This is a genomic window from Marinobacterium aestuariivivens (assembly GCF_042661465.1).
GTDB lineage: Bacteria > Pseudomonadota > Gammaproteobacteria > Pseudomonadales > Balneatricaceae > Marinobacterium_A > Marinobacterium_A aestuariivivens.
Window position 1 is genome coordinate 2,102,511 of record NZ_JBHSWE010000001.1, and the last position, 56,462, is coordinate 2,158,972.

Here is a 56,462-nt window from a genome sequence, read left to right on the forward strand (position 1 = left end):
CAGAGGCCGATGCAGCTGATCCTGGTAAGCCACTGGCTGCTGGCGTTTCCGCTGGCACTTCTGCTCGGCTACGGCGCCGGACTCGGTGCCATCGGCATCTGGCTCGGCCTGGGTACCGGTATCCTGCTGGCCAGCACAGCCCTGCTGTTGCGACTGCGTCAGCAGTTGAAACGCCCCTGGGTGGGGACGACCCTCGCGGCGCGATAGCGGTATCGGTCCGTACCTTATCCGGATATCGATAATTTAGGCAATATTCCCAAGGCATAACGCAACTGCGGAACCTAAGCTTAGAGGGCATCTTGGATACTGAAAGGGCACGATCAGCGAGTTGTCGATCACGCAAAGCCACGGGTTCCGTCTCGGAATAGCCGGGTTGCCACACACAGGTGTGACAACGGGAAGGAGTTCTCCCCGCTTGCAGACATTTCGGCCGCCCGCTTTCAGCTCTGCCAGCCCGATGCTCCTCCCGCTGCAGCGATTCCGGCATCACCGGTTGCGACACAGACGGAGGAAACAACCATGCTGTCACGCAAAGCGGACCCGATCAGCGACGAGCGCTGCCCCGTACTGCTGGTATCGGGCCATGGCTGGCGTCCGGGGCCGGCACTGGCCCGGCAACTGAACCGGGAATACCGGGTGGAGATTGCCGACCAGTCGGCACTGCCGCGACTGCTGCAGCAGTTGGCACGGATCGACGGTCCCTGCCACCTGATCGGGCACGCCCACGGCAGCGTTCCGGCATTGCAGGCCGCACTGGCCCGCCCGCAACAACTGCTGTCGCTGACCCTGGTGAATCCCGCCGCCTTCAGCCTGCTGCGCCAGCTCCACGACTGGGAAAGCTGGGAGGCCGCAAGCCGGTTCGCAAGCCATGTCATCGCGTTGCACGCCGCCGGCGCCACGGCGCTCGCTGCCAGGTCTTCGTCCAGTTCTGGTTCGGGCGCGTCATCTGGTGGCTGCTGGGACCGAAGCAGAAAAGCCAGCTGCTGCGCCGGCTGCCAGGCATCGTCGATGAACTCGCCGACCTTTACCGCAATGCCTTGCACCCCCATGACCTGCTGTCACTGCCCATGCCTGTGCACCTTGTCTGCAATCGTCAGACACCGCAGCCTTCTCGCCGCCTGGCCGAACAGATGCAAACGCTGATTCCCGTCGCCACCCTGAGCCTGATCGATCGGGGCAACCAGGGTGTCGACTCGAACGGCGCCACGCGGATCCGCGACGGCATCGTCACCGGCTCGCGCGCCAGGATAGCGGCAGCAAACCCGCCCTTGCGGTGAATGCGGAGCATTCGGCCTGGAGCGACGTCACCTGACAGATTCAACCCTTTCGGTACTGAAAAGCCTGCGAAGTGCGGCCAAATGCCGACAAAGATTGCCTTGAACCCGAGGGCGTCTTATCCTTGTCGGTTTTCCCGACAGAACCGTCTCTGCAATCGGGCGGGTTCAGGTTCCGGGCTCCCGGCAACCCGCCCGATCGATCCTTAGAATCTCCTGACAGGACAAGGTAATGAGTGCAAAAGTCGCCATAGTGATGGGCTCCCGTTCCGACTGGCCCACCATGAAAGAGGCTGCCGACATTCTCGACACCCTCGGTGTGTCGTACCACGCCGAGGTGGTCTCGGCTCATCGCACCCCGGACAAGATGTTCAGTTTCGCCGAGGAAGCGGCCGAGCGCGGCTTCGAGGTGATCATCGCCGGCGCCGGCGGCGCCGCCCACCTGCCCGGCATGATCAGCAGCAAGACCCTGGTACCGGTGCTGGGCGTACCGGTTCAGAGCAAGGCACTGAGTGGCCTCGACAGCCTCTATTCCATCGTCCAAATGCCCCGCGGCGTGACCGTCGGCACCCTGGCGATCGGCGGCGCCGGCGCTTTCAATGCCGGTCTGATGGCGGCGCAGATCCTGGCTACCCGCGATGAGGCGCTGCGCGAGCGGCTGCAGCAGTGGCGCAGTGCCCAGTCCCAGGCCGTCCTGGACAACCCGGACCCGAGGAGCTGAAGCATGCTGCCACGTATTGCCGTCATCGGTAACGGCCAGCTCGGCCGGATGCTGAAACAGGCCGGCGCACCGATGGGACTCGAGGTCCTGCCCTGCGACCCGTCGCTGGAAGAGCCGGTGGCGCTGAACCCGGACGATGTGGTGACCGTCGAACAGGAACTCTGGCCCGACACGCCGCGCAGCCGGCTGCTGACGGCCCATCCCGGCTTTCTCAATGCCCGCGCCACCGAAGTGATCCGCGACCGCCTGAGCGAGAAGAGCCTGCTCGACCACCTCAAGGTCGGCACTGCCCCCTGGTGCAATATCACCCCAGACCACACCACCGAACACCTGGCGCTGGTCGGCGACAGGCTGGTCATCAAGCGTCGCCAGGGCGGTTACGACGGCCGCGGCCAGTGGCGCTGGAAGCAGGGCGAGCCGGCTCTGGACGAGTGGCTGGGCGAATGCATCGCCGAGAAAATGATTCCGTTCGACGAGGAAGTTTCGCTGGTCGGCGCCCGCGGCCACGACGGCCAGTGCGTCTTCTATCCGCTGACCCTGAACCTGCATCAGCAGGGCATCCTGCACGCCAGCGTCGGCGGACTGAAGCGCCTGCAACCGCTGCAGGCGATCGCCGAAGAGTGGCTCACGCGCATCATGGTCGAGCTGGATTACGTTGGCGTGATGGCGATGGAATGCTTCATCGTCGACGGCACCCTGCTGGTCAACGAACTGGCGCCGCGCGTGCACAACAGCGGCCACTGGACTCAGGCCGGCGCCAACCCGAGCCAGTTCCAGCTGCATCTGCGCGCGGTCGCCGACCTGCCGCTGTTCACCCCGAGGTCGACGGCCTCAGCGTGATGTGGAACCTGCTCGGCCGCGACTGGTCGACGCAGTGGCTGGCGGTACCGGGCTGCGATGTCCACTGGTATGAGAAGGAGGTCCGCCCGGGCCGCAAGGTCGGCCACGTCAACCTGCACCGCAATTCGGTTGCCGAGCTGCAGGAAAGCCTCAACCAGCTGGCCGCCATGCTGCCGGAAGAGGAGCGCAGCCCGTTGCTCTGGGCGCTGCAGGAAATCGGAGCCGACGCCTGACGTTGGCATTGCAGTATCGGGCACAGCAAGACCTGCCACTCGGAGCACTCGGGGTGGCAGGGGTCCGTCGGCGCACGGTGCCCGGGAAGCGCGGTCAATGGGCTATCCACGCGGATTCGACCGAACCAGCCAACGCAGCCCAAGCGTCACGCTGCTGTTCTTTTGAGGTGCCCTGCTGTCTCTGCACACCGACTTGAACCGCCATCTGTTAAACATTCCCCCATACCCCGGCCTGCCTCGTCACGATCTGAATTCTCGCACGGTACCGGTTTTACCTGTTGTTCCGCCCCCCTGGTCCACTGACAGCAGCCGCTGCCGACGCCCATGCGACCACTGTCGCCGATCGCCTCCAGCCTGCAACCCTCGAAAAAATACGCTGCCTGATTCTACTTCGCCTCCCCATCCCCAGCCACTCGATAAGCCCTTGAACATGGGGCGTTTATCCGGAAGATGACACTCAAACGTAATATTTCAAACACGATGTCGCCATTTTTATACTCTATACAGTCTGTGTGCAGTTGCGAAACAATAGGTCAATTCTGAGCCATGGGAGTCGCTTCGTCGCTGCCGGATAAACAGAGTTTTCAATGCTCTGGATGTTTCGGAATGAAAGTACAGGACTATTAAGCAGCCAGTCATGTCATTCCGACAATCATTATAAAGAGCTCTATTTAGCTGTTTTTTCTGATTTTTCTAAATTGAGCGCTCAGCGGCAGCTTCAGGTTACCTAATTCCCAGTGCAGCTACTGAAGCGCTCGTTTGAGCGCATTATGCATAGTCGAAAATCCCGTGTCTCTGATTTAACACACTATACAAAGCTAACGCTGTCGCGTAAAAGACACAGTATTAAAACGTACGTTTGAAACAAGACATTTTAACTGGGCGTGAGGGAAAGTCCGTATAACCCTGGGGCGGTAGCGTGTCTGAATCGGATCAGCTGCCGCTCAGGCCGGGTTTGGCCGGGCACCTTGCGCATATCTTCAATCGGCAACGCAGCACCGGAGTGACCCGGTGTCGAAGGGAATCAACGATGTTTGAGCAAAAGTCACCCTCTCATCATCCGCGCGGCCTGACCTTCTGGATCCAGTGGCTGGTCGCCATGACACTGACCTCGGCGCTGCTGGGGTTGCTGACCTGGCTCAAGACCGGCGACATTGAGGCCCAGTATCGCATTCTTGCGGTGCTGGCGATTCTCGGATCAGTGCCGGCCTATACCTTCTCGAAGGCCTACGACCGTACCCGTGAAGGCTCAATCAGCGGTCTGGTCAGGCTTCTGGCCGGCTGGCTGCTGCTGCTGGCCATGCTCTCGGTCGTGGCCTTCGTCAGCAAAACCAGCGAACTCTATTCACGCGAGGTGTTGCTGAAATGGGCCATGCTGAGCTATCTGGTGCAGGCCGCAACCTTCCTACCGCTGCATGAGCTGTCGCGAAGCTACCATCAGCGTCTGCGGGAAAAGCGCCGGGCGCTGATCATTGGTACCGACCGGCTGGCCTCGCAGCTGGCCGACGTTCTGATCGACGAGCGCCGCGAGCCGGTCCGCGGCCTGGTACGGCTCGATTGCGAGCTCTCCGGCAGTCCGGGCCGGCTACCTGAACTCGGCACCGTCTCTCAGATCCGCCGCATCATCGCCGAACAGCAGATCAAACGGCTCTATGTTGCGCTGCCGTTCAGCAAGATGAACCAGATCGAGCAGCTCTACATCGATCTGCTCGACGTCCAGGTCGATGTCGTCTGGGTACCGGATCTCGCGTCGCTGGTGCTGCTGAACCAGTCGGTCTCGGCAATCGGGGCCTGCCGGCCATCCACCTCAACGAAAGCCCGCTGACCTCTCAGCCGCGGGGCGCCTTCGCAAAGGCCGTACTGGACCGCAGCATTGCGCTGCTGGCCATTCTCGCGCTGAGCCCATTGCTGATCGCGACCGCCATCGCAGTCAAGCTCTCGTCGCCGGGGCCCGTACTGTTCAAGCAGCAACGCCATGGCTGGGACGGCGAGATCATCAAGGTGTGGAAATTCCGTTCGATGCGGGTCCATCAGGATAACCGCGTCAAGCAGGCAACCCGCGACGACCCCGGATCACCCCGGTCGGACGCTTTATCCGCCGCACCTCGATCGACGAGCTGCCACAGCTGTTCAATGTGCTGTTCGGCGATATGTCCCTGGTCGGACCGAGGCCCCATGCGCTGGCCCACAACGACTACTACGCCGACAAGATCACTGCCTACATGGCACGTCATCGCATCAAACCCGGCATCACCGGCCTGGCCCAGATCAGCGGCGCCCGCGGCGAAACGGAAACGATCGACAAGATGGCCAAAAGGGTGGAGTTCGACCTGAAGTACATCAGCAACTGGTCGCTTTGGCTGGATATCAAGATCCTGCTCAAGACGCCGTTGTCGCTGCTGTCGAAGGATATTTACTGAGGTCGCCGTACATTTTGCAGGAGTAATGTGCGAGGGTGTGCTGCTGCGATCCACAATCGGATGCCTCTCGCGCGATAGACCGGCAACACCGTGTTTGAATGAAATACTAAGGATTTATGGATGTTAACCAGATTAAAATCGGTATGGGATACATACAGCAATCCCGACAACATTATCATTTACCAGATGGGCAAGGTCGGTTCCAGCTCTTTAGAGAAATCGATACCCAATAGTATCCATACTCATATGATGTACGGCAATTCCCCATGCCATGTGCATCTCGATCAGCGTCGACGCGGCCTCAAAAAGGCCGTGGGTTTCATTGGAGACTCCATCAAGCGGGCGGCAGTCATGCAAAGGGATGAAATCAAGATCATCACCCCGATTCGGGAGCCGGCCGCCCGAAATGTATCCATGTTCTTCCAGGACCTTGCTCACTGGATATATCACTATTGCGACCTGGGAAACCACGACAATCGTTTCGACGACTCCCGGTTTCTCGAGAAGGTTTTTCAGGATGCGTTCGATCACAAGTACGCCCTGGACTGGTTCGACACTGAGTTCCGCAGGTTTACGGGCGTCGATATCTACGCGACCCCCTACAATAAAGAACAGGGATATATGGAAATCAGGCAGGGCAAGTTTCATATATTGATTATTGACTCCAAGAGAATCAAAGAAAACATCTCCATCATCGAAACGTTTTCCGGTCGCAAAATCGATATCCAGGATAGCAATATCGCCGATAACAAGTGGTACGGACTTCTCTACAAGGAATTCAAGAAAAACTTCGACATGGAGCGGTACAAGAATTCACTTCAGAGTCACCGGTTCTATGAAAAATTCTACACCTGATTCAGTATTCATATTCTCGTCAAGACTCAGCAGTGCCGGCGGCGCGGAGAAGGTCGCTATCGACTCCGCCATGCTGCTCGCTGACAAGGATATAAAAGTTTTCTTTTCCACCGCTTCCGTAGAAAACCCCGAGATATCGGAGGCGCTGGAGAGCCGAGGGATAGACGTCACGCCGATCAGCATGAGCCGTTCCGTCAGGAACCTCCTCCGCAAGGGCGACAATAAAAATGCTGCCGAGAAAGCCGTCTTGCAGCTGACCGACCTTCTGAATATCAAGGCGGCGTTCAGCCTGTACCGGCAGATCAAAGATAGGTCTCCAACGGTGATCCACTTTCATAAAATAAGGTCGGTATCCCCGCTGGTATTCATGGCCGCCAGACTGGCGGCACCCAAGGGCGCGAAGATCTTTTATACATGCCATGACTACGAGTTCTTCTCCTTCAACGCCAAGCGGATCGGAGGTGCCTGTCAGGGTATCTATTACTACCTTTTCAGAAAGCCATTCGAGTACTGCCTAGACAAAGTGGTTACGCCGTCCAACTTCGTCAATGACAAAATATCCAGCTACGCATCGAAGGACAAAGTCAAGACGGTCCATAATTTCTTCGACAAGGAAATAAAACAGGTAGAAAAGATTGAGAACAAGTTTTGTTTTATTGGCCGACTCGAAAAAATAAAGGGTATCGATAACCTGCTGCGGGGCATAAGCCAGGTCGAAGCGAGCGATTTCGAGCTCTACGTGATCGGTACCGGCTCCCTGCAGGATGAATTGAAAGAAAAATACGGGTCCGATACCAGGATAAAGTTTACCGGTAAACTCGAGCACACTGAGGTAATCGCACACCTCGAGAGCTCGTCCGTCTCTTTCATCCCCTCCTGCTGGGATGAGTTTTTCGGCCTGACGGCGCTCGAGTCGATCGCCTCCGGTTGCTTTGTCGTTTACAGCAACCAGGGCGCGCTTCCTGAAATATTCACGGAAACAGATAGAAGTTCAGGCTACATGCTGGAGGCGGACGACTTCTCCAGACCGGAAAAAATACGCCGTGCCGTTTTTGAATCGAAGAAATACAAGCCTGCGGTGGACAAGCTGACGAAAGATCTGAAAAAATTCGAGGCACAGCATGCTGTCGATACCATGCTAGAAGTGTACGCGCAATGAGAGCAAAGATCTTATATTCCATCCCGGTATTTTGGTTTGCGGGCGTTGCATCGCTGGCGTATCACGCGGTATCTGTTTTTCTATTTTCGTCCAAGAGCGAGAAAACTAAGATACCGAAGCTTCTGCTCCCTCTGCTCGTATTCGTGGCTGTATACGTTTTTTCACTGGCGGCCAACTTTTACCAAAGCCCCGTTGATCGATTCGTCGCGTCGATATACAACCTGAGCCTTTGGGTCTCCGGCATAATGGTTGCCTCCAGCTACTTTGTTTATTACAACCAGATAGAAAAGCAAGCCAAAGTACTGCTTTTCAGCATACTGGCTGCTGCTCTACTGTGCTTTTTCACGAACAGTGAAATCGTCTTAAAGTCTTTGGTATCGATGGCTATATCGACGGACAGCCTACCGCCGTTGATCAAAGACACTGTTATGCTAAAGGTATTCACCAGCGACTGGTTCGACGCGTCGGTCAACTATCGGAACTCGATATTCTCGCCGTACTCCACTGCGACCGGTGCCATGGCCATCATTCTGCTGGCCATCGCCACCAACAACATCAGTTCCAGGTCCAGGGAGTTCTTCTTCCTGTTCGTCGTCGCCTTTATTTGTGCGGCCTCCACGTTCTCCAGGATATCGGTTTTCGTCGTCGTACTCTATGCCGTATTGAGGCTGTACCTGGACCTTCCAAGGAACTACCGCAAGTTTTTGCTTTTTTCGCACCCGTTGCCATCGGCCTTTGTCTGCCGGAAATTTTGGCGACTATAGACAAGATAAACGAACTTCGAGGCGGCAGCTCATCCATCCGCTTCAACATGTACGCCGAAACGTTCAGGTTGACCATGGAGTCAAACCCCATATACGGGATCGCCGTAAAGCCGAGGGATTACTTTTTCATTCCCTTGGGCTCGCACTCCACCTACCTGGGTGCTTTTTTGAAAACGGGCGTAATTGGTATGCTCTGCCTGATTTATTTCAACCTGAAGTTTTGGAAATCTTATTTTTCCATCGTACTAAAGCCCAAAAGCCAGGCAATGAGCAACACCACGGCGGCTCTCTGTGCGCTTTCCATTTTCTTTTCTCTTGAAGATCTCGATGCGGCACAGGCGCTGTCATTTCTCTATTTCGTACTTGTTGGAACACATATAGGTAACATAAAGTCATGCAATGGGAACAGCTAGAAGGAAAGATCACGACCTTTTTAAACCCATTTTCTTACTTTATAACGAGGGATTATAAAGAGCTCAAGGAATTCCAGGTGCTGTACGATGGCGTATCGCTATGCGTCCTGGAATCGATCTTTGACGGCAGCTCCGTGAAGCGGAAAAGGTACAGCTTCGATGATACATCCCTCGCGCCGGTGGTCTTTTCGAATGCTGTCAGGCGTTCCCTGAGCGTCGGCATCATCGGCTCCACCGAGGAGACCATCTGCAAAGCCAGGACGTTGATCGAGAAAAAGTACCCGGGCATTCACATACCTTTTGCGTATTCGGGCTACCTGGATGCCGATCAGTACGCCAAAGCGGTCGAGGACCTGTTCGGGTGCGATATCGTGGTGTGCGGCATGGGTACGCCGAACCAGGAAGCGCTGCTGCTTCGCCTTAAATCCCGAGGCTGGCACGGCACGGGCTTCACCTGCGGCGGTTACTTCGATCAGTTCTGCTCGACCTCGGGGGCGGACTACTACCCCGCCTTGATCGACAAGCTGAACCTCAGGTGGGCGTATAGACTGTACAAGGAACCCCGAAGGCTTTGGAAAAGGTACCTGCTGATTTATCCGGCCGGCATGAGCATTTTCATTCAGGAAAAGCTCCGGGCCCTGTTCAGAAAGCCCGGTGCTCAGGAACCATGAGTTTTCCGCAGGCGACCCCGGAAGTCCGGCCATGCGGCCGCGGACCCCGATTTGCAGACTCTATTAGGACGTTGATAACCAAATGAATGCGTTGGTCGACAGAGCTGGCGGTGGCCGCGCACTGGCCCTGGATACGCTGCTGGCCTTGACGGTGCGGGTACTCGGCGCCGGCGCCGGATTCCTGATGAGCCTCGTCATTGCCCGCACCCTGGGCGCGGGCGAGGCGGGTTATTTCCTGCTGGCGTTTTCGATCGTCACCTTCCTGGCGGCCGTCAGCCGCCTGGGTCTGGACAATGTCGTGCTGCGCTACACCGGGGCCGCCGCACCGGACAGGGATATGCGTACCGTCCGCCTGGTCCTGGGCCGCTGCCTGCTGCTTGCCGGCGTTGTTTCGGCGAGCGTCGCGGCGTTGCTGGCGTGCCTTGCGGGCCCGCTGGCGGAATGGGTTTTCGACAAGCCGGCACTGGCGCCGGTACTGCGGGCCATCGCCCCCGGGCTGGCGGGGCTGGCGCTCTTCACCCTGGTGGCCATGAGCCTCCAGGGGCTGCGCCGGGTCATCGCTTCGGTCGCGACGCTCAACATCCTCTGCAGCCTGTTTCTAGTGGCCGGGCTGCTGCTGTTCGCGCTGGCCGACGCCAGCCAGGCGGCCTGGACCTACAGCGCGTCGGCCGCGCTCACGCTGGTGGCCGGGCTCCATCTCTGGGCCCGCGCCACCCGGCACCAGGGCCGGATCCACGATCCCGTGAGCTGGCGCCAGCTGCTGGAACCAGCGCTACCGCTCTGGATCGTACTGGTGCTGGGCCAGGCAATTCAGTGGGCGGGGCAGTTCATCGCCGGCGCCTACGTGAGCCCCGAGCAGCTTGCCCAGCTCGCCGTAGCGCAACGCACCGCCATGCTGACCAGCTTCGTGCTGACGGCGGTGAACCTGGTGGTCGCGCCACGCTTTGCAGCGATGCATAAGAAAGGCGACATAGACGCAATGCGCCGGGTCGCGCTGACCTCGGTACGTCTGATGCTGCTGGCGGCCACGCCGATGGTCGCGGTCATGCTGCTGCTTCCCGACCGGCTGATGTGGCTGTTCGGCAACGAATTCGTGGAGGGGGCCCATTTGTTGCAGATCCTGGCAATCGGGCAATTCATCAATGTCGCCACCGGCTCCGTCGGCTTTCTGCTGTCGATGACCGGACACGAAAAGGACCTGCGCAACAACCTGCTGCTGGTGGCCCCGTGCAGTGTGCTTCTAAGCTTCCTGGTGATACCCGTCTATGGCGCGACGGGCGCTGCGGTAGCGACGGCGGTTGCGGTTGCCGCGCAGAACCTGATGGCGGTGTACTGGGTACGCAAACGCCTCGGTTTCAATACACTGGCGATCTGGCGGCGATAGACAGCCGGCCGATCGCACCGTTATAGGACATAATGAGGACGTTATCCTTGAAAGGAACCATTCTGGTCACCGGCGGCGCCGGCTACATCGGCTCACACACGGTGGTGCAACTGTTGGCCTCGGGTCACTCGGTCGTGGTGCTCGACAATTACTGCAACAGCTCGCCGGTCGCCCTGGAACGGGTGGCCCGGATCGTCGCCGACGAGACGGGGACGCCGGCACGGTTGACGACGGTCGAGGGCGATATCCGGGATCGCGCGACGCTGGACCGGCTTTTTGCCGCCCATCGCATCGATGGCGTGGTGCACTTCGCCGGCCTCAAGGCGGTGGGCGAGAGCGTGGCTCAACCGCTGGCCTATTACGAGAACAACGTCGCCGGCACTGTCACGCTGTGCCAGGCCATGCAGGCCGCGGAGGTGTTCCGGCTGGTGTTCAGCTCCTCGGCCACCGTGTACGGGGAGGACGCTCCAGTGCCCTACCTGGAGACGCTACCGCGCGGCAGGACCTCCAACCCCTACGGCAGCAGCAAGTCGATGGTCGAACAGGTCCTGACCGACCTGTGCGTAGCCGACAGTCGCTGGTCGGTGGCGCTGCTGCGCTATTTCAACCCGATCGGCGCCCACCCCTCCGGCCTCATCGGCGAGGACCCGCAGGGGATCCCGAACAACCTGATGCCTTTCATCGCGCAGGTGGCCATAGGCCGCCGCACTGAGCTGTCGATCTTCGGCGACGACTACGACACGCCCGACGGCACCTGCCAGCGCGACTACCTGCACGTCGTCGACCTCGCGATAGGGCACCTTCGCGCACTGGACGCCCTGACCTTTCCCGGCGTCAGAGCATACAACCTGGGCACCGGCAACGCCTGCTCGGTGCTGGAGATGGTCGCCGCCTTCGAAAAGGCTTGCGGCCGTCCGGTGCCGTACCGCTTTGCGCCGCGACGCGCCGGCGACCTCGCCGCGTTCTGGGCGGACCCTTCGAAAGCGGCCGAGGAGCTGAACTGGCGGGCCGAGCGCAGCCTCGAGGAAATGATGGTCGACACCTGGCGCTGGCAGTCGACGAATCCCGACGGTTACTGCAGTTGAAGACACTATCCGCCACCGGCCAGCACTGCCTGGGGGCCTGTTCGCCACCTGCATCGGCGTGATGCTATACGGCCTGTTCCGAACCGCTCCACCGCCCGACCTGTTCCAGCAATCCGACAAGGCGCTGCACCTGATGGCGTTCGCCGCCCTCACCCTGACGGGGCGGGCGGCGCTCGCGCGCCTGCCCGCGGCAGCCTTCTGGAGTCTGTTCCTGGTCCTGGGGCCCATTGCGGAACTGGCGCAGCACTGGCTGCAGCCGGTTCGCACCTTCAGCCTCGCGGATGCGCTGGCCAACCTGACGGGCGTGCTGCTCGCCGCCGGATTCTGGTGGTTGTGGCGCCGGCGGCCGCCGGCGCTTCGCTGAACAGGGCACGCCATCCGACTGGGGAGCCGGGCCGGTCAATCGCTACGAACCGCCTCCCGCACCGCCCGGGAGGCATAGCAAGGAGTACGGAAAAGATGCGAAAGATGGTGTCAGCCCTGCTTATGGCGACCGCGGTCATTTCATTTGCCGGCTGCGCCGAAGCGGCGACCGGGAACACAGTCGCCGGCCAGGCCGAAGCCCCGGCACGGGCTTCTCAGATTGTCATCGAGGGCACGAACAGCCTGGAGGACGCGACCCGGATCAATGCCGCCATCGCGGCGAGTCCCGAAGGCTCGGAGGTCCTGTTTCGCGGGCGCTTCCTGATCAACGAGACAATCCGCCTGCTCGGCAACCGCTCTTACCGCGGTGAAAGCCGGGCCGGGACGGTCCTGCAGCAGGCGGACGGCGCAAACCTGGATGCGCTGGTCGTGACCTCGGGCTTTCGCGACAACAAGCCCTGGACGGGCCAGCCGGTATCGGTCAGCCACCTGCAGCTCGACGGCAACCGCCGGCACAACACCCAGAGCGAGACGACGGGGCTGGTCCTGCGTGCCTGGCTGAGTATCGTCGAGGACATGCACATCAAGGACATGGGCGGCGACGGCCTGCGCCTGACCAACCGCAGCGCCGACGGCACGGGACTCGACACGAGCCAGGTCAACGGCCGGATCAGCAACTCCTTCATCGAGCGCTCGGGCCGGCACGGTATTTTCGTGGAAGACTCCCAGAACCGGGTGACCGACTGGATCCTGAGCGACAACTGGATCGCGGGCACCGGCATGGACGGCATTCACCTGGGCAATGCGGCCGGCTGGTACGTGGTACGCAACCACATCTACGGCGTGTCGCAGAACGCGATCTACGCCAAGCGACTGTTCGGGACGTCGATCACCGACAACTACATCGAGGGCTTTGGCGAAAAGGACAGCAAGGGTGTCTGGTACGGGATCTACGGGACCCTCCAGGGCAGCGTGGCCTCGACCATCGCGCGTAACCGTATCTTCAACGTCCACGGCGCGCAGCGGGAGGGCTCCGGTAACCGCTACCTGGCGCTGACCGTAAACGCCGGCACCGCCATGGCCGTGGTGACCGGCAACGCGATCCGGGGCGCGGGGACGCCGAGCGGAACCGGACTGTACTTTGCGGCGCCCGGCAAGCGTAAGTTGATACTGACCTCGACTGGAAACGCCGTCGAAAACGTCGCTACCAAGCGCCTGCTGGACGGCGATGTAACGCTGAGCTCGGGATTGTAAGGCGGGCCTAGGGCGCCGGCGCCTCCGCCGACCGGCGCCGGCGGTCGGGGTTGCGATGATGGTTCGCCAGCACCGCAACCGCGCACAGCACCACGAAGGTCGCGGCGTTGGCCGGTATCTGCAGGTTGAAGTCGGTCACGGAGTGGATCAGCAGCGCCAGGATACCCATCGCCGCACCGAACCCGACGCCGCTGCGGTACCAGGACTCGCGGCGCCATAGCGCCCGGAATGCCTGGTACAGCGCAAGCAGCACGAACAGTGCCAGCGGCAGCAGGCCGATGGCACCGTACTCGATGGCAAACTGCAGGTAGTCGTTGTGGGCATGGTCGAAGTGCCAGCGGATATCCTCGCCCGGGTAGCGCTGGAAGGCCGCCTCGAAGCTGCCGGCGCCGCTGCCGGTCAGCGGCCGCTGCTTCAGTAGCGGCAGCGCGTAGTGGTAAACCTCGTCGCGCAGCTCGTTGGCCTGGCTGACTACCTCGCCATCGACGATCTGGTCTTCAAGTTGCGTCTCGACGAGCCGGTCCTTGAGCTTCTCGAGGCCGAAGTACTGGCTGATCACCAACACGTCAATCAGGACCAGGCTGGCCAGGATCAGGCCGTTGCGGAGGCGGTGCTCCCGGTTGAGCAGAGTGAAGAGGCCGCCAACCACCAGCAAACTGGCGAAAAAGGCGGCGTTGCCCATGCGGGAGTGCGTCATCACCAGCGCGATGACCATGATCACCAGCGCCAGCCGCAGCCGGGTTTTCGGCCCTTCAAGCAGCTCGAGGACGTAACGCCAGCGGAAGGGCCGGCTGTCGCGAAGCGCCAGCAGCAGGCCGATACCGCACGCCAGTGTCAGCTCGAGGTAGCCGGCCAGGTGGTTGCGGTTGACAAAGGTTCCGGTGGCGTTGCCGAGATAGGCGTCTTTTCGCTCGATCAACAGCCACTCGATGCCCGACAGCGTCATCAGGGTGCCGTAGAAGGCCTGCAGGGTACCGCTGACGACCAGCACGCTGAGCAGCAGCGTGAGACGACGGCGGCTGTTGAAGAGTCCCAGGACCAGGATGAACAGCATCGTATAGGCGCAACCGAGCACAAGGTACCGTACACTGGCACCGGCATCGCGACTGAGACCGAGCAACAGTTGCAGCGCGACCCACAGCTGAACCGCCAGCAACAGCAGCGCCAGCGGCCAAGCCGCTTTCATCGCACGCAGGTCGGTATTGCCGGCGCGCATCGACATCAGACACCAGGCGCCGGTCAGCAGCCCGGTCACGCAGACCAGCAGGCCCGCGGACCAGTCGCGGTCGCTGCCAAGCGGGAGCGGCAACCAGAACAGCAGCGCCAGGGTGGCGGCAACGAGCAGGGATTCGGGCAGGGTACGGGATTGGGTCATAACGGCGTCCGGCGAACTTGATCAGGCTTGAGGATATTGGATATCGACCAAACAGGAAGTGGATACTGCGCAGGTGCCAATGAATAGCACGTTAATCGAAAAACCGTTGCCAAGAAGATACACCTTAAATTAAATATAGTGTCACACTGGTGCGCCGCAGCAATATCGTAATACCGAGTTCGATTACGATCAAATTGCAAAATACCCTTGATCGACGACCACATTATAATAGGTAATTCATCCAATATCACACCGCGCACCTGTCGCGATCGGCATACAAATAGATCGACATTTTTTGAGTTATCCGCGCCTGATCAGGCGCCACCGCCGCATTTGGCAAGGATCATAGCGAAATCGGGCGGCATCTACCAAAAAACAACAAAAACAGCAAAAATCTTCAAAAATGCCGGCAACTGTTGCTTTTTGATGACTCCAAGTCCGAGCAGCCGCAGGATGAAGTCGCCTGTGCAAGCCCTGCGGCCATTCACGAATCAGGGCCTGCGCCTGCGGCGGGAGAAACTTGAACGGATCGTTAAGCCGACACTCATTTGCAGTGGTGTTAATTATAGAATAGCGGCCAAAACATATGACATCGCCTGGCAACCATTTCCGTTTTTATCGAATTGGTTGCGCAACGCACAATGAGACTTATAACCGTTTTAAACGATGGCGTCATTTGGCAAGATATACGTGCTTTTTGGGTGAAAACCGGTTTTCCAGGCTTACTGGCTGTAGTCTGGATTACCGGTTCCACAGACGAAAAGTGCTTATCGTGCCGGCAGGCATTCCGCCTGGCCGGTTATTTCACTCCCAGAAACTGGAGGAAGCACCTATGCGTAAAGCATTGACTGCTCTGGTCGTGGCGGGCGCCCTGGCGTCGACCCTGACCACCACAGTCGCCTCGGCGGCCCCGGCCGACAAAGCCGTAATGGCGGCCAACATTCCCGACACCACTCCTGGCGAAGGTACGGGTAAGGGTCAAGGCCGCGAAAACGGTACCGGTTGGGGCGTTGGCGGCACGCCGCCTTCCGCCAGCCCGCACTAAGCGATGCTGACCGCCGGGCCGGCATTCGCCGGCCCGGCTCTTGGCCTGACGTTCCGATCCGAAAGATGTCCGCAAACATGATTCCGACGCCCGTTATGCTCCGGCAGCCGACATTGCTGGCCGCCCTAGTCATCCTGCCCACAGTGGCCCTGGCCGGCGAGCCGGCCGATATCCGGCTGGGTGAAATGACGTTCACGCCGACGCTACGCCTGACCGAAACCTATGACGACAACGTCCGAGAAGCTGTCGCAGAGGACGCCGAGTCCAGCTGGGTCACCACCGTCGAGCCGACGCTGGAACTCGCGGCGCAGGACCGGCTGAACATCTACAGTCTGCGCTATGGGCTGGAGTCCGACATCTTCCACTCCAGCCACCGCGACGACAATACGGATCATCACCTGGACGCCGATGCGCACCGAATTCAGCAGCCGCCACCGTCTCGACCTGAACGCCGGCTACGACCGCGTCGAACAGGTCGCCGATAGCACCCTGTTGGGCGAAAACGACAGGTACCACAGCAGCAGCGTCGGCGCCGTCTATGGTTTCGGCATCGAATCCGCGACGATGCAACTCGAACTGGCGGTCGACCAGGAACGCAAGCGCTTCGACAACAGCGGCACCCTGAACCGGGACAAGGACCACAACAGCCGCGCGCTGAGCGCCACGGCCTATTACCGTCTCGCACCCAAGACCCGGGCACTGTTCGAAGTCGGTGCGACCGAGTTCGACTACCTCGGTTTCCCGTCATCCGGCGGTACCAACCCGGACCTCGACAGCGTCAATCACTCCTATTTCGCCGGTCTGGCCTTCGACGCCACCGCCAAGACCACCGGCAGCTTCAGGATCGGACACGAGGAAAAGGATTTCGACGATCCCGACAAAAACGACCCTGGCCTCACCGCCTGGCGCGCCGATCTGACCTGGCAGCCGCGTTCCTACTCCACCTTCCGGCTGACCGCACGCCAGGGCATCGACGAGGGCAGCATCGAAGAACAGTTCGTCGAGACCCGCACAACGGGCCTCGCCTGGAACCACCGATGGAACGCCTTCTTCTCGACGGGCCTGGCCTATGCCAGGACGAAAAAGGATTACGAAAACGCGGCCAACCGCCAGGACGACATGAACAGCTACCGCATCGGCCTGACCTGGGACCTGCGCCGCTGGGTGTCGCTGGAACTGGGCTACCGCTACCGGGAGCGCGACTCGAACGTCGACCGGGAAAACTTCGAGCGCAACCTCTACTCGGCCGGCCTGAACGTAAGCCTTTGATAAAAAGTGTTTTTTTGAATAAAACGGGGCTCAGGCCCCGTACCCTTTTCCGATAATCGCGAGTTTAGGAGAACCACATGATTGCGCGTTACCTGTCGGGCATCTGGCTATTGGCCGGCCTGTTTCTGCTGAGCGCCACCACCTGGGCGGCCGAGAACGACCAGTACAGGCTCGGCTCCGGCGATGTCATCAGCATCAATGTCTTCGGCGAAGGCGACCTGAACCTGGAAAAGGTGCGCCTCAACGACGCCGGCAAGTTCTCCTATCCGTTTCTCGGCGAAATAGCCGCCACGGGGAAAACGGCCGCCGAGCTGGAGCAGCTGCTCGTCGGCGGGCTCAAAGGCGACTACCTGGTCAATCCGCGGGTCTCGGTACGGATCCTCGAGTACCGCGAGTTCTTCGTCAACGGTGAGGTCAAGAGTCCCGGCGGTTACCCCTTCAAGCCCGGACTGACGCTGCGCAAGGCGGTCGCCGTGGCCGGTGGCTTCACGGAGCGCGCCTCCAAAAGCAAGTTCGGCCTTATCCGGGACGGTAACGACATACCTCAGGAGGCCGTGCTCGACACCCCGATCATGCCCGGCGACATCATCACTATTGAACAGAGCTTCTTCTGATTATGGATACCCAACTGATTACGCAACCGTCCTCGTTACCCGAACGGCTCCGGGAACCTGAACGTAGCCGGGATGACGAAATCGATCTGCTGCGTCTCTGGCAGCCGATCTGGCGTCGCAAATGGAGTATCGCCACCCTGACACTGGTGGTGATGATGCTCGCCGCTCTGGTGGCCCTGGCGATTACCCCGATCTACCGCGCCGCCTCGACGCTGATGATCGAAGAGCAGACCGCCCAGGTGCTGTCGATCCAGCAGGTCTACGGTCTCGACGGCAGCAGCAGCGAGTACCTGCAGACGCAATTCGAGCTGCTGAAGTCCCGCGAACTGGCCGAGCGGGTGGTCCACGAGCTGGAGCTGGACAGCCATCCGGAATTCGACCCGCGCCAGCAGTCGTCCTCCTCTTCGATCTCGGCGCCCTGCTCGACTTCAATAACTGGCTGCCGTTCACGACACCGGACGATGTCGCCGTCGAGGATCCGGAGCAGGTCGCGCTCGAGGCCTTCAACGCCGCCGTCGTCCGCTTCATGGCGCACACCCTGATCACGCCGGTACCCAAGACCCAGCTGGTCAAGGTTCAGATCGATATGGCCGATGCACCGACCGCCGCCCGGGCCGCCAACGCCCTGGCGCGCGCCTACATCGACAGCCAGCTCGAAGCCCAGGTGGAAATGACCAGCACCGCCACCAGTTGGATGAACCAGCGCTTGGCGGAGCTCAAGTCCAAGCTCGAGGAATCCGAACAGCGACTGCAGGACTTCCGCGACCAGGAGAACCTGGTCGACCTCAAGGGCGGCGCCACCGCCGTCACCGCCGGCGAACTGTCCCACACCAGCGACCGCCTGGTCGACAGCCGCCGCGACCGCGCCGTGGCGGAAAGCCAGTACCGCCAGGTTTCCGAGCTCAAGGACGGCGGCTGGAAACGGCTGGCAACGGCACCGGCGGTATTGAGCGACCCGCTGGTGCAGCAGTTCAAGGCGCAGGAAGCCCGGGCCCTGTCCAGGGTTCAGGAGCTGGCCAACCGCTACGGCCCGAAGCATCCGAGCATGATCGCCGCACGTTCCGAGCTGAATACCGCCACCGCCAACCTGCAGACGCAGGTGGAACAGGTGGTCGCCGGCATCGAGCGGTCCTACCAGCTCGCGGTCGCCAACGAAGAGGCGCTGCAATCGTCGTTCGAGCTCAACAAGGATCAGATCCAGGACATCACCCGCAAGGAGTTCAAGCTGCGTGAGCTGCAGCGCGAGGTCGACAGCAACCAGTCGCTGTACAACACCTTCCTGAACCGCCTGAAGGAGACCTCCGCCACCGCCGACCTGCAGTCCGCCAACGCCCGCATCGTCGACCGGGCCGTACGTCCCGACGAGCCGATTGCGCCGAACCGGAAACTGATCGTCGTGCTGGCCGGCCTGCTGGCCCTCGCGGTCGGCGCCTGCCTCGCGCTGGTACTGGACATGCTCAACAATACCTTCAAGAGTACCGAGGACGTCGAGGAGCAGCTTAACCTGCCGGTGCTCGGCACTCTGCCGCTGCTCAAGGACCGGCTGCAGAAGGACGTCGCCCAGTCGTTCAACCAGGGCCGCGAAACCGATCGCGCCTTCCTGGAGTCGATCCGCTCGCTGCGCACCGGGGTCGTGCTGTCGGGCCTCAACAAGGCGCAGAAGGTACTTCTGGTCACCTCGTCAATCCCCGGCGAGGGCAAGAGCTCGGTCGCCGCCAACCTGGCGGCCTCCCTCGGCCAGCTGGAGAAGATCCTGCTGATCGACGCCGATATGCGCCGCCCGACTTCGGCCAAGAACTTCGAACTGCCGGTCGGCACGCCCGGCCTCGCCAACCTGATCGCCGGCAACGCCCAGCTCGACGACTGCATCAGGCCACTGGACGGCTTCGACCTGATCAGTGCCGGCACCGTACCGCCGAACCCGCTGGAACTGCTGTCGTCGAACGCCTTCGCCAGCACGCTGGAGGAACTCGGCAAGCGCTATGACCGCATCCTCATCGACTCGCCGCCGACCCAGGCGGTCAGCGATGCCCTGATGCTGTCGACGCTCGCCAGCTCGGTGATCTACGTGATCAAGGCCGACGCCACGCCGATCCCGCAGGTCCGCAACGGCATCGGCCGACTGCTGCACAACCGGGCGCCGCTGTCCGGCGTGGTGCTGAACCAGGTTGACGTCGACAAGGCGAAGAAGAACGGCTACAGCGACGGCCTTTACTACGACTACTACGGCTACGGCAGCGATGAGGCCACCAAGGGAGGCACAGCATGATCGACCTGCACAACCACCTGCTGCCGGGCATCGATGACGGCGCCACCGACGTCGTGGCCTCGCTGGAACTCGCTCGCCTGGCGGTCGAGGAAGGTATTACGCACATGGTCTGCACCCCCATATTCATCCGGGGCGCTACGACAATACCCTTGGGACCATCGCCACGGCGCTAGGGCGTTTCAACGAGGCGCTGACCGCGGCCGGAATCCCGCTGCAGGCGGCGGCCGCGGCCGAGGTACGCTTCGGCCTCGAGCTGATGGCCGCCGTCGCCGACGGCCAGGTGCCCTTTCTCGGCGAGTGGGAGGGGAACAAGGTGATGCTACTGGAGTTTCCCCACAACGAGATCCCGTTCGGTGCCGAGCGCCTGACCCAGTGGCTGAAGGACCGCAAGATCCTGCCGATGATCGCCCACCCGGAGCGCAACAAGGCCGTGATGCGGCAACCATCCCGGCTCAGGCCCTTTCTCGAACAAGGCTGCCTGCTGCAGGTCACCGCCTCCTCGGTGACCGGTCACTTCGGCGACGGCGCCCGTGATGTCGCCACCGGGCTTCTGCGCCAGGGACGGGTGACCGTGCTGGCGACCGACGCCCACAATAGCGACCGACGCCCGCCCCGGCTACGCGACGCCGTCGACGCCGCCGAGGTGCTGGTTGGCGCCCAGCGTGCCGCGGAGTTGGTAACCCTCAATCCCTGGAAAATCGCACTGGGCCATTTCGACCGATGACTGCACCCTCGATATCTGCGCGCCGTCTCGGGCTCGGCATCGGCCTGCTGTGCGCCCTGGCGCTGGCGGTGCTGGGCGGCCGGTTGCTGATTGCCGGCATCGCCGCCCACCAGGCCCAGAGCTTTCTCGACGACTGGCGGGAACTGGGCGAGGTGCCGACGGAGACCGCCTGGGGTGTTGCCGAAGCCGCCGCCCGGCGCGCGATTGCCTTCTACCCCGGCGACAACGGCGACTACTACGACCGGTTGGGCAGGGTCTACGAGTGGCGCCAACAGGACCTGGACTTCGGCGCCCCTGAAGCCCAGGACTCGCGGGAGCAGGCGCTGGCGGCCTATCGCCAGGCGGTCGCGGTGCGTCCGGACTGGCCCGATACCTGGGTACAGATCGCCTTCGTCAAGCTGCGGCTGCTGGCGTTTGACGAAGAGTTCGACCGCGCCCTGCAGCTCGGCTTCGAGAACGGCCCCTGGCGACTGCGTATCAATCGCGGGCTTGCCACCGTCGGCCTGATCGCCTGGCCGCAATTGGACGAAGCTCAGCGTGCACAGGTGCTGACATCGGCGGCGCGCACCGTCGCCCATGACGATTATCAGGCGGTGCAACTGTTCGGCCTCAGCGATCAGATCGACCAGACGCGGCTGCTATGCGATTCACTGCCGGCAGATCTGCTCCGCCAGCGAGGGGTCTGCCTGTCGGAAGCGGACACCGAAGGTCCGCCCTGGCCGGGCAATACCTGGTAGGTGTACTGCCGGAGGCTTGAGTCAGAGCTCCTCGATGACGAAATCCGATTCCGTCTCGACGGCATAGGCGAACCTCAGTTGCCGCGCGAACTCGGCGGCGGGCATCGGTCGCGCCAGGTAATAGCCCTGGAAGCGCGGGCAGCCCAGCTGGCACAGGTATTCGTACTGCTCGATCCGCTCGACGCCCTCGGCGATCACATCGACACCGAGGTTACGCGCCATATTCAGAATGGTCTTCACCAGCAGCGAGTCCTGCCGCCCTTCCGGTATGTCCTTGACGAACTCCCGGGCGATCTTCAGTTCGGCGACCGGCAACTTTTTCAGGTAGTTCAGTGACGAATAGCCGGTGCCGAAATCGTCGATCGAGATCGCATAACCGCGATCGCGCAGCGTCTCGACCCGCTGGTGTACATGACTGGCCTGGGGCAGCAGCACCTGCTCGGTCAACTCGATGCAGATTTGCTGAGGCAGGAGGCCGGATCCGGCGAGTCTTGCATCGAGCCGGTCGATAAAGCCGTCATCGCTCAGCTGGCTGGGACAGATGTTGATCGACAGCCGCGGCAGGCAGAGGCCGTCGTGGTCCCAGCGGCTCAGCTGGGCGATCGCCTCGTCCAGTACCCATTCACCGATCTCGCCCATCAGGCCGGCCTCTTCCGCCACCCTCAGGAATGCCCCGGGCAGCAGAAGGCCCCGCTCCGGGTGGCGCCAGCGCACCAGTGCTTCGGCCCCGACCAGACTGCGCTGCTGGTCGAACTGGGGCTGATAATGCAGCTCCAGCTCCCGTTGCTGCAGCGCCTGGCGCAGCTCCTGATCGAGCTTCACCTGCTTCACCAGCTCCGCCTGCATATCGGCCTGGTAGTGACTGAAGCGCCCCTTGCCCATGCCCTTGGCATGGTACATCGCGGTATCGGCCTGCATGATCAGGGTTTCCGGCGTGTTGTCGTCCTGGGGTACCAGCGTCATCCCGACGCTGGCCGATACCCGGTGGCTGTAACTGCCGAACTGGAATGGCGGCTGCAGCAGCGCGATCACCTTGGCCGCCACCGCGCTGCCCATCGCCTGCGCCTGTTCGGCACTGTCGCAGTCACAGGGCAGCAGGATCAGGAACTCGTCGCCGCCAAAACGGCCGATGATGTCCTGCTCCCGCAGCCCGTCCCGCAGCCGGCCGGTGACGTCACGCAGCAGCTCGTCGCCGACACTGTGGCCGAGGGTATCGTTGAGGCTCTTGAAGTTGTCGAGATCGATGAACAGCAGGGCGCCGAAGTGGCCGCCGCGACGCCCTGGGCGATCTGCTGGCGCAGATTTTCGTGAAAAAGGTCCCGGTTCGGCAGTCCGGTCAGAGAGTCGTAGTAGGCCAGCCGACGGATCTGCTCCTCGGCCGTGCGCTGATCGGTGATATCGCTGTAGCTGGCGACATAATGACTGGTTGAGCCGGACGCCCCCTTGACCGCCGTGATGCTGGCACGCAACAGGCGTTCGCTGCCGTCACGGTGCAGATTCCAGATCTCGCCCTGCCAGTAACCACGTTCGGCTACCCGCTGCCAGAGCCGCCGATAGAAATCGTGATCGTGGCGCCCGGTGCGGAATATTCTCGGATTGCGGCCCTGCACCAGGCTCTGGGGGTAGCCCAGCAACCGCTCGAAAGCGCCATTGACGCGGCGAATATCGCCATGCACGTCGGTAATCAGGATGGCATCCTGGCCTTCGAACGTAGCCGCCGCCAGGCGCAGCTGTTCCTGCCCCTGCCAGCGTTCGGTAATGTCCTGAGCCACGATCGACAGGTACTCCGCCTCGCCCTGGTCATTCTGTATCCAGTCGCTCTGAAGCTCGATATGACGGCGGTGACCGGCCACCGGCTCCAGTTCGCATACCAGTGGCTGGGACGAAGCGCCCCGGCCATGGACCCAGAAACCGATCCTGGCCGCCACTTCTTCCTGACAATGGGGCAGCAGCCGGGCGACGAAGGCTTCGACCGAGGCCCGGGCGCCCAGCTCGTCGTCGCCAATCAGCTTGCAGAAAGGTACGGACCAGTGATGTCGCTGTTCCCGCGGATACCAGACCCAATGGCTCAGGCCGGCAATGCGCTTGGCCTCGGCCAGCAGGGAGTTGCTGATCGCCAGCTGACGCGTCTGCTCCGCCACCTGCAGCTGCACATGATTGCGCTGGCCGGCCAGCACCAGGATCAGCCAGCAGTAGACTCCGGACAGCAGGAAACCGCCGCTGAGCAGATAGAACAGCGCCCAGGGCGTTTCGATGAAGTCGTTGCGGGCATACTGCACCAGCTCCCAGGCACGTTCGCCCAGCCGGACTTCGGAACGCACCAGGATCGGCAGGTCATTGCCTGCTACTGCCTGCTCCAGCTCAGCGGGGGCGAAGCCGTCGCCGCCGCTGAACAACAGCCGCCGCTTCCCCGGAGCTTCAGGGTCCAGCAGGGCCACGGCCGTCTTGGCGGGAATCGCCTGACCGATACTCTGCTGTGCCAGATCCCCCAACCGCAGCGCGAGGGTCGCGAACCCCTGAGCTGCTGCCAGTCGGGCGCAGACCCATCCGCGGGCCCGTCCGCGAAGACCGGCAGGAAAACGAGCACGCTGGCCTGGCCGTCGGTCTCCGTCACCAGCCGCAGTGCCGTCGTGGGCACCGGCCGCCCCGAATCCAGGGCCTGCCGCAACGCGCTTTCCCGCGACGGGATCGAAAGCACATCGAAACCCAGCGCGGCACGGTTCTGCTGCGCCGGTTCGACGAAGGCGGCGACGACGTAACGGGGGCGCTCGGCCGCCCGCACCAGGCCGCCCGTCGGGCCCCGTTCGGTCAGCATAAAGGGACTGCCGTGGAGCTGCTGCATCCGCTGCTCGAAACCGGCCCGCTCTTCCAGCCCGACCACCGGGTTCCAGGACAGCCCCTGCAGCCCGGGATTGAAGCCGAGCAGCTCCCGGGTGAAGCGCTCGAAAGTCGACGGCGTGATCTGCGGCGTCGTCTGCACGAAGCCGCGCAGCGCATGCAGGGCATCGACAGCGGAGTCCAGCGAAGCCTGCAGCGAACGCCGTTGCACTTCGGCGAACTGGACGAACGTGCTCTGCTGATGCTGCTGCTCGTTATGGCTGATGGCGCGAAAGGCGGCGAGGGCAACGAGAGAGATGACCAGCAGGGGAACGGCAACCCGCCGGATCGGCGGCATCCAGCTTTCGCGCAGCGGCTTGAAAAGCACCAGCATCAGCGGCAGCACCAGGATGACGCCCAGGGTGTCGCCCAGCCACCAGGTAAAGAGGGTGCCTCCCAGCTGCGAGGCGTCGATCCGCCCGGCGGCCAGCATCGTCAGCGGGCCGATCAGGCCGTTGACGACACTGGCCAGGGGCCCGTCAGCAGCAGAAAACGTATGACCTGTCCCGGCTCGTGCAGCTTCAGTGGATGGCCGATCAGGCGCCTCACCAGCCAGGCACCGACCTGCGCCTGAAGTGCCGCTCCCAGGCCGATCAGCAGGGGTACGTGGAGCGCCTGTTGCCAGTCCGGCGATTGCTGCATGGCGATATAGACATGCAACAGGCAGGAGCCGAGGAAAACGCCGTACAGCGCCCGTCTGCCGTACTGCAGCGTCATGCCCAGTGCGATGCCCGCCGGCAGCCATAGCAGGCTGGCGAAGCTGGGCTTGATCGCGATCGTCAGCCCCAGGGCACCGGTGATCAGATAGGCGAGGCAGGTGCCGAGTCCGGGCATCAGGTTTCGAACGGATGGCATCCAGGCTCCGGTTCGGCAGTCAGATAGAGGTCGATCAACAGTACACTTTTTGAGCGCTCCAGGGCATCGCAGCCTACTACGACTTTGGTTGCAATACCTTGATGGATATCAAGTATGCGGCACAACCTCCGGCGGCCTCTCCCGGCGGCGACGCAGCCGACGCAGATCCTCCAGCACCAGGTAGTTCACCGGCACCATCAGCAGCGTGATCACCGTCGCGAAGAGAATGCCGAAACCGAGGGACACCGCCATCGGTATCAGGAACTGGGCCTGGGTCGACTTCTCGAACAGCAGCGGCATCAGGCCGATGAAAGTGGTCAGCGAGGTCAGCAGCACCGGCCGGAAACGTGCGGTGCCCGCTGCCAGCACCGCACGGACCAGACCATGCTCGCCGCCATTGCCGGACTGGCGGCGCTTGTTGATGAAATCCACCAGTACCAGACTGTCGTTGACCACCACGCCGATCAGCGCCATCAGTCCCATCATGCTCATGATGGTCAGGTCCATGCCCATGATCCAGTGGCCGATGACCGCGCCGATGGCACCGAACGGAATCACCGACATCACGATCAGCGGCTGCAGATAGGAGCGGAACGGGATCGCCAGCAGGCTGTAGATGACGAACAGCACGAAGCCGAGCCCCAGCTGCAGCGAGCCGAAGGACTCCTGCTGCTCCCGGGCCTCGCCCTCGAGGCTGTAGGCGATACCGGGATACTGCAGCATCAGGTCGTCGAGGAAGGCCGTCAGATCCTGGGCCAGCACCGTCATGTTGGTCGCTTCCTTGTTGAGGTCGGCGGTGATATTGACGGTTCGGAAACGGTCGATGCGGTAGATCGCCGACGGACTCTGACCCGGCTTCAGGGTCGCCAGGTGGGCCAGCGGAACGGCACGGCCGTCGGGCAGCCGGATCAGCATCTCCTGCAGATCCGACACCGCCTGGCGCTCCCGAGGCGGCAGGCGCACCATGACCCGCACATCGTCGCGACCACGCTGGATGCGCTGTACCTCGATACCGAAGAAGGCCTGGCGCACCTGGGTAATCAACTGGGCCCGGCTCAGTCCCAGTGCGTTGCCCTGTTCGGTCAGCTCGAGCTGGATCTCCTGCTTGCCGTCGGACAGCGTATCCTCGATATCGTAAAGGGTGGGATAGGTGGCGAGCCGCTCCTGCACCTTCGCGGCTGCCTCCTCGAGACGCCCGAGATCGAGGCCGCTGAGCTGGACATCGACCGGGCTGCTGGCACGGCCGAATTCGGCCCGGTAGGTGAGGGACTCGGCCCCCGGCACCAGGCCAACCCGTTCGCGCCACTCGCGCACCAGCTCGGAACTGGTGATATCGATGTTGCGCTGCTCCGGCGACTGGATCTCGAAGCGTACGGCCCCGGTATGGGCGGCGCCACCCGAGCCCGTGGTCGAAAGGATGTTCAGGATGACGCTTTCGCCGCTCTGTTCGTCGCGATACTTCTCCTTTAACTGGCGCGCCGCATCGACCATGCGCACAACGTAGCGGTCTGTGACCTCGAAGGCCGTGCCGACCGGCATTGTCAGCGATGCCCGCGCCGTTTCGCTCTGGATGCGCGGGAAGAAGACGAACCGGGTCCAGCCACTGAGGATCATGCTCAGGATCAGCACCAGGATGCCGGCGAAAAGCGCCAGGGTGGTGTAGCGGTTGCGCAGGCAGGTTTTCAGCAGCGGCCGGTAATAGCGCAGCACCGCGCGCTCGAAGCCATCGGCGAAGCCCTGCTGCCAGCGCTCCAGACGCGACTGTCCGCTGTTGTGCTGGCGCAGCCGGATATGCTTGAGATGGGCCGGCAGCACGAACTTGGACTCGATCAGCGAGAACAGCAATACCGGAATCACCACCGCCGGGATCTGGGCGAAGAAAACGCCGCGGGCGCCCTCGATAAAGGCCAGCGGCATGAAGGCGGCGACCGTCGTCAGCACACCGAACGTGACCGGGATCGCCACCTCCTCGGTGCCGCGGATCGCCGCATGCAGGCCGCTTTCGGCGCGCCGCATGTGGCTGTAGACGTTCTCGCCGGTGACGATGGCATCATCGACGACGATGCCGAGCACCAGGATGAAGCCGAACAGGCTCATGATATTGAGGGTAACGCCGAACACCGGCAGCAGCATGAAAGCGCCCATAAAGCTGATCGGGATACCGGCGAAGACCCAGAAGGCGATCGACGGGCGCAGAAACAGCGTCAGCAGAGCCAGTACCAGAATACCGCCCTGGAGGGCGTTCGACAGCAGGGTGTTGAGACGCTTCTTCACCACCTCGGAGTCGTCATCCCAGTAGCTCAGGGTCATGCCGACCGGCAGGTTCGACTGCTGACGGTCGATATAGTCGCGCACCGCCCCGGCCACTTCGATGGCACTCTGGTTGCCGACCCGGTAGACCTCGACCAGCGCCGCCGGCTCTCCGTTGAAGCGGGTCCGCTGTGGCACTTCGTCGAAGCCGTCCTCGACCCGGGCGATATCACCGAGACGGATAATGCTGCCGTCGTCGTTGGTCTTCACCACCAGCCGTTCGAATTCGTTACGCCGGTACGCCTGCCCCTTGGAGCGGATCAGGATATCGCCGCCATCGGTGCGCAGGTTGCCGGCCGAGAGGTCGATGGAACCGCTTTCGATGGCATCGCCGATATCGGCCAGCGTCAGGCCGAACTCCCGCAGCCGGTCCTGAGACGGCTCGATGGCAATCTCGTACTCCCGTACGGCCACCAGATCGACCTGGGTGACGGCGTCGAGGCGCGACAGATCGTCGCGCACCCGTTCGGCATATTCGCGGATCTCGCGCTCGGAATAGGGGCCGGAGACAGTGACCGTCAGCACCTCGCGCCGGCGCGTCGCCGGCTGATCACCGGCCTGTCGGCCTCCGCCGGGAAGGTATTGATGCCGTCGACCCGGCTCTTGATGTCGGCCAGCAGCTCTCGGGGGTCATAATCCTCGTCGATCTCGATATCGACCCGGGACTGCCCCTCCTCAGAGCGGCTGCTGATCTGCTCGATACCCTCGAGGTCCTGGACCGCCTCTTCAATGCGGATCGTCAGGCCCTGCTCGACATCCTCGGGGGTGGAGCCGCGCAGCGACATCGACACGCGAACCACATCGGCCTCGAACGACGGGAAGACCTCGAGCGGAATCCGGGTCGACAGCGACATCATGCCGCCGAACAGAATGCTGATCATCAGCAGGTTGGCGGCGACATGGTTGCGCGCAAACCAGGCGATCATTGACTCTGGCCCTCCGATGCCACCCGGTCGTCGTCTTCAGGCGTCGTATTCATCACCTGCACCCGGGTACCGCTCCCGACCTGACCGAGCGGGGTCATCACCAGCTCGTCGCCGGCCTCGAGTCCGGCGCCGACCAGCGCCTCTTCGCTGTTTTGCCACAGGACTTCGATCTCCTGGCGACGCAGCACACCCTCCTGACCAGGTAAACGAAGCTGCCCTGGTACAAAACGCGGTTGGGAATGATCAGCGCCGACGCCAGCCGGCGGCCCTCGATCTCGGCGGTGACGTACTGGTTGATCTTCAGCGGCTGGCGGCCCCGGGCCTTGAGGCCGTAGGGATCGTCGATGGTCGCGACGACGTGCAGCTGCTGGCTGCTGGTGTCGATCGCCCCCTCGGTGCGCACCACATGGCCCTGCCACTGCTGCTCCTCGACCAGCGACGAGTTCAGGGTGACCCGGGGCAGCTCGGCGGGAGCGCCGGCATCGAAGCGATAGGCCTCCGGCAGCTCGATAAAGCCCAGGTCGCGATTCTTCAGCGGCAGCCGGATCTCGACGTAATCGATGGCATATATCTCGCCGAGCACCGTGCCGCTGCCGACCACCTGGCCGACATCGACCTGTTTCGACAGCACCCGGCCGGCGTAGGGCGCACGGATGCGCGTGCGCTCCAGGTTCAGCTCGGCCTGGCGCAGGCTCGCCTCGGCCGACTGCACAGCGGCCCGTGCCGCGGTCAGCTGCGGCTGGCGCGATACCAGCGCCGGCGGTGCTTCGGTATTGCCCAGCGCCGCCAGTCCTGCAACGCCTGCTCGGCCTGCGCCTGCTCCTCGAGCAGGGCCTGGCGCTGCTGCGCAAGGCCCGCCCGCGCGGTCGCCACCGCCGCCTCGTAGTCGCGACTGTCGATGTGCAGCAGTATCTCGCCGGCCTCGAAAAAGCCGCCATCGCGAAAATTCGGGCTGACCTCGGTGATCGGGCCCGAGACCTGGGGCAACAGGGTGCTCTGGGTGCGGGGGCGGACAATGCCGTAACTCTGCAGCCGAACCTGATAGGGTTGCGTTTCCAGGATACGGGTCTCGACCTGCACCAGTGGCGCGGTCGGCACAGCGGCGCGCCGGGCTTCGGGACGGTTGAGCATGATCAACGCCGAAACCCCGGCCAGAGCCGCAAACACTAGAATCGGAACAAGCTTTCTGATCATTCGCCTGATGCCCTGTTGGATTTCGACGTCGTCGGTAGCTGTGCCACGGTAGCGCGGGCGTCCAGGCCACCACCAAGGGCCCGGTACAGCGCCACGCGGTTTTGCAGCAGATCGCGGCGGGTCTGGATCACCGACGTCTGGGCGTCGAGCGAACGTCGCTGCGCTTCGAGCACCGTACTGTATTCGACCAGTCCCTTGCGATATTGCTCAAACGCCAGCTCCTCGGCCAGCAGCGCATTGCGTTCGGCCTGCTGGTACTGCCCATATTGCCGCTGCAGTGCCTGGTGACGGCCAAGGGCCGTTTCAACCTCGGCGAAAGCGCTGAACAACTGCTCCAGATAGCGCTGCTCCAGCTCCTCGACCCGGGCACGGGCACGGGTTTCGCCGGCTTCGAGGCGGCCGGCATTGAACAGCGGCTGGGTCAGCCCCGCCGCCAGCGACCAGGCCAGACTGCCCTGCAACAGGTCCGCCAGACTGCGGCGGCTGTCGCCGGCCGAAGCCTGAATCAGTAGCCCGGGAAAGCGCTGTTTGTGAGCGATCGCCAACGCCGCATCGCTCGCCAGCAGTTCCATCCAGGCAGACTCCAGATCGGGGCGACGTCGCAACAGGCTACCGGGCACGCCGGCGGCGACTGCCGTTTCCAGCACCGGCAGAGGCGGAGTCGCCTGCCAGCGTCCGTCGGGGTAGCGACCCAGCAGCCGCTGCAGGTTTTGAACCGCTTCGCTTCGCAACTGGGTCTGGGCCTGGATCCTGGCCCTCTCGCTTTCGACATCGTTGCGGGCCAGATAGACATCCAGTGCACTGCCAAGGCCCAGGCGATATCCCGCTTCGATGATTTCAAGGTTCTGTTCGAGGTTGTTCAGACGGCGACTGAACAGTGCCAGCTGCTGCTGCACCGCCAGCAGTTCGTACCAGGCCGAGGCGAGATCGCTGGCCAGATCGAGCCGGACCGCCTCGAAATCGGCGCGCCGGGCCGCCAGGGTGAGGTTGGCCTGGCGCTCGGCATCGCTGAGCCGGCCCCAGAGGTCGAGTTCCCAGCCGAGGTCGAGACCGAGTCCGTAACGGTTGCGGGTTCCCGCAGCCGTCCCGTCGCTCACCGTGCGGCTGCGGCTGGCGTCAAGCGCAAGACTCAGTTCCGGATAGAGGTCGGCCCCTGCGATGATCAGGTCCTGCTCGGCCTGACGTACCTGGGCTTTTTGCGCCGCCAGCGCAAAGTTGGCGTTCAATGCTTCCTGCGCCAGGGCACTGAGCGCCGGGTCGCCGAGGTCGTCAAGCCAGCCCGACGCGACCGCAGCGGCATCGGACGGCGCCTGCCAGCGGTCCGGTAACGCCATCGCATCGGGATCGATCCCGATGCCCGATGTGGCACAGCCCCCAGCGCCAGCGTCAGCAGACCCAGTGTGAATAATCGCTTGAACAAAGTGGACACGGCTCTCCCGCTTGTCGGCATCCTGCACCTGGCTATTAACCTGGCATGCAAACAGGTTCCCTACCTATTTGCATGTCACGCCACGGAAACGGGCGCAGGTGCGCGGACATGCTGGCTTCCGTGGCGCTCGCATTGGCCTGCGGCCAATGATGAAGCATCCCTGCTTCATGTATTAACCCGCCGGGTTAATAGCATAAGACAATCTGCGTTGCGAAACAGTGCACTTAACCTTTCTTTACGCAAATGCAGTAACGGCGGACCAGCGGAGGCGTTCAGTCACAGATTATAATTCGGCGGCCCGGTCGGGATCGACCGGCTGCAGCGGCAGTTCGGCTCCCACCGCAGCCTCGAAGCTGTCGATGAAGGCCTGCTCCAGCGCGCCGGGCTCGCGCCCCGGCGGCAGCACAAAGCCAAAGCAGAACGGCTGTGCCGGCTCGAAGGAGCAGGAGATACCGCCCTCCCGGGCCCAGCGCAGGGCGCTGAAGGGATCGACCAGCGCGACGCCGAAGCCGGCACGCACCAGCCCCCGCGCAACGCTGAACTGACCGGCGCCGATACTTTCGTCGGGGCGTATCAGATGATCCCGCAACAGCTGCTCGACGCGTCGGTAGTGGAGCGAGTCCGCCGTGCCGACCGGCACGAAGGGTTCCCGCTCCAGGTCCTCAACCCGTACCCGCCTCCCCGCGGCGAACCGATGCCCCGGCGCAGCGATACAGCGCAGCTCTGAACGATAGGCAGGGCCGTTCTGCACGGCACCGGTTTCCGCCGGCAGCTCCGTCAGTGCCAGATCGAACTGATGCCCCGCAACGCGCTGCAGAAGTTCCTCGGGCTCATGGGCGGCAAGATTCAGGGCCACCTCGTCCCGCCCCAGCGCGAAGCGCGCCAGCACCTCGGGCAAAACGGTTTCGGCCAGCAGCGGCGTGGCACCGATGCACAGGCTCCCGCTTTTCATCATGCGGATATGGTCAGCCGACTGGCTCAGCCGCTCGAGCCCGCAAAAGTGGCGTTCCACCTCGCGAAAGAAGGCCCTGGCCCCCTGGGTGGGATGGAGACGGCTGTTGCGGCGTTCGAAAAGGCTGAACCCCAGACTGGACTCCAGATCCCGCACCAGCCTCGAGATCGCCGGTTGCGAGACGCCGAGGCGGCGCGCCGCCTCGGTCATCGAGCCCGATTGCATGATGGCGCGAAAGGCGGTGAGCTGTTTGCTGTTCATCGGGCGATCCATAACGTTTACGAAAGAGTCGCCGGCGAAACTACCGGAAAAGTTATGGAAATAAAAGAAAGTAAACCGATAGGAGTTAACAGTAAACAGAAAGCCACCAGCCGGCACTTACCGCTGTGAACTGTGAACTGTGAACTGTATTCTGGAATACTATCGAGAAGCGGAACGCTTCGAGAGGAGGCACCACCCGAAGGTGGTGCAGATGGGGAGACTCGAACTCCCACGCCCGTGAAGGCACTAGCACCTGAAGCTAGCGTGTCTACCAATTCCACCACATCTGCATCGCACGTGCTTTTTAACGAGAGCACACTCCGATTCACTTTCGATTCCGGCTTGGCGTCCGGATTGCACCTCTCGCGGCCTGGCCGGCGAGTGGTGCAGATGGGGAGACTCGAACTCCCACGCCCGTGAAGGCACTAGCACCTGAAGCTAGCGTGTCTACCAATTCCACCACATCTGCGACGAAAGTGGGGCGAATTATATAGACCGTTTTTCGGCTTGAAAAGCCCCTGCGTAAAAAAATTTTACCCGTGCAGGAGCGACTTTAGTCGCGAATGGCTGCCGTTGGTGCCATCTTGCTTCACGGCTGAAGCCGCTCCTACGGAAATTTCAATGCCCGCCGTAGGAGCGCCGCCCCCGGTGCGAACAACCTCGGTACCGGACTCATTCGCCTCGGGGCGAGACTCCTACGCAATATCGGCCATGGCACCTGCCGCGGTCAGGGGGTGGCCAAGAACCATAGAATCTCCCACGGAAATTTCAGCGCCCGCCGTAGGAGCGCCGCCCCCGGTGCGAACAGCCTCGGTACCGGAGCCTTTCGCCTCGGGGCGAGGCTCCTACGCAATATCGGCCATGGCACCTGCCACGATCAGGGGTGGCCATGAACCATAGAATCTCCCACAAAGCCACTCCACCCAACCTACGGCTTCAGGCAGCGCTCGAACTCGCCCGCCAGGGCATCGAGGTACTGCAGATAGGCATCCGGTCCCGGCGTGATATTGCGTGCCAGCGGGTCCAGCTCACCATGACGAACACCGGTTCCCTCGGTCACGGCATCCACCACCGCGGAACGGAACTGCGGCTCGCTGAAGACACAGACGGCCGCTTTTTCCTGCAGCTGCCCGCGAATCTCGCTGAGGTGGCGGGCGCCGGGCTGACGCCCCGGGTCCACGGTGAAGTAGCCCAGTTGACGTAGGCCGTAATGGCTCACGAAACGGCCGTAGGCGTCGTGAAACACGAAAAAGCCGCGATCGGCCAGCGGGCTCAGCCGTTGGCGCAGCTCCCGGTCCTTCGCCATCAGCGCCGCCGCGAAGCGTTCGAAATTGGCATTCAGCGCCGGGCCCTGCTCGGGTGCAATCTCGGTGAGGGCATCGCGCATTTGCTGTGCCGCCTCGAGCATCAGTACCGGGTCCATCCACAGGTGGGTGTCGACTTCGTGATGGTGCCCGCCCTCATGCTCGTGGTGATCCTCAGCGGCCATGGAGGCCCCGGGATCGCCGTCCATCAGTTGCAGAAGGCGGGCATCGGTCTGTTGCAGCGGCTTGACCAGAAACAGCTCCAGCTCGGGGCCGACCCAGACCACCAGATCGGCCCGGGCCAGATCGCGCATGTCCGAGGGTTTCAGGGCGTAGTGATGAGGTGAGGCTTCCGGCGGTACCAGCAGGCCCGGCTCGGAAATACCCTCCAGCAGTGCCGCCGCGACCAGTTGCAGCGGCTTGACGCTGGCCTCCAGTTGCAGGGCCGACACCGGCGCTGCCAGCAGCGACAACAACAGGGCAACGACGAGCTTCGGAGTACGAAACGGCATAGGATTTGGGGTCCAATCAGAGACAGTTTGGGTTACACTATAACAAAACATTTGCGGCCCGGAACCATGCATTCGCCCCCACTGTCGTTTGAGCCCGAACACAACCATGAGCGCTGCATCAGCGCAGCCCTGCAGGAAGCCCGCCGCCTGTGCCGCGAGCGCGGGCAGCGCCTGACGCCTATCCGTGAGCTGGTACTGCGGCTGATCTGGCAGAACCACCGGCCGCTCGGCGCCTACGAGCTGCTGCCGGCACTGGCCGACGCCGGCTTCAATTCGGCGCCGCCGACCGTCTATCGCGCACTGGAGTTCCTGCAGAATCAGGGACTGGTGCATCGCATCGCATCGCTGAACGCCTTTATCGGCTGCCCCCATCCGGGTCAGTCCCACCAGGGCTGCTTCCTTATCTGCAGGGACTGCAACTGCACCCTCGAGCTCGAATCCGCCGCGGTGCATGACGCCATTCGCGACAGCGCCGCCAACCAGGGTTTCAGCATCGAACAGGAAACCGTCGAAGTCGTCGGCCTGTGCCCGAACTGCCGGGCAGCGGCCGGGGGAGCACCCATGAGCCACTCACCGCATGAAGCCCTGGCCCGCCTCGGGGGCGTCGATGTTCGCTTTGGCCGCAATCATGTGATCCAGAACATATCGCTGGAACTGCACCGCGGCTGCATCACCACCCTGATCGGGCCCAACGGCGCCGGCAAGACGACGCTGGTACGGGTCGTCCTGGGCCTGATCAAACCCAGCGCCGGCGAAGTCTGGCGCGAACCCGGGCTGCGCATCGGCTACATGCCGCAGAAACTGCATATCGACCAGACCTTCCCGCTGACCGTCGAGCGCTTCCTCAAGACCGCCCGCCGCCAGTCCCCGGAGGCGCTGGAAAGGGCGCTGACCGATGTCGGTGCCTCCCGGCTGCTGATGCAGTCGATCCACAGCCTTTCCGGCGGCGAGATGCAGCGCGTGCTGCTGGCCCGGGCGCTGCTGCAGGAGCCGAACCTGCTGGTCCTGGATGAGCCAGTGCAGGGCGTCGACATCAATGGCCAGATCGAGCTGTACAAGCTGATTGCCCGTATTCGCGACCAGCGCGGCTGCGGCGTGCTGATGATCTCCCACGACCTGCACCTGGTCATGTCGTCCACCGACCACGTCGTCTGCATGAACAGGCATGTCTGCTGTTCCGGGCACCCCGAGCAGGTCAGCAACGACCCCAGCTTCATCGAGATGTTCGGCATTCCCGGTGCCGAAAACCTGGCCCTCTACAGCCACCACCACAATCACAGGCACAATGTCCACGGCGATGTCATCAAACCCGCCGGCAGCCCTGTAAAGACCGAGAAGCTCGATGGATGATTTTCTGCTCTATGCCCTGATCGGCGGTCTCGGTGTCGCCACCATCGCAGGCCCCCTCGGCTCCTTCGTGGTCTGGCGACGCATGGCCTACTTTGGCGATACCCTGGCGCACTCGGCGCTGATGGGCGTGGCGCTCGGCTTCCTGCTGCAGGTCAATCTGAACCTCGCGGTCGTCGCCAGCTGCGTGCTGCTGGCGCTGCTGCTGGTCGCCCTGCAGCGCCAGCGCCTGGTCGCCACCGACACCCTGCTCGGGATCATGGCCCACAGCACCCTGTCCCTGGGACTGGTCGCCATCGCGTTGCTGGAGGATGTCCGGGTCGATCTGCTGGCCTACCTGTTCGGCGATCTGCTGGCCATTTCGCCACGGGACCTGTACTGGATCTTCGGCGGCGGCGTCCTGGTGCTGCTGCTGCTCTGGCGTCTCTGGGACGGCCTGCTCGCCATCACCATCAACGAGGAGCTGGCACAGGTCGAAGGCGTGCCGGTGGCCCGGCTCAGACTGACGCTGATGCTGCTGATCGCGGTGGTGATCGCCGCGGCGATGAAGATCGTCGGTATCCTGCTGATCACCTCGCTGCTGATCATCCCGGCGGCGTCGGCGCGACGCCTTTCCCGCACGCCGGAGCAGATGGCGGCGCTGGCGGCGCTGCTCGGCTGCGTCGCGGTGCTCGGCGGTCTGGCGGCCTCCTGGCAGTGGGATACGCCGGCCGGGCCCTCGGTGGTCGTCATGGCGCTGGTCGAGTTCCTGCTGCTCTACAGTCTGCCACTGCGCCGCATCGGCATCCGCGCCGGATGACTGGATACCGCCTGCGCTGGCCCTCGCGGGAAGACCACCGCCGGGTCTGGCAGCTGGCCTGGCCGATGATCCTGAGCAACGTCACGGTGCCGCTGCTCGGCCTGGTCGATACTGCGGTGATCGGCCACCTGCCCGAGAGCCATTACCTTGGCGCCGTGGCGGTCGGGAGCATGATCTTCACCACCCTGTACTGGGCCTTCGGTTTCCTGCGCATGGGCACCACCGGCATGACCGCCCAGGCCTGGGGCGCCGCGACGGCGATCAGGTACGGCTGCTGCTGGCCCGCTCGATGATACTGGGCGTGGGGATCGGCCTGGTCCTGCTGGCGCTGCACCGGCCACTGGTCGCGCTGGCGCTGCACCTGGTCGATGCCGGACCGCTGGTGACCGCCGAGGCGGAACGCTACGCCTGGGTCCGCATCCTCGGCGCACCGGCGGTGCTGTGCAACTACGCGCTTCTGGGCTGGTTCGTCGGCAACCAGAACACCCGTATCCCGCTGCTGCTCCTGCTGGTGACCAATGTCGCCAACATGGTACTTGACCTGATCGCCGTCTACGGCCTTGGCATGCATGCCGCCGGCGTCGCCCTGGCGACGGTCTGCTCCGAGTATCTGGCCCTGGGCCTGGGCCTCTGGCTGAGCCGGCGCATCCTGCGCCAGACAGGCGGCGAGCTCGACCGCCCCAGTCTCTGGCGGCTGCGGCACTACGTCGACCTGCTGGTGGTCAACCGCTATCTGTTCGTGCGGACCCTGACGCTGCTGTTCGCTTTCGCCTTCTTTACCTCCCAGGGCGCGCGGCTCGGCACCCTGGTCCTGTCGGCCAATGCGGTGCTGCTGAATTTCCTGATGCTGATCTCCCACGGTCTCGACGGTTTCGCCCATGCCACCGAAGCGCTTGCAGGGCGCACCATCGGCGAAGGCCGGCTGTCGCGCTTCTACGATACGGTGTTGACCGCGCTGATCTGGTCGCTGGTGACGGCACTGGGGTTCTCGCTGCTGTTCTGGGCCGGCGGCGAACCGATCATTGCGTTGCTGACCGATCTGGAGGAGGTAAGGGCGGTCGCCGCCCAGTACCTGCCCTGGGTCGTGGTGCTGCCGCTGATCGGCGTCTGGAGCTACCTGCTCGACGGCATCTTTATCGGTACCACCCAGGTGCGGGCGATGCAGAACTGCATGCTGCTGTCGGTGTTCGGCGTCTACCTGCCGCTCTGGTGGCTGTTGCGGGATCTGGGCAACGACGGCCTCTGGCTGGCCTTTATCAGCCTCTTCGTCGCCCGCGCCCTGACCGGTGGCTGGGTCTATCGCAGGCTATGTGTGCAGCGGGGCTGGATCAGCTAAAAGCACGGTGACGCGTTACGCGTTACGCGTCACCGATTGAAAAGCGCTCACCCTCGCTGCGGCAGACCTCGTGGCAGGGGCAGTCGACGAGGTGGTCGTTGACCAGGCCGACGGCCTGCATGTAGGCGTAGCAGATGGTCGGGCCGACGAACTTCATGCCCTGGCGCTTCAGCTCTTTGGACAACTGCCGCGACTCGGGGCTTTCGGCCGGCAACTCGGACATCTGCCGCCAGCGGTTCTGGATCGGCCTGCCATCGACGAACTGCCAGAGGAAAAGGGCGAAGCTGCCGTGGCGGGCCTTGAGTTCGAGAAAGACGCGGGCATTCGTGACGGCACTTTCGAGCTTGCCGCGATGGCGGATCACGCCGGGGTCGGCCAGCATCGCCGCGATGCCGGCCTCGTCGATTGCCGCCACCCGCTGCGGCTCGAAGTCGAGGAAATGGCGGCGGTAACCGTCGCGCTTTTCCAGCACCGTACGCCAGCTGAGCCCCGCCTGGGCGCCTTCCAGAACCAGAAACTCGAACAGCCCCCGGTCATCGTTGCGCGGACGGCCCCATTCCCGGTCGTGGTAGTCGAGCTCCAGCGGACTGTTGGCGGCCCAGGCGCAGACGGCCATCAGTGCTTACCATCCTTCCCGGCCGGGTTGGAGACAAAGCGGATCGGGCGCTCGCCCGGATCCAGTACCGGTTTGGCCCGGTTGACCCGGGTCTGCAGCTCCTCCGGATCCGTCGCGCCATCGAGACGCTGCGAATCCTCGAAGTCGCAGCGCACGCATTCGCGGTATTCGCGCTCGTCGTCGCGGTACATGCGGATGCAGTCCATCTGACCACAACGGGGGCAGACGGCGCCGGCTACAAAACGCTTAACAACTGTCATCTTTTCATCGTCCTCAGGCAATGCCGCTATGGCGAAGCAATGCATCGACACTGGGTTCGCGGCCTCGGAAGGCGACGAACAGATCCATCGGCTCGCGCGAACCGCCCTGTTCGAGAATGCAGCGGCGGAAATCCGCACCGGCCTGCGGGTTGAAGATACCCTCTTCCTCGAAACGGGAAAAGGCATCGGCGGACAGCACTTCGGCCCACTTGTAGCTGTAGTAGCCCGCCGCATAGCCGCCGGCGAATATATGACTGAAGCCATGCTGGAAGCGGTTGAACGCCGGTACCGGCACCACCGAAACCCGCTGGCGCACCTCGTCCAGCACGCGCTGAACCTCGGTCTGGCCGGGCCGGTAATCCCGGTGCAGCAGGAAGTCGAACAGCGCGAACTCGAGCTGACGCACCATGAACATGCCGGACTGGAAGTTCTTCGCCGCCAGCATTTTCTCGAGCAGGGCTTCGGGCAGCACCTCGCCGCTCTGATAGTGACCGGAAATCAGCGCCAGCGCCTCCGGTTCCCAGCACCAGTTCTCGAGGAACTGGCTCGGTAGTTCCACCGCATCCCAGGCCACGCCATTGATACCGCTGACGTCGGCGCGATCGATCTGCGTCAGCATGTGGTGCAGGCCATGGCCGAATTCGTGGAACAGGGTGGTGACCTCGTTATGGGTCAGCAGGGCCGGATCCGAGCCGACGGCCGGCGTGAAGTTGCAGACCAGATAGGCTACCGGCAACTGCAGCGTACCGTCCGGCAGGCGGCGGCGGATACGGCAGGTATCCATCCAGGCGCCGCCGCGCTTGCGGTCGCGGGCATAGGGATCGAGGTAGAAACGCGCCAGTGCCTCTCCGTTTCGGCTGACGGTGAAGAGACGGGCATCGGGGTGCCAGCTGTCGAACGCCTCGACCTCGCCGATCTCGATATCGAACAGCCGGCCGGCGACCCGGAACAGGCCGTCCAGGACCTTGGGCAGCGGGAAGTAGGGGCGCAGGGCCTCCTGGGACACCTCGTAGCGGGCATGTTTGAGCTTCTCGCTGAAGTAGGCCACATCCCAGGCTTCGAGCGACTGCACGCCGTGTTCGCGACGGGCATATTCGCTCAGCTCGCCGAATTCGCGCTGTGCTTCCGGACGGCTCTTCGCGGCGAGATCCTCGAGGAAGGCGACGACCTGGTCCGGCGTTTCGGCCATCTTGGTCGCCAGGGAGTATTCGGCGAAGCTGGCAAAGCCGAGCAGGGCGGACAGCTCCTTGCGCAGGTCCAGAATTTCTCCGATGATCCCGCTGTTGTCCCATTTCGGATCGGCGCCGAGCTCCGATGCGCGGGTCATGTAGGCGCGGTAGACTTCCTGACGCAGCTCGCGATCGTCGGCATGGGTGATGACGGCGAAATAGGACGGGAAATCGAGGGTGATCAGCCAGCCCTGCTGCTCGCGGGCCTCGGCGGCCTGTTTCGCGGCCGCCTGGGCCATCGGCGGCAGCCCCTCGAGGCGGGCTTCATCGGTGATCAGCAGGCTCCAGGCGTTGGTGGCATCGAGCACATTTTCGGAGAATCGGGTCGTCAGCTTCGACAACCGCTGCTGCAGCTCGGCATAGCGTTTCTGGCCCGCCTCGTCGAGGGCGATGCCGGAAAGCCGGAAATCCCGCAGGGTGTTCTCGACTACCTTGCGCTGGACGTCATCGAGCCCTTCCTCATGTTCGCCCAGTCGGCTGAAAGCCTGGAACAGCTGCTGGTTCTGGCCAAGTTCAGTCCAGTATTGGGACAGCTTCGGCAGACAGGCATTGTAGGCCTGGCGCAGCGCCTCGTTGTTGACCACAGAATTCATGTGGGAGACCGGCGACCAGGCGTTGGCGAGTTCGTCGTTGAGCTGCTCCAGCGGCGCCACCAGGCTGTCCCAGCTCGGGGTGCCCTGCCGGGCGGCGATGTCGGCAATGCGGGCGCGGTTGCGGGCAAGCAGCTCGTCGATGGCCGGCTCGATATCCCCGGGTCTGATGGCACTGAAAACGGGCAGCTCGGTCGGCTGCAGCAGCGGGTTGCTCATTCGATCGGATCTCCTCGGCCGGGCAGGGGTAAAGACGGGGCCTGCATTATACAATGGGGCACCGGAACAGAAATTCAACGGAAAAGGCCATATGAAGATACGCACTTTTCAGGGCAAGCGCCCAAAACTGGGCGAAGCGGTTTTCGTCGACCCGAGCGCCGTGGTACTGGGCGATGTCGAGATCGGCGACCACTCTTCGATCTGGCCGCTGGTGGTGGTCCGGGGCGACATGCACCGCATCCGCATCGGCCGTTCCACCAGCATCCAGGACGGCTCCGTGCTGCATATCACCCATGCCGGCCCCTACAACCCCGACGGTTTTCCATTGATCATCGGCGACGAGGTCACCGTCGGCCACCAGGCGATGCTGCACGGCTGCACCATCGGCGACCGGGTGCTGATCGGCATGGGCACCATGGTGATGGACGGCGCCGTGGTGGAGTCGGAGGTGATACTGGGGGCCGGCAGCCTGGTGCCGCCGGGCAAGACCCTCGAAAGCGGTTACCTCTATGTCGGTCGCCCGGCGAAGCAGGTGCGCCCGCTGACCGAGAAGGAGCGCTCGTTCTTCAGCTACACGGCGGGAAACTACGTCAAGCTGAAGGACCAGCATCTGCAGGAAGACTACAGCGAACTGGACTGAAGCCCGCTCTCAACCCTGCCCGGGCCGCTCCAGGGCGGGCCCGTCGAACCGGCTGGCCGGCATGGCCGTGGCCTCGCCCTGGCGTCGCGAGGCGCAGCTGCGGTAACCGGCCACCCGGTTTCGTCCCGCCTCCTTCGCCGTGTAGAGCGCGAAGTCCGCGGCGACGAAGAGCGCCTCCGGATTGTCGAAATTACCGCCCTCCAGGGTCGCATGCCCGATGCTGACGCTGAGCCTGAAGGTCGTCGCCGTCGACGACTCGACCTCCCGCCGGATCCGCTCCGCAACGACCTCGACCTGGGACTCGGTGGTATCCGGCAGAATCACCACGAACTCCTCGCCGCCGTAACGGCAGGGGCAGTTCGGCTTGCGCACGCTGCCGGCCAGGGTGCGGGCCACGGCCTTCAGCGCCAGGTCCCCTGGGCATGGCCGTAACTGTCGTTGAAAGTCTTGAAATGGTCGATGTCGAGCACCAGCAGCGACAGTGGCCGGTTGCGCCGGCCGGCACGTTCGAACTCGGCGTCGATCCGCTCATTGAAAAAGCGCCGGTTGCTCAGCTGTGTCAGCGCATCGACGAGACCGCGCTGGCGCATCTCGCCGATGCGGCTGCCCACGGCCAGGCTCAACAGCACCATCTCGACCAGGGAGCCGATCTGGAAGGCATTCTGGGTAAAGGCGTTGTGGGGCAGCACGCCGAAGGTTTTCAGCATATAGGCCAGAACCCCGACCAGCAGTGCGGAAAACGCCACCATGTAATAGCGCGCCGGCCGGGAACCGCGAACCAGCGCCAGGATGCCCATGATCAGCATGTGCAGACAGATCAGCGCCGTCATCCAGGACATCGGCACGATCAGGGCCCGATAGCTGAGGAAGGGCGACAGCAGGAAGGCCGCCACCATGCTCCATTCCAGCCAGGCGGCCACCCGGTCGGCCCGCGGACAGATCTGCTTCGCCGACAGGATGGTGCGGGTGAAGCGGATGCAGCCGAGCAGCGACAGCGTCAGCAGCAGGATCAGGCTCTGATTCGCAAGCCACGGATAGGCGGGCCACAGGTACTGGAAACTGAGGCCATTGTGCACCGACATGTAGAGGCCGTAGCTCAGCACATAGAGCAGGTAGTGGGCGAACGCGCGCTCGCGCACGGTCAGGAACATGATCAGGTTGTAGACCAGCAGCACGATGAAACCGCCGTAGTAGATACCCATCGCCAGATATTCGCCGCTGATCAGGTCGATCAGGTCATTGGGCGCATGGGCGAAGAGACCGATGTTCATCGAGCCCTGGGTTTCGAAGCGCAGGTAGTAGCTGTTGCGGCTGCCGGGCGCCAGCTCGACCGGGAACAGGAAGGTGCGGTTGTCGATAGCGCGCGTGTCGAACGCCAGCCGGTCCCCCGTCGACAGTTGCTGCCAGCGGCCCCCGACGTCCTGCGACCAGAAGTCGATCCGGTCGATCAACGGATAATCCTGCCGGATAACAACGCTGACCGGCCTCTGCGTGGGGTTTTCCAGCTGAAAGCGGACCCACCAGGCGGAGTCGGTAAAGCCGAAATTTGGCGAGCGGTTCCCCGCGGGCGCGAAGGGGGTCGCCTCCTGCCGGATGTCCGCGAACGTCAGGCGCCCCCGGGGTCTTCCATCAATTCGAGATAGGGGAGAGCTTGATGCCTTCGACATTCTGGACCGACAGCACCGGCGCTTCGGCGGCGACGTCGTCCTGTGCCGCGGCCGTGCCTGTCAGACCCCACTGCAACAGCATGAAAAAGAGGACGAAGGTGGCAACCGGTGAAGTCTGTAGCTTTGTCATGGGACCGGAACACGCAGCCGGCGGGCGGCTCTCCTTGCCAGCTCGTCGGGCCACTCCCGGCCACAGCGATACGGACTGATCGAAACGCCCAACCGCCATCCCTGCGGCCGAGAAGAGAACTCGAAGAACCACTCTAGCCGCTAGTCTCCACCGGTGCCACTGGTTTGTCGGCCTTTTCCTCCGGCCTCAGCCGCGCGAACAGCTGCTCGACGCTGGCGTCCCCGTTCGCCAGCAGTCCGGACATCACTTCGAACCCGAGCTGGCGATAGCAGTCGAACTGCATTTCGTCGAAGAACTGGTCACTTGTCGTCTGGTTCGGGAAGCTCGGATTGGCGCGCCAGTAGGCGTAGATATCGGCACTGAGATTGTCGCACAGGGCGGTCTTGATATAGAGAATCTCGCCCGAGGCACCGTCGGCATAGCGAATACGGCCGCAGCGCCAGGCCCGCTGCGGCTCAGCCTTGTCCAAAGGCAGCCCTTCGATGCCCAGCTCGATCTCGGCGCCGAAATCGGCCCGAACCCGCTGGATCGCCCGGCCGAGATCGAACAGGGTGCCGTCCGGATCGGCACCGGCATCGCTGACGATGATGTAGCGGCAGCGCCGCCGGATCAGCTCGTAGAGCCCCAGGTTCTCGAAATGTCCGCCATCGGACAGGTGAACGTCCGCTTCGGTCTCGCTCAGTCCCCGGCCGCTCATCTCCCGGAGCATGTAACGGTACCAGCCCGGCAACCAGCGCCGTCCGCCACTGTCCGCCGGGTTGCGGGTCCAGTAGCCCAGCCTCAGGTTCAGCAGCGTCATCAGCGCACTCAGTGCCCGGGAACGGGTGACATAGGTGTTGGGATCGACCGCGGCTCCGGATATCGAAAACGCCGTCGACAGGCTGAGAGTACCGTCCAGATAGTTGCGACTGTGACGGTAGCCCGTCGCGCTCGAACCGCAGTAGAGCGGGCTCAGTACCAGCGACTCGCCGCGACGGCTGCGCAGCCTTTCCTGCCGCGAACTGCTGGTGTTGAGCGTGCAGTTGATCAGGTGCAGCGCCGCGCCGCTGTCGGGGTCGATATCGCACAGGCGAAAGTGCAGCGCGTCCGAGCGGCCGGCCGCGCCCTGCTCGGCGACCGCCGGCAGATAGGCATCGGCGAGGCGGCCGCGATAATAGCTGTGCAGCGACAGCGAATTGATATTGCAGACCAGCGCCAGCAGTACCGACAGCCCCAGCCAGCCGAAAAACAAGGGGGAACCGACCAGGGCGGTGTGGGCACTGAGGTGGTAGAGCAGCGTCAGCAGGCCGTAGCAAAGCAGCGAGACGCCCAGTACGGCCAGCGAGCCGGAGCCTCCGCCTCTGGCGGCGCGGATCGACAGCAGTCCCGATGCCATCGGCACCAGGTAGGTCAGGTGGCGACTCAGGATCGCCATGCCCTGGTGATCGAAGAAGTGCAGCACCGTCTCCTCCAGTCCGGTGAGCACCGGCAGCAGACCGAGACCGAGCGCCATGACGCCGGCCGCCAGCAAAAGCCCCATCAGGGTACGCAGGCGGTTGATCGGCAGGCGTCGTTCCAGCCCCGGTGCAGAACTGAACGCGAACAGCAGCATCGCCAGCAGGTAGAGCACGAAACAGAGCGGTCCTGCCCACAGCAGCAGCCTGAAGCCATCGTGGCCCTCGATCGCCGCCGCCCCGGGCAGGTGCAGCCAGGCGGGCCAGTCGTGCCCGAGCCAGCTCGCGCTCGCCAGTGCCACCAGCCCCAGCAGCAGCGGCAGCAGCACGATCAGATTCAACAGGGTTCCGGCCAGGATGGCAGCGCCCAGGGTCCAGCCGGAAAAGCCGCGGCCGTTGATCAGGTAGTTGCCGTGGGCACGCAGCCAGTCCAGTACGCTGCCCTGGCCGTTCGCCAGCGGTGCCGTACCGATATCCCGATGGCTGCTGCAGGGAAAGTGCATGCGCAGCCAGCTCAGACAGGACGCGATATAGCCGCCGCCGGACACCGACGACAGATAGTCGACCTGGGGCAGAAGCCCCTTGCGCGACAGCGCCTGCAGGATACCGAGGTTGTAGGTGGCCGAGCGGATGCCGCCTCCCGACAGCGCCAGCCCGACCAGCGGCGCCTCTTCGGGTACGCTGCCGGTGGCGCGGCGGCGCCGGCGTATCCACTGCCGCTCCTGGCACTGAACCGCGTCGAAGTCCCGGGTATAGCGGGGCGCCTCGAGGGTTTCGATCGGGCCGAGGTCGTTCATCGGGCGCTCCCCGGCAAGCCGCAGTCCGGTGCGCGGAAACCCGCCGGCGTCGGCGGACCGTCGCGGTGAATCTTGAGATATTCCAGAAGCGCCATCTTCTCGGCATGGCTCAACTGCGGTCCGATCACACCGGATGGCAACGGATTATCGCCGGGCGCCGCCCGGTGGCGGGACCAGAGATCCGGATCGGCGGCAAAGGCATGGCCGCCGTTGTCATTGCCCTCCCGGGCGGTATCGAACCAGAAGCCGCGCTCCTCGCCGGTCGCCTCCTGCATGCCGATCACCCGGTAGCCCAGATGTTCGGAGTCGTACTGGCGCGTACCGAGCAGGAAACGCCGCTCGCGGGTTTCCGGCGGCGACAGCAACTGATAGAGGGTCGGCACCGAACCGTTGTGCAGGAACGGCGGCGTCGCCCAGACCCCGGCCAGCGGGCGCGGCTTGTAGCCTTCGACCTGCTGCGGCAGGTCCAGGGTACCGAAGCCCTCGATGCACTGCTGCTGCTCGAAGCCGATGCCGTAATCCTCATAGAAGCGGTTCTTGATCAGAATACCGGCAAAATTCAGCGCCTGACCCTCGGTCAGCCTGCGCACGTCCAGCTGATCGAGCGCATTGTCGGCGTACGCCCGGCCATGGGACAGATTCCAGAACAGAGCGACCGTCTGGCACTCCAGGTCGCAGTCCAGCGGGTCCGGCGCCTCGGTGTGGACGTCGGGAATCGATGGCACCGACGCCAGCAGAGATGCCAGACTGCGGTGGATGGCGGTAAAATGCGCCTGTGGTATCCGGGCTTGCGCCGAGGCCGCCGGATAACCCGCCAGCAGCGCCGGCAGATCGCCTGTCGGCAGCGCCTGCTGCTCGCGCAACCGGATCACTTCGCTCAGGCGATAACGAACCTCGCGCGCCAGTTGCCGGTACAGCAGCGGTCGCAGCGCCGCGGCCAGCTCGGCATCCGTGAGTCCGGTGGCACTGAGGTCGTAGTGCCGCTCGAGGAAGCCCTGGCCGCGGCCGGATCGGTACCGATATGTTCGACCGGAATCACCTCGATGCGCCACTCCAGGTCAGGTGAGGGCTTGAGCGGCGCCGAGGCCTGCTGTCGCGCGGCGCTGACCGGATGGGGGCCATGGCAACCCTGACAGTGCTCGACAAAAAGGCTACGTCCCCGAGCGGCCAGGTCGCGATCCACCGGGCCGAGAATCGCCTCCGGCCAGGTCGGAGGCTGCAGCCGTTGCAGTGCATGCTCGATGCTGACCAGGTCCGCCACCCGTACCGAGCTGCGAAAGCGCTCTGCGGCGGGCAGCGGGGCGCCGCTGTCGCTCATCAGCGGGATGCGGGCGCCGACGCCCAGGGCCTCGCCGATGTTGCGCGCCAGCGGCTGGGCCACGGAGCCGTTGTATTGCACCCAGTCGAACTTCCAGATATTCCACAGATAGGGAAAGCTCACCGGCGCCGATCCGACCTGCAGATTGGCCTCGATCAGGTGATCGCCGAACACGGTATTGCCGATTCGCCCCAGCGCATCGGTGCGGCCGTAACCCTCCTCCACCGGGTACAGATGTTTGAGGGGTTGTTCTGCGGGTCGCGGGCGAAATGCCCGAGCGAGGTCCAGAGGCTGCTTCTGAGCTCCGCCTTGCCGGCGGGGTAGCGGCTGCCGAGCACCCCGCGGGCGAAGTGGTCGAACTCGAACGGGTTGATGGCGGTATACAGCATCGACGCCAGAAGCGTCGGCACGAACTGGCCGCGGCTGCTGTCGGTCAGCGCATGCATGGCCTGGCCGCCATCGACACGCAGTGCATAGGTCTTGCCGCCCCGGTTATAGTGCAGCTGCCCGCTGTGGCAGGCGGCACAGGTGATATCCAGCAGTTCGTCACCGGTCACCGGATCGAAATGCCGGGTGAAACCCACCGGCAGCTGGTCTGGGTTGCCGGGCGTCGGTGCCGGGTCGACGAGAAAGCGAAAACGGCGCATCTGTTCGGGGTCGGCGAGACGCTGGTCGGAAAAGGGCAGTCGCAGGTGCACGAACCAGTCGTAGCGAACGGCCCCGCGGGTGGCGCCCTGCGGCATCGAGGTCCCCTGGGGCGTGTAGTAGTAGAGCTGGCGGTCACGGGAGGCGCGCTCGGTACCCCAGCCCTGATCGAGGTACACTACTTCGTCGACAGGTTCAAGCGGCGCTATCGAACTGGCCGGCCAGAGCACGAACCAGGCGAAGCCGCCAAAGGCGACCAGCAGCACCAGCAGTGCCAGCATCAGCACGCGTTTCAGCAGCCAGCCGAAGGCGAGCCAGAGACGGGCGCCAAACCCCAGGGAAGCCATTGTTGTTCTTCTTTTCATCGTCCATCCATGTGCAGCTTGAGCCCCCGGCGATCAGAGGCTTTTGAGGTATTCGATCAAGGCATAGCGATCGTCATCGCTCAGGTCGGTGCCGTACAGATGCCCCCGGTTGCCGTTGCCCGGCAGAGCCGTATCGAAAAGGCCAGTGCCGGCGTCGCTGAGATAGCCGACGGCCACGGGATCGAGCTCCCGGCTGCCGAGATGAAAGCGTACCGGGCGCTGATCGGGCGGCAGCAGCAGATCATGCAACGTCGGCACCGAACCGTTGTGCAGATAGGGTGCCGTCGCCCAGATACCGCTGAGCGGGCGGGCCTTGTAGTATTCGGGATTGGTGCTGACGTTGGCGCTGTAGACCGCATGATACCCCTCGACCGAGGCCCGCACCGCATCGACAGGGTGACGTAACGTGGCGCCAATGGCGGCATGAATGACCAGGTCGACGGTCGACGCCTCGGCGCCGAAACGCGTGCCGCTCAGCACCATCTGATGGCGACCCTCGAGCGCACCGGTCGAGGCTGTCGCTGAGATGAAATTGGCGGCCATGGTGCGGTCGGTGCCGATCTCGTCCAGGGCACCAGCGTCGTCCGCAGCTTCTGGTCCGGCTGGCTGCGATCGCTCAGGGCGTGGCAGGACAGGCAGTTGTCGCGGTAGAGCGTCTCGCCGCGGGCGCGCCGGGCCTCGTCCAGCGCCCCGAACAGGAACGCGGGCCAGCGCGGTGGCTGCAAATCGTAGTAATGGTCCTGCAGGGTACCGAGGTTGGTCAGTTCAACCGAACTCGGATAACCGGTCAAGCCCGAATGGTTTTTCAGATCGGCCGTGCCGTACACCGCCAGAGCCGTCGTGACGTTCTGTATCAGCGGGCCGGGCGTGCTGTTCGGCGCCGAGCCGTTCCACTGCACCAGGTCCAGGTGCGACGCATTCCAGAGGAAGGGAAAGCTGACCGGCGCGTCGGCGGGACGGGCATTGCCCGGGATGCCGAGCAATTCTACCGCCACGGTATTGAAGATCTGGCCGAAGGCATCCAGCCGGCCAGGGCCGTAGGGCGTTGCGGAGGCATTGGTGAGCTGACGCTGCTGCAGATACGCCAGTCTCTGGCGCAGACGCTCGCGCAGGCCGGTGCGCGCGCCGTCGCTGTCGGTTGCCGTCGGCAGTCGGGCGGCGAAACGGTCGAATTTCCGGGCATCGTCGAGGGTGGCGGCAAGGGCCTCGATCAGCAGCTGTTCGAAGCCCCCGTAGTCGATCAGCGCCGCGCCGCCTTCGACGATCAGTTGCTGACCGCGGTAGGACAGGGCCCCGGTATGACAGGCGGCGCAGTTGAGGCCGACCCAGTCTTCACCGACATCGTCCCGGGTTCGGCTGAATCCGACAGGCAGGGCATCGGGGTTGGCCGTGCCGGCGCTCGCCGAAATGAACCCCAGGGCCCCCAGCGTACTGTCGCTGCGCAGCGGCTCGGTGCTGTCCGGCCGCTCGAGATGCAGCAGCCAGTCATAGGGCAGGATCCGGGAGCCGAAACTCAGGTGATGCATCTGTTCCCGCACCCCGGCATCCCAGCCCTGATCGAGTTCGATCAGCGGCGTGCCGGCGAGCCCGGCGGAACAGGCTGCCAGAGTGGTCAGGCCGAGGCCCCAGTTCAGTATCTGCTGTCGGACTCCGGTCATCTGCCGTTCCCTGGTAAATTGAATGTCAGGCCTTGGCCTTGGCGATTTCGCGCAGGCGCTTCGTCACCGCATGATTGATGCTGCGCTGGGTGAAGCTGCCATCCTCCTTGAGACGGCCGGCGCTGCGCCCGGTCAGGATCTCGAGGCACTGGTCGACGCTTTCGACGGCGTAGATATGGAACCGGCCTTCGGTTACCGCGTCCATCACCTCCTTCTTGAGCATCAGGTTGCGCCCGTTGGCCTTCGGAATCACGGCACCCTGCTGGCCGGTCAGGCCGCGGGTGACGCAGAGCTTGAAGAAGCCCTCGATCTTCTCGTTGACGCCGCCGATGGCCTGAACTTCGCCATACTGGTTGATCGAGCCGGTAATGGCGTACTGCTGGCGAAGGGGTATGTGGGTCAGCGCCGAAATCAGGGTGCAGATCTCGGCCAGCGAGGCGCTGTCGCCATCGACATAGCCGTATGACTGCTCCAGCGCGATGCTGGCCGACAGCGTCAGCGGGAAATCCTGGGTGTACTTGTGCCCCAGGTATCCGGACAGGATCAGCACCCCCTTGGAGTGAATCGGCTGGCCGAGGGTGACCTCGCGCTCGATATCGATGATGCCCTTGGTGCCGGGGTGCACCGTCGCCGTAATCCGCGCCGGGGTACCAAAGGCGACATCGCCGACCTGCAGCACGGTCAGGCCGTTGGACTTGCCGACGGCCTCGCCCTCGGTGTCGATCAGCACGGTTTCGTTGAGAATGCTGTCCAGTATCTTCTGCGACAGCCGGCCGGTGCGCTTCTCCTTGGCATCCAACGCCATTTCGACATGCTTGTCGCTGATCAGCTCGTCGCCGGACTTGATGCGCTTGTAATCGGCCTCGCAGAGCAGATCCACCAGCTCGCCGATATGGGCCGACAGCAGTTCCTGATCCTCCGCCAGCCGCGAACTGTGCTCGACCAGGCGCGCCACGGCCCGGCGCGTCAGCGGCGCCAGCCCCTCCTCGTCAGCCAGGGTCTTCATCAGCCGGGCATAGTTGCGGATGGTCGAGGGCCGGCGTTCGACATCCTCGTCGAAATCGACGACGACACGGAACATCTTCTCGAAGTCCTGATCCAGTTCCTGCAGCAGGTAATACATGTCCCGCCCGCCGATCAATACCACCTTGACGTTGAGCGGGATCGGCTGCGGGCTCAGGGTGATGGTGCTGATGCCGGTATATTCGCTGATCGGATTCTCGATACGGATCTCGTGGGCCTTCAGCGCCCGCTTCAAAGCGCCGTAGACATAGGGCTGCTCCAGCAGCTTCTCGGCCTCGAGCACCAGGTAGCCGCCATTGGCGCGGTGCAAGGCACCGGGCCGGATCAGCGTGAAATTGGTGACCATGGCCCCCATATCGGAGTTGTATTCGATACGGCCGAACAGGTTCTCGTAATTCGGGTGGCTCTCGTGGATGACCGGCGCGCCCTTTGTCTTGCCGTTGTCGACCAGCAGGTTGACGCCGTAATTCTCTTCCATGTAGTTGCGACGGGCGGCATCGGTCTTGGCTTCGAGGGCGCCGTCCTCGCCGGCGATATCGCCGCTGTTGCGGACCAGGCTGACCTCCAGCCGCGTCAGGTATTCCGAAACGCCGCTGATGTTGGCATATTTCTCCTTCAGCGGCTGAATCAGCGGCGATACCGCATGATGGGCGGTTTCGCGGTCCAGCCGGCGCAACTGCTCGGCCGCCTCGCGGCGCCATTTCGGCAATTCGGTGAGGCTGTCGTTGAGATAGTCCTCGAGTTCGCTGATGGCCCGGCCGAAGTTCTCGCGCGCCTCCTCCGGCAGCTGGGAAAATGCCGCTTCATCCATCGCCTGGCCATCGGCGACCGGGGTGAAGCCGATGCTGCCGGCATCGCGATAGAGCGCAATGCTGTGATCGCGGGCGCGTCGCTCGACATCGTCGATGGCCTGCTCGTAACGGCGGTTGAAATCCCGTTCGATGCGGCTTTTCTGACGCTGATAGCCGGGGTTTTCGAACGCCGCCGGCAGTTCTGACAGCACCGTCTCGATCATGCGGCCTATGTCCTTGCGGAACTGGCCGGCCTTGCCGGACGGAAACTCCAGCGCCAGCGGGTAGCGGGAGTCGGAGAGGTTGTTGAGGTAGCACCAGTCCTTGGGCTTGTTGCGCTCCTTTTTCGCCACGGCCCGCAGGCTTTCCATCGCGAAGGAGAATCGCCCGGTATGGGGATTGCCCATGACGAAGAGATTGTAGCCGGGCCGGCGCATGCCGATCCCGAATTCCATCGCCTCGATGGCTCTTTCCTGGCCAAAGAATCCGGAGAAGGGCTCCAGCGTCTCGGTGGTCCGAAAGGGCAGAAGGTCCGCTTCGCAGGTGCGGTACAGGGCCTCGGGGGCTAACGGCTTCAGCTTTTCCATAGCAGTGCAGCTCTGTCAGTTGGTAAGGTCGCGCTCAGCCGTCGATGCTGCGTTCGCGGCAAGACGTGAATCGCGCAGTGTAGTCAGTCTACATAAGCGATAAACAACGCAGTCGCGGGCGCAGCAACGGCGGCCCGGCGGGAGTCCCGGAAAACGCTGCCGCCAGCGTTGCAATCACTCGACAGGGCGCCACCATGCCCGCGTGACCGCGCCTTGCCGGAAGCGCTTTCCGGGGCTCTGAGCCCTGACATTAGCAACTGACCGAGCTGCTACTCCACCGGCAATTTGTTTAGTTATACCTGCCGGCGGGGGCCCATGCAAGGCGCACCAGCGCCTGTGCATGAGCTTTTATCGTTTCTTAATCAATCAGTTAAGCTTTCACGGATGGACTTGATCAGGGTCCCGGTCCCCGGCCGGACGCCACGCCAGATCGAAAAGGACTCGGCCGCCTGCTCGACCAGCATGCCCAGCCCATCCAGCACGACCGACGCCTCCCGGGCCTCGGCCCAGCGACAGAAAACGGTCGGCTCGGCGCCGTACATCATGTCGTAGCACCAGGCGCCGTTCTCGAGCACCCCGTCCGGCAGCGGTGGCAGCTCGCCCCCGAGACTGGCAGCCGTGCCGTTGATCACCAGATCGAACTGATGGCCGTCCAGATCGTCGTAACCGCAGCCGCGAACCGGCCCGAGCTGTTCGAAGATCCTCGCCAGCTCTTCGGCTCTGGCCACCGTGCGGTTTGCGATCACCACCTCTTCCGGATGCTCCTCGAGCAGCGGCTGCAGTACGCCGCGCACCGCCCCGCCGGCACCGAGCAGCAGCACGCGCTTGCCGCGGATCAGGCCGCCATGATTGTCGACGATATCCCGCACCATGCCGATACCGTCGGTATTGTCGCCGCAGAGACGGCCCAGGGCATCCTGGTAGAGGGTATTGACGGCCCCGGCCAGCTCCGCCGCCGGGCTGCGGTGCTGGGCCGCCGCCCAGGCCCTCTGCTTGAACGGCACCGTGATATTGAGTCCCTTGCCGCCATGGGCAAAGAAATCCTTCACCGCAACTTCGAATCCCTGCTCGGGCACCAGCACCGCATCGTAGGTCAGCACCTGTCCGGTCTCGGTCGCGAAGGCCCGGTGGATCTGCGGCGACTTGCTGTGGCCGATGGGATTACCGAATACCGCGTAACGATCCATTATTCCGCCTCCAGCCAGTCACGGGGTTGCAGATAGATATCGTAGAGCTCGGCTTCGCGACTGCCGGGCTCCGGATGCCAGTCGTAGCTCCAGCGCACTTCCGGCGGCAGCGACATCAGGATCGACTCGGTGCGACCGCCCGACTGCAGCCCGAACAGGGTTCCCCGGTCGTACACGAGGTTGAACTCCACATAACGACCGCGACGGTGCAGCTGGAAATCACGTTCCCGTTCGCCATAGGCTGTATCCCTGCGCTTTTCGATAATCGGTACATAGGCCTGAAGATAGGCATCGCCGATCGAGCGCATCAGCCCGAAGCTCTTGTCGAAACCGAGCTCGTTGAGGTCATCGAAAAAGAGGCCGCCGATACCGCGGGGCTCATCACGGTGTTTGAGGTGGAAATAGTCGTCGCACCAGGCCTTGAAGCGGGGATAGATATCGTCGCCGAAGGGATCGCAGGCCTGCTTCGCCACCCGGTGCCAGTGCCGACAATCGTCCAGGTTGCCGTAGTAGGGCGTCAGATCGAAACCGCCACCGAACCACCAGACGGGCTCTTCACCCTCTTTCTCGGCGATGAAGAAGCGCACGTTGGCATGGGAGGTCGGGACATGGGGATTGTGCGGATGCAGTACCAGGGATACCCCCATGGCCTGGAAGCTTCGCCCGGCCAGCTCCGGCCGGTGGGCGGTCGCCGAACCGGGCAGGCGGTCACCGAATACATGGGAGAAATTGACTCCGCCCTTTTCGAACAGGGCACCATCGCTGATAACCCGGGTACGGCCACCACCGCCGGCTTCACGGGTCCACTGGTCGGTTTTGAAACGCTCGGCGCCATCGGCCAGTTCCAGCGTGGTGCAGATCCGGTCCTGCAGCTCCAGCAGATAGCCTTTGACGGCCTGAATATCGGGTTGGGTCATCCGGTCACCACCTGTGTAAGTATTCACTGACTGTTAAATCTTGTAAGTCTTGAGTGAACAGTACAGAGTTCACAGCAAAAGCGGCTGGCAGACACTGCTAACTCAGCACTGTTAACTGTTAACTCAACACTGTTAACTGTTCACTCAACACTTACTTGCGTATGAATTTGTTGCTGCCGATATCACGAATCTGGGTTGGCCGCTCGAGCCCCCCAGCTTGCCCGGCACGATATAATCGACCCTGCAGCCAAAGTAGGCGCTCACTTTCATTCGACTCTTCGCCGGCTGGGCCGTACTGGGGTTGGCCGATGTCGATACGACCGGACCGCCGAAGGCGTCGCAGAGTGCACGGACACCGGGATGGTTGCTGACCCGCACGGCAACGCTGCCGTGACTGCCCTTGACCCAGGCCGGCACCCAGTTCGCGGGATCCGGCAACAGCCAGGTGACAGGCCCCGGCCAAGTCTCGGCGAGTTGCTGGCGCTGCTGCGCATCGAGGCCGGCCAGCAGCGGCCGAATCTGCGACAGGTCGGCCGCCACCAGGATCAGGCCCTTGTGCATCGGACGGCGCTTGAGCCTGAGCAGGCGCTCAACCGCGTCCGGGTCAAAGGGGTCGCACCCCAGTCCCCATACTGCTTCGGTAGGATAGGCAATGACGCCGCCATTGTGCAGCACGCGTACTGCCTGATTCAGATGCCAGAAATTCATGTCGAACGCTTGGGTCACGACATCAACGCAGTCAGCGGCAGCGAAGATAGCCTCCTGCCACGGGCTCGATGACGCCTTTCAGTTCCAGGGAAACCAGCGTGGACAGGAGTTCGGGCGCAGCGAGTCCGGTATGCTCCACCAGCTGATCGATACCGGCAACATCATACCCCATTTTTTCCAGCAATGACGCCTCAGGCTGCGTCAGCTCCGGCGCGCAGGCCCCCGGCGTTTCGACCGGCACAAAGCAGCCAAGCAGCGCGCCAAGCTGTTCGATGATGTGCTCGACGCTCTCGACCAGTACGGCGCCCTCACGGATCAGCCGGTGGCAGCCATGGGCGTGGGGATTATGGATGGTACCGGGAATGGCGAAGACCTCGCGCCCCTGCTCGAGCGCCATCTTTGCCGTGATCAGCGAACCGCTGCGCGGCGCGGCCTCAACGACCAGTACCCCGACGCTGAGGCCACTGATAACACGATTGCGGCGGGGAAAATGAGCCGGAAGCGGGCCGGTACCGGGCAGGAACTCCGAGACCCAGGCGCCGCCGTTTTCCAGAATGCGTTCGGCCAGGGCGGCATGACGGCGAGGGTAGAGCCGGTCAGGCCCGGTGCCGAACACCGCCACCGTTGCCGCACCACGGTCGACGGCTGCCTGATGAGCCGCGCCGTCGATCCCCAGCGCCAGGCCGCTGGTAATTACCAGCCCGGCCTCGCTCAAGGCACCGGCAAAACGATAGGCATTGTCGGCACCGGCACGACTGGCGTGACGGCTACCAACCAGCGCGATCTGGGGCAGGGCGAGGCAGTCCGGATTGCCGCGCACGAACAGTACCGGCGGGGGATCGGCAATTTCCAGCAACAGTCCGGGGTAGGCGTCCTGGTCGGGCGTCAGGCATCTGACAGGGTTTCGTTCCAGCCAGTCGAGACAGCGTTCCAGACGCGCGAACGGCTCGCCGCGATTTTGATTCAGATCCTGGATGGCCTGCACGGTGACCCGGCGCGCGCCGGCCAGGCGCAACGCTCCCGGATCGGCATCGAGCAGTCGGGAGGGCGGGATACGGGCCACTGCAAGCCGCTTCAGCCCGACAGCACCGATTCCCGGCAGAAGGCTTGCAGCAATCCAGTCCCTTGGATTGCTGTACATGGTGTTAGTCCTCTGAATGGCGCCCCCGGCACTTCCACCAGAGGCCGTTGTCATGCGCCGGACTCAGCGCCCCGGTTCGTATACCCGGTCGCCCACCGACATGACGTTGGTGGCGTTGAGCACCAGGCCATAACTGACCTTGTCGAATACCTTGAACAGCATCAGCAGGCCCGCACGCTCTTCCGGCAGCGCGATCTGGTCGCCGGTGACCGGGTCCCTGACCAGCTCGCCCTGGCGGTAGATCGACATCACGTTGCCCGGCTCGACGGCATCCCGGGTACCGACATTCACCGCCACCGCATTGTACTGGCCGATCTTGGCGACACCGCCCAGCACGGACAGGATCAGGCCTTCGGTACCCTCGGGCACCGGCGCCGGCTCGAACAGCGACTGGATACGGGTCTCCTCGATCGGCAGCACCCGGTCCAGGACCCGGACTTCCTCGCGGGTCTTCTGCAGATCCAGCGTCAGGATGTCACCCTGCTGTGCGGGAATCGCGGTATCGGCGATTTTCAGCATTTCGAAACCGAGGAATTCACCGGTCTCGGGGTCCCGGTATTCCCGTGCCGGACGGTAGACCGCCTGCAACGGCTCTTCCGATTGCAGCTCGCCACGGGCATAGACGCGGTCGCCGGCCCCGGCAATGATGCTCTCGTTGCGCCCGCCCACCACATAGGGCGCGTTTTTCAGCAGGTCCTCGTCAGCCACCAGGTGATCGGACAGGAAGGCAATGATGTCCTTGAGCGGGATGGCCGGAATCGCGTCTTCGAGCGGAGACACCCGCGCCTTGGGACTCAGCCGCGCAATACCGGGACGCAGCGACAGCCGGGGCTGGCCGTCGACCCAGGTCAGATAGATGATGTCGCCGGGGTAGATAAGGTGGGGGTTGAAGATTTGCGGGTTCACCTGCCAGACGCTGGGCCACTGCCAGGGGTGTGACAGGAAACGTCCGGAAATGTCCCAGAGGGTA

General features: G+C 63.3%; 51 protein-coding genes, 2 tRNA genes, 8 pseudogenes and 1 riboswitch (2 of these 62 cut by a window edge). Of the genes and pseudogenes, 31 read left to right on the top strand and 30 right to left on the bottom strand.

The genetic code is table 11. The features are described 5' to 3' along the window. The 17 genes and pseudogenes from ACFQDL_RS10955 to ACFQDL_RS11035 all read left to right on the top strand — a co-directional run. A protein-coding gene (locus ACFQDL_RS10955) for an MATE family efflux transporter (protein WP_379909052.1) crosses the window boundary here: on the top strand, window positions 1-207 show its 3' end. 1,164 nt of this gene lie to the left of the window's left edge; the window shows 207 of its 1,371 coding nt (coding positions 1,165-1,371); its start codon lies beyond the left edge, outside the window; its stop codon occupies window positions 205-207. Between the two features lie 96 nt (window positions 208-303). Further along, a riboswitch (cyclic di-GMP riboswitch) is annotated at window positions 304-381 on the top strand. A gap of 138 nt (window positions 382-519) precedes the next feature. Next, on the top strand, window positions 520-1,143 hold the full coding sequence (locus ACFQDL_RS10960) for an alpha/beta fold hydrolase (protein ID WP_379909053.1): 624 nt from the start codon (window positions 520-522) through the stop codon (window positions 1,141-1,143). Further along, window positions 1,131-1,277: a hypothetical protein gene (locus tag ACFQDL_RS10965; protein WP_379909054.1), complete on the top strand. Its 147-nt coding sequence runs from the start codon at window positions 1,131-1,133 to the stop codon at window positions 1,275-1,277. The genes ACFQDL_RS10960 and ACFQDL_RS10965 overlap by 13 nt, the downstream gene beginning before the upstream one ends. Before the next feature lie 229 nt (window positions 1,278-1,506). Continuing rightward, entirely contained in the window at window positions 1,507-1,995 is a 489-nt protein-coding gene (gene purE, locus ACFQDL_RS10970) for a 5-(carboxyamino)imidazole ribonucleotide mutase (RefSeq protein WP_379909055.1), read from the top strand. 3 nt (window positions 1,996-1,998) lie between these two features. Then, complete coding sequence (locus ACFQDL_RS10975) at window positions 1,999-2,835, top strand: ATP-grasp domain-containing protein (RefSeq protein WP_379909056.1); 837 nt, start codon at window positions 1,999-2,001, stop codon at window positions 2,833-2,835. Further along, window positions 2,835-3,068, top strand: a complete 234-nt coding sequence (locus tag ACFQDL_RS10980; protein ID WP_379909057.1) for a hypothetical protein — start codon at window positions 2,835-2,837, stop codon at window positions 3,066-3,068. Before ACFQDL_RS10975 ends, ACFQDL_RS10980 begins: the two co-directional genes overlap by 1 nt. 1,030 nt (window positions 3,069-4,098) lie before the next feature. Next, on the top strand, window positions 4,099-4,893 hold the full coding sequence (locus tag ACFQDL_RS10985) for a nucleoside-diphosphate sugar epimerase/dehydratase (RefSeq protein WP_379909058.1): 795 nt from the start codon (window positions 4,099-4,101) through the stop codon (window positions 4,891-4,893). Between the two features lie 80 nt (window positions 4,894-4,973). Beyond that, a pseudogene (locus ACFQDL_RS10990) lies at window positions 4,974-5,488 on the top strand (exopolysaccharide biosynthesis polyprenyl glycosylphosphotransferase). 120 nt (window positions 5,489-5,608) lie between these two features. Continuing rightward, the gene (locus tag ACFQDL_RS10995) at window positions 5,609-6,343 is read left to right on the top strand and encodes a putative capsular polysaccharide synthesis family protein (RefSeq protein ID WP_379909060.1); all 735 of its coding nucleotides are present in this window, start codon (window positions 5,609-5,611) and stop codon (window positions 6,341-6,343) included. Next, entirely contained in the window at window positions 6,324-7,502 is a 1,179-nt protein-coding gene (locus ACFQDL_RS11000; RefSeq protein ID WP_379909061.1) for a glycosyltransferase, read from the top strand. Before ACFQDL_RS10995 ends, ACFQDL_RS11000 begins: the two co-directional genes overlap by 20 nt. Continuing rightward, window positions 7,499-8,266 carry a hypothetical protein gene (locus tag ACFQDL_RS11005; protein ID WP_379909062.1) on the top strand — a complete coding sequence of 256 codons (768 nt, stop codon included), beginning with the start codon at window positions 7,499-7,501 and terminating at the stop codon, window positions 8,264-8,266. The genes ACFQDL_RS11000 and ACFQDL_RS11005 overlap by 4 nt, the downstream gene beginning before the upstream one ends. After that, window positions 8,254-8,679, top strand: coding sequence for a hypothetical protein (locus ACFQDL_RS11010; protein ID WP_379909063.1), 426 nt, complete (start codon window positions 8,254-8,256; stop codon window positions 8,677-8,679). Before ACFQDL_RS11005 ends, ACFQDL_RS11010 begins: the two co-directional genes overlap by 13 nt. Beyond that, on the top strand, window positions 8,661-9,350 hold the full coding sequence (locus tag ACFQDL_RS11015; protein WP_379909064.1) for a WecB/TagA/CpsF family glycosyltransferase: 690 nt from the start codon (window positions 8,661-8,663) through the stop codon (window positions 9,348-9,350). The genes ACFQDL_RS11010 and ACFQDL_RS11015 overlap by 19 nt, the downstream gene beginning before the upstream one ends. 82 nt (window positions 9,351-9,432) lie before the next feature. Continuing rightward, entirely contained in the window at window positions 9,433-10,734 is a 1,302-nt protein-coding gene (locus ACFQDL_RS11020) for an oligosaccharide flippase family protein (RefSeq protein WP_379909065.1), read from the top strand. Between the two features lie 47 nt (window positions 10,735-10,781). After that, a complete protein-coding gene (gene galE / locus ACFQDL_RS11025) occupies window positions 10,782-11,819 on the top strand; it encodes a UDP-glucose 4-epimerase GalE (RefSeq protein ID WP_379909066.1) in 1,038 nt (345 codons plus the stop codon). A 61-nt stretch (window positions 11,820-11,880) separates the two neighbouring features. Then, window positions 11,881-12,183 (top strand): VanZ family protein, encoded by a 303-nt coding sequence (locus tag ACFQDL_RS11030; RefSeq protein ID WP_379909067.1) that lies wholly within the window; start codon window positions 11,881-11,883, stop codon window positions 12,181-12,183. 95 nt (window positions 12,184-12,278) lie between these two features. Beyond that, complete coding sequence (locus tag ACFQDL_RS11035) at window positions 12,279-13,436, top strand: right-handed parallel beta-helix repeat-containing protein (protein WP_379909068.1); 1,158 nt, start codon at window positions 12,279-12,281, stop codon at window positions 13,434-13,436. A 7-nt stretch (window positions 13,437-13,443) separates the two neighbouring features. Here the strand turns inward: ACFQDL_RS11035 and ACFQDL_RS11040 are convergent, their stop codons facing one another. Further along, window positions 13,444-14,811, bottom strand: a complete 1,368-nt coding sequence (locus tag ACFQDL_RS11040; protein ID WP_379909069.1) for an O-antigen ligase family protein — start codon at window positions 14,809-14,811, stop codon at window positions 13,444-13,446. A 207-nt stretch (window positions 14,812-15,018) separates the two neighbouring features. On the opposite strand from ACFQDL_RS11040, the gene ACFQDL_RS11045 reads away from it, so the two are divergent. From ACFQDL_RS11045 to ACFQDL_RS11085, 9 genes and pseudogenes are all read left to right on the top strand, one after another. Beyond that, on the top strand, window positions 15,019-15,456 hold the full coding sequence (locus tag ACFQDL_RS11045) for a hypothetical protein (RefSeq protein ID WP_379909070.1): 438 nt from the start codon (window positions 15,019-15,021) through the stop codon (window positions 15,454-15,456). 187 nt (window positions 15,457-15,643) lie between these two features. Beyond that, entirely contained in the window at window positions 15,644-15,856 is a 213-nt protein-coding gene (locus ACFQDL_RS11050) for a hypothetical protein (protein WP_379909071.1), read from the top strand. Between the two features lie 113 nt (window positions 15,857-15,969). After that, window positions 15,970-16,341 carry a hypothetical protein gene (locus tag ACFQDL_RS11055; protein WP_379909072.1) on the top strand — a complete coding sequence of 124 codons (372 nt, stop codon included), beginning with the start codon at window positions 15,970-15,972 and terminating at the stop codon, window positions 16,339-16,341. Then, entirely contained in the window at window positions 16,265-17,125 is an 861-nt protein-coding gene (locus ACFQDL_RS11060; RefSeq protein WP_379909073.1) for an outer membrane beta-barrel protein, read from the top strand. Before ACFQDL_RS11055 ends, ACFQDL_RS11060 begins: the two co-directional genes overlap by 77 nt. Before the next feature lie 77 nt (window positions 17,126-17,202). Further along, window positions 17,203-17,739 (top strand): polysaccharide biosynthesis/export family protein, encoded by a 537-nt coding sequence (locus ACFQDL_RS11065; protein WP_379909074.1) that lies wholly within the window; start codon window positions 17,203-17,205, stop codon window positions 17,737-17,739. A gap of 2 nt (window positions 17,740-17,741) precedes the next feature. Continuing rightward, window positions 17,742-18,281 (top strand): Wzz/FepE/Etk N-terminal domain-containing protein, encoded by a 540-nt coding sequence (locus tag ACFQDL_RS11070; protein WP_379909075.1) that lies wholly within the window; start codon window positions 17,742-17,744, stop codon window positions 18,279-18,281. Next, the gene (locus ACFQDL_RS11075; RefSeq protein WP_379909076.1) at window positions 18,266-20,008 is read left to right on the top strand and encodes a GumC family protein; all 1,743 of its coding nucleotides are present in this window, start codon (window positions 18,266-18,268) and stop codon (window positions 20,006-20,008) included. The genes ACFQDL_RS11070 and ACFQDL_RS11075 overlap by 16 nt, the downstream gene beginning before the upstream one ends. Then, a pseudogene (locus ACFQDL_RS11080) lies at window positions 20,005-20,732 on the top strand (tyrosine-protein phosphatase). Before ACFQDL_RS11075 ends, ACFQDL_RS11080 begins: the two are co-directional and overlap by 4 nt. Then, on the top strand, window positions 20,729-21,469 hold the full coding sequence (locus ACFQDL_RS11085) for a hypothetical protein (protein WP_379909077.1): 741 nt from the start codon (window positions 20,729-20,731) through the stop codon (window positions 21,467-21,469). The pseudogene ACFQDL_RS11080 and the gene ACFQDL_RS11085 overlap by 4 nt, the downstream one beginning before the upstream one ends. A 21-nt stretch (window positions 21,470-21,490) precedes the next feature. Here ACFQDL_RS11085 and ACFQDL_RS11090 read toward each other — a convergent pair whose 3' ends face one another. The 13 genes and pseudogenes from ACFQDL_RS11090 to znuA form a co-directional block, all read right to left on the bottom strand. Next, complete coding sequence (locus ACFQDL_RS11090; protein WP_379913017.1) at window positions 21,491-22,387, bottom strand: putative bifunctional diguanylate cyclase/phosphodiesterase; 897 nt, start codon at window positions 22,385-22,387, stop codon at window positions 21,491-21,493. A gap of 6 nt (window positions 22,388-22,393) precedes the next feature. Then, window positions 22,394-22,687 (bottom strand): annotated as a pseudogene (locus ACFQDL_RS11095) (diguanylate cyclase domain-containing protein); the annotation flags it as partial. Beyond that, the gene (locus ACFQDL_RS11100; RefSeq protein ID WP_379913019.1) at window positions 22,570-23,907 is read right to left on the bottom strand and encodes a PAS domain-containing protein; all 1,338 of its coding nucleotides are present in this window, start codon (window positions 23,905-23,907) and stop codon (window positions 22,570-22,572) included. The gene ACFQDL_RS11100 and the pseudogene ACFQDL_RS11095, both read right to left, overlap by 118 nt. After that, the gene (locus tag ACFQDL_RS11105; protein ID WP_379909078.1) at window positions 23,814-24,779 is read right to left on the bottom strand and encodes a CHASE domain-containing protein; all 966 of its coding nucleotides are present in this window, start codon (window positions 24,777-24,779) and stop codon (window positions 23,814-23,816) included. The genes ACFQDL_RS11100 and ACFQDL_RS11105 overlap by 94 nt, the downstream gene beginning before the upstream one ends. A gap of 14 nt (window positions 24,780-24,793) precedes the next feature. Further along, on the bottom strand, window positions 24,794-25,201 hold the full coding sequence (locus ACFQDL_RS11110) for an MASE1 domain-containing protein (RefSeq protein ID WP_379909079.1): 408 nt from the start codon (window positions 25,199-25,201) through the stop codon (window positions 24,794-24,796). 108 nt (window positions 25,202-25,309) lie between these two features. Then, window positions 25,310-28,437 (bottom strand): annotated as a pseudogene (locus tag ACFQDL_RS11115) (efflux RND transporter permease subunit). Window positions 28,438-28,534: 97 nt separating this feature from the next. Then, the gene (locus ACFQDL_RS11120; protein WP_379909080.1) at window positions 28,535-29,149 is read right to left on the bottom strand and encodes an efflux RND transporter periplasmic adaptor subunit; all 615 of its coding nucleotides are present in this window, start codon (window positions 29,147-29,149) and stop codon (window positions 28,535-28,537) included. A 17-nt stretch (window positions 29,150-29,166) separates the two neighbouring features. Next, window positions 29,167-29,631, bottom strand: a complete 465-nt coding sequence (locus ACFQDL_RS11125; protein ID WP_379909081.1) for an efflux RND transporter periplasmic adaptor subunit — start codon at window positions 29,629-29,631, stop codon at window positions 29,167-29,169. Continuing rightward, a complete protein-coding gene (locus tag ACFQDL_RS11130; protein WP_379909082.1) occupies window positions 29,628-30,965 on the bottom strand; it encodes an efflux transporter outer membrane subunit in 1,338 nt (445 codons plus the stop codon). The genes ACFQDL_RS11125 and ACFQDL_RS11130 overlap by 4 nt, the downstream gene beginning before the upstream one ends. Before the next feature lie 378 nt (window positions 30,966-31,343). After that, complete coding sequence (locus ACFQDL_RS11135; protein WP_379909084.1) at window positions 31,344-32,273, bottom strand: LysR family transcriptional regulator; 930 nt, start codon at window positions 32,271-32,273, stop codon at window positions 31,344-31,346. A 203-nt stretch (window positions 32,274-32,476) separates the two neighbouring features. Then, window positions 32,477-32,563, bottom strand: a tRNA-Leu gene (locus ACFQDL_RS11140). Between the two features lie 92 nt (window positions 32,564-32,655). After that, window positions 32,656-32,742 (bottom strand) — tRNA-Leu (locus tag ACFQDL_RS11145). A gap of 459 nt (window positions 32,743-33,201) precedes the next feature. Next, a complete protein-coding gene (gene znuA / locus ACFQDL_RS11150; protein ID WP_379909085.1) occupies window positions 33,202-34,089 on the bottom strand; it encodes a zinc ABC transporter substrate-binding protein ZnuA in 888 nt (295 codons plus the stop codon). A 66-nt stretch (window positions 34,090-34,155) separates the two neighbouring features. Between znuA and ACFQDL_RS11155 the strand changes: the two are divergent. From ACFQDL_RS11155 to ACFQDL_RS11170, 4 genes and pseudogenes are all read left to right on the top strand, one after another. After that, window positions 34,156-34,545: pseudogene (locus ACFQDL_RS11155) on the top strand (Fur family transcriptional regulator); the annotation flags it as partial. A gap of 105 nt (window positions 34,546-34,650) precedes the next feature. Then, on the top strand, window positions 34,651-35,439 hold the full coding sequence (znuC, locus tag ACFQDL_RS11160) for a zinc ABC transporter ATP-binding protein ZnuC (RefSeq protein WP_379913021.1): 789 nt from the start codon (window positions 34,651-34,653) through the stop codon (window positions 35,437-35,439). Then, window positions 35,432-36,235, top strand: coding sequence for a zinc ABC transporter permease subunit ZnuB (znuB, locus tag ACFQDL_RS11165; protein ID WP_379909086.1), 804 nt, complete (start codon window positions 35,432-35,434; stop codon window positions 36,233-36,235). Before znuC ends, znuB begins: the two co-directional genes overlap by 8 nt. 65 nt (window positions 36,236-36,300) lie before the next feature. Then, a pseudogene (locus ACFQDL_RS11170) lies at window positions 36,301-37,571 on the top strand (MATE family efflux transporter). Window positions 37,572-37,593: 22 nt separating this feature from the next. Here the strand turns inward: ACFQDL_RS11170 and ACFQDL_RS11175 are convergent. The 3 genes from ACFQDL_RS11175 to prlC are packed head-to-tail and all read right to left on the bottom strand — an operon-like array spanning window position 37,594 to window position 40,485. Then, the gene (locus tag ACFQDL_RS11175) at window positions 37,594-38,187 is read right to left on the bottom strand and encodes a DNA-3-methyladenine glycosylase I (protein WP_379909087.1); all 594 of its coding nucleotides are present in this window, start codon (window positions 38,185-38,187) and stop codon (window positions 37,594-37,596) included. Continuing rightward, complete coding sequence (locus ACFQDL_RS11180; RefSeq protein WP_379909088.1) at window positions 38,187-38,447, bottom strand: YheV family putative zinc ribbon protein; 261 nt, start codon at window positions 38,445-38,447, stop codon at window positions 38,187-38,189. Before ACFQDL_RS11180 ends, ACFQDL_RS11175 begins: the two co-directional genes overlap by 1 nt. A gap of 13 nt (window positions 38,448-38,460) precedes the next feature. Continuing rightward, complete coding sequence (prlC, locus tag ACFQDL_RS11185) at window positions 38,461-40,485, bottom strand: oligopeptidase A (protein WP_379909089.1); 2,025 nt, start codon at window positions 40,483-40,485, stop codon at window positions 38,461-38,463. 91 nt (window positions 40,486-40,576) lie between these two features. Here prlC and ACFQDL_RS11190 point away from each other — a divergent pair, with 91 nt between their 5' ends. After that, on the top strand, window positions 40,577-41,125 hold the full coding sequence (locus ACFQDL_RS11190) for a gamma carbonic anhydrase family protein (protein ID WP_379909090.1): 549 nt from the start codon (window positions 40,577-40,579) through the stop codon (window positions 41,123-41,125). Window positions 41,126-41,134: 9 nt separating this feature from the next. Here the strand turns inward: ACFQDL_RS11190 and ACFQDL_RS11195 are convergent. The 13 genes and pseudogenes from ACFQDL_RS11195 to ACFQDL_RS11255 form a co-directional block, all read right to left on the bottom strand. After that, window positions 41,135-42,792 (bottom strand): annotated as a pseudogene (locus ACFQDL_RS11195) (diguanylate cyclase). Beyond that, window positions 42,755-42,922: a hypothetical protein gene (locus ACFQDL_RS11200; protein WP_379909091.1), complete on the bottom strand. Its 168-nt coding sequence runs from the start codon at window positions 42,920-42,922 to the stop codon at window positions 42,755-42,757. The pseudogene ACFQDL_RS11195 and the gene ACFQDL_RS11200 overlap by 38 nt, the downstream one beginning before the upstream one ends. Before the next feature lie 133 nt (window positions 42,923-43,055). Next, the gene (locus ACFQDL_RS11205; protein ID WP_379909093.1) at window positions 43,056-45,152 is read right to left on the bottom strand and encodes a patatin-like phospholipase family protein; all 2,097 of its coding nucleotides are present in this window, start codon (window positions 45,150-45,152) and stop codon (window positions 43,056-43,058) included. Then, a complete protein-coding gene (locus ACFQDL_RS11210; RefSeq protein WP_379913023.1) occupies window positions 45,149-46,024 on the bottom strand; it encodes a c-type cytochrome in 876 nt (291 codons plus the stop codon). Before ACFQDL_RS11210 ends, ACFQDL_RS11205 begins: the two co-directional genes overlap by 4 nt. Window positions 46,025-46,029: 5 nt before the next feature. Beyond that, window positions 46,030-46,695: a di-heme-cytochrome C peroxidase gene (locus tag ACFQDL_RS11215; protein WP_379909094.1), complete on the bottom strand. Its 666-nt coding sequence runs from the start codon at window positions 46,693-46,695 to the stop codon at window positions 46,030-46,032. Further along, window positions 46,626-47,462 carry a hypothetical protein gene (locus ACFQDL_RS11220; RefSeq protein WP_379909095.1) on the bottom strand — a complete coding sequence of 279 codons (837 nt, stop codon included), beginning with the start codon at window positions 47,460-47,462 and terminating at the stop codon, window positions 46,626-46,628. Before ACFQDL_RS11220 ends, ACFQDL_RS11215 begins: the two co-directional genes overlap by 70 nt. Window positions 47,463-47,513: 51 nt before the next feature. Continuing rightward, window positions 47,514-49,138: pseudogene (locus tag ACFQDL_RS11225) on the bottom strand (di-heme-cytochrome C peroxidase). 25 nt (window positions 49,139-49,163) lie between these two features. Beyond that, window positions 49,164-51,539: a Lon protease family protein gene (locus tag ACFQDL_RS11230; protein WP_379909096.1), complete on the bottom strand. Its 2,376-nt coding sequence runs from the start codon at window positions 51,537-51,539 to the stop codon at window positions 49,164-49,166. A gap of 362 nt (window positions 51,540-51,901) precedes the next feature. Beyond that, window positions 51,902-52,726 carry a shikimate dehydrogenase gene (gene aroE / locus ACFQDL_RS11235; RefSeq protein WP_379909097.1) on the bottom strand — a complete coding sequence of 275 codons (825 nt, stop codon included), beginning with the start codon at window positions 52,724-52,726 and terminating at the stop codon, window positions 51,902-51,904. Beyond that, entirely contained in the window at window positions 52,726-53,643 is a 918-nt protein-coding gene (gene hemF / locus ACFQDL_RS11240) for an oxygen-dependent coproporphyrinogen oxidase (protein WP_379909098.1), read from the bottom strand. Before hemF ends, aroE begins: the two co-directional genes overlap by 1 nt. 144 nt (window positions 53,644-53,787) lie before the next feature. After that, window positions 53,788-54,351, bottom strand: coding sequence for an L-threonylcarbamoyladenylate synthase type 1 TsaC (gene tsaC, locus ACFQDL_RS11245; protein WP_379909099.1), 564 nt, complete (start codon window positions 54,349-54,351; stop codon window positions 53,788-53,790). Between the two features lie 31 nt (window positions 54,352-54,382). After that, entirely contained in the window at window positions 54,383-55,492 is a 1,110-nt protein-coding gene (gene dprA, locus ACFQDL_RS11250) for a DNA-processing protein DprA (RefSeq protein ID WP_379909100.1), read from the bottom strand. 63 nt (window positions 55,493-55,555) lie between these two features. Continuing rightward, window positions 55,556-56,462, bottom strand: partial view of a LysM peptidoglycan-binding domain-containing protein gene (locus tag ACFQDL_RS11255; RefSeq protein WP_379909101.1) — the 3' portion only. The gene runs 131 nt beyond the window's last position; only the last 907 of its 1,038 coding nucleotides appear in the window; the start codon falls outside the window, past its right edge; the stop codon is at window positions 55,556-55,558.

Bases quoted from the DNA above. Each gene is read 5' to 3' on its own strand.
- ACFQDL_RS10960 (WP_379909053.1), top strand. From the start codon at position 520: ATGCTGTCACGCAAAGCGGACCCGATCAGCGACGAGCGCTGCCCCGTA.
- ACFQDL_RS10965 (WP_379909054.1), top strand. From the start codon at position 1,131: ATGCAAACGCTGATTCCCGTCGCCACCCTGAGCCTGATCGATCGGGGC.
- purE (WP_379909055.1), top strand. From the start codon at position 1,507: ATGAGTGCAAAAGTCGCCATAGTGATGGGCTCCCGTTCCGACTGGCCC.
- ACFQDL_RS10975 (WP_379909056.1), top strand. From the start codon at position 1,999: ATGCTGCCACGTATTGCCGTCATCGGTAACGGCCAGCTCGGCCGGATG.
- ACFQDL_RS10980 (WP_379909057.1), top strand. From the start codon at position 2,835: ATGTGGAACCTGCTCGGCCGCGACTGGTCGACGCAGTGGCTGGCGGTA.
- ACFQDL_RS10985 (WP_379909058.1), top strand. From the start codon at position 4,099: ATGTTTGAGCAAAAGTCACCCTCTCATCATCCGCGCGGCCTGACCTTC.
- ACFQDL_RS10995 (WP_379909060.1), top strand. From the start codon at position 5,609: ATGTTAACCAGATTAAAATCGGTATGGGATACATACAGCAATCCCGAC.
- ACFQDL_RS11000 (WP_379909061.1), top strand. From the start codon at position 6,324: ATGAAAAATTCTACACCTGATTCAGTATTCATATTCTCGTCAAGACTC.
- ACFQDL_RS11005 (WP_379909062.1), top strand. From the start codon at position 7,499: ATGAGAGCAAAGATCTTATATTCCATCCCGGTATTTTGGTTTGCGGGC.
- ACFQDL_RS11015 (WP_379909064.1), top strand. From the start codon at position 8,661: ATGCAATGGGAACAGCTAGAAGGAAAGATCACGACCTTTTTAAACCCA.
- ACFQDL_RS11020 (WP_379909065.1), top strand. From the start codon at position 9,433: ATGAATGCGTTGGTCGACAGAGCTGGCGGTGGCCGCGCACTGGCCCTG.
- ACFQDL_RS11030 (WP_379909067.1), top strand. From the start codon at position 11,881: ATGCTATACGGCCTGTTCCGAACCGCTCCACCGCCCGACCTGTTCCAG.
- ACFQDL_RS11035 (WP_379909068.1), top strand. From the start codon at position 12,279: ATGCGAAAGATGGTGTCAGCCCTGCTTATGGCGACCGCGGTCATTTCA.
- ACFQDL_RS11040 (WP_379909069.1), bottom strand. From the start codon at position 14,811: ATGACCCAATCCCGTACCCTGCCCGAATCCCTGCTCGTTGCCGCCACC.
- ACFQDL_RS11050 (WP_379909071.1), top strand. From the start codon at position 15,644: ATGCGTAAAGCATTGACTGCTCTGGTCGTGGCGGGCGCCCTGGCGTCG.
- ACFQDL_RS11060 (WP_379909073.1), top strand. From the start codon at position 16,265: ATGCGCACCGAATTCAGCAGCCGCCACCGTCTCGACCTGAACGCCGGC.
- ACFQDL_RS11065 (WP_379909074.1), top strand. From the start codon at position 17,203: ATGATTGCGCGTTACCTGTCGGGCATCTGGCTATTGGCCGGCCTGTTT.
- ACFQDL_RS11070 (WP_379909075.1), top strand. From the start codon at position 17,742: ATGGATACCCAACTGATTACGCAACCGTCCTCGTTACCCGAACGGCTC.
- ACFQDL_RS11075 (WP_379909076.1), top strand. From the start codon at position 18,266: ATGGCGCACACCCTGATCACGCCGGTACCCAAGACCCAGCTGGTCAAG.
- ACFQDL_RS11085 (WP_379909077.1), top strand. From the start codon at position 20,729: ATGACTGCACCCTCGATATCTGCGCGCCGTCTCGGGCTCGGCATCGGC.
- ACFQDL_RS11090 (WP_379913017.1), bottom strand. From the start codon at position 22,387: ATGCAGGCCGATACCGCGATGTACCATGCCAAGGGCATGGGCAAGGGG.
- ACFQDL_RS11105 (WP_379909078.1), bottom strand. From the start codon at position 24,779: ATGCTGGCCGCCGGGCGGATCGACGCCTCGCAGCTGGGAGGCACCCTC.
- ACFQDL_RS11110 (WP_379909079.1), bottom strand. From the start codon at position 25,201: ATGCCATCCGTTCGAAACCTGATGCCCGGACTCGGCACCTGCCTCGCC.
- ACFQDL_RS11125 (WP_379909081.1), bottom strand. From the start codon at position 29,631: ATGATCAGAAAGCTTGTTCCGATTCTAGTGTTTGCGGCTCTGGCCGGG.
- ACFQDL_RS11130 (WP_379909082.1), bottom strand. From the start codon at position 30,965: ATGGCGTTACCGGACCGCTGGCAGGCGCCGTCCGATGCCGCTGCGGTC.
- ACFQDL_RS11135 (WP_379909084.1), bottom strand. From the start codon at position 32,273: ATGAACAGCAAACAGCTCACCGCCTTTCGCGCCATCATGCAATCGGGC.
- znuA (WP_379909085.1), bottom strand. From the start codon at position 34,089: ATGCCGTTTCGTACTCCGAAGCTCGTCGTTGCCCTGTTGTTGTCGCTG.
- znuC (WP_379913021.1), top strand. From the start codon at position 34,651: ATGAGCCACTCACCGCATGAAGCCCTGGCCCGCCTCGGGGGCGTCGAT.
- znuB (WP_379909086.1), top strand. From the start codon at position 35,432: ATGGATGATTTTCTGCTCTATGCCCTGATCGGCGGTCTCGGTGTCGCC.
- ACFQDL_RS11175 (WP_379909087.1), bottom strand. From the start codon at position 38,187: ATGGCCGTCTGCGCCTGGGCCGCCAACAGTCCGCTGGAGCTCGACTAC.
- ACFQDL_RS11180 (WP_379909088.1), bottom strand. From the start codon at position 38,447: ATGACAGTTGTTAAGCGTTTTGTAGCCGGCGCCGTCTGCCCCCGTTGT.
- prlC (WP_379909089.1), bottom strand. From the start codon at position 40,485: ATGAGCAACCCGCTGCTGCAGCCGACCGAGCTGCCCGTTTTCAGTGCC.
- ACFQDL_RS11190 (WP_379909090.1), top strand. From the start codon at position 40,577: ATGAAGATACGCACTTTTCAGGGCAAGCGCCCAAAACTGGGCGAAGCG.
- ACFQDL_RS11200 (WP_379909091.1), bottom strand. From the start codon at position 42,922: ATGACAAAGCTACAGACTTCACCGGTTGCCACCTTCGTCCTCTTTTTC.
- ACFQDL_RS11205 (WP_379909093.1), bottom strand. From the start codon at position 45,152: ATGAACGACCTCGGCCCGATCGAAACCCTCGAGGCGCCCCGCTATACC.
- ACFQDL_RS11220 (WP_379909095.1), bottom strand. From the start codon at position 47,462: ATGGCTTCCCTGGGGTTTGGCGCCCGTCTCTGGCTCGCCTTCGGCTGG.
- ACFQDL_RS11230 (WP_379909096.1), bottom strand. From the start codon at position 51,539: ATGGAAAAGCTGAAGCCGTTAGCCCCCGAGGCCCTGTACCGCACCTGC.
- aroE (WP_379909097.1), bottom strand. From the start codon at position 52,726: ATGGATCGTTACGCGGTATTCGGTAATCCCATCGGCCACAGCAAGTCG.
- hemF (WP_379909098.1), bottom strand. From the start codon at position 53,643: ATGACCCAACCCGATATTCAGGCCGTCAAAGGCTATCTGCTGGAGCTG.
- tsaC (WP_379909099.1), bottom strand. From the start codon at position 54,351: ATGAATTTCTGGCATCTGAATCAGGCAGTACGCGTGCTGCACAATGGC.
- dprA (WP_379909100.1), bottom strand. From the start codon at position 55,492: ATGTACAGCAATCCAAGGGACTGGATTGCTGCAAGCCTTCTGCCGGGA.